General features: G+C 64.4%; 53 protein-coding genes, 1 tRNA gene and 1 pseudogene (1 of these 55 only partly in view). 29 read left to right on the plus strand and 26 right to left on the minus strand.

From position 1 onward, the window contains the following. On the plus strand, positions 1-294 hold a 294-nt coding region (locus WBH99_RS09480), incomplete at its 5' end, for an SPOR domain-containing protein (protein ID WP_424219837.1). Positions 295-316: 22 nt separating this feature from the next. On the opposite strand, the gene WBH99_RS09485 is transcribed toward WBH99_RS09480, so the two are convergent. Beyond that, positions 317-649: a hypothetical protein gene (locus tag WBH99_RS09485; protein WP_424219838.1), complete on the minus strand. Its 333-nt coding sequence runs from the start codon at positions 647-649 to the stop codon at positions 317-319. A gap of 42 nt (positions 650-691) precedes the next feature. Between WBH99_RS09485 and WBH99_RS09490 the strand changes: the two genes are divergently transcribed. Beyond that, a complete protein-coding gene (locus WBH99_RS09490) occupies positions 692-1,075 on the plus strand; it encodes a RidA family protein (protein ID WP_424219839.1) in 384 nt (127 codons plus the stop codon). Further along, positions 1,072-3,108 (plus strand): ATP-dependent DNA helicase RecG, encoded by a 2,037-nt coding sequence (gene recG / locus WBH99_RS09495; protein WP_424219840.1) that lies wholly within the window; start codon positions 1,072-1,074, stop codon positions 3,106-3,108. Before WBH99_RS09490 ends, recG begins: the two co-directional genes overlap by 4 nt. Before the next feature lie 68 nt (positions 3,109-3,176). Here the strand turns inward: recG and WBH99_RS09500 are convergent, their stop codons facing one another. Both WBH99_RS09500 and WBH99_RS09505 read right to left on the minus strand, forming a co-directional pair. Next, complete coding sequence (locus tag WBH99_RS09500) at positions 3,177-3,455, minus strand: type II toxin-antitoxin system HicA family toxin (RefSeq protein ID WP_424219841.1); 279 nt, start codon at positions 3,453-3,455, stop codon at positions 3,177-3,179. A gap of 126 nt (positions 3,456-3,581) precedes the next feature. After that, positions 3,582-4,196 (minus strand): trimeric intracellular cation channel family protein, encoded by a 615-nt coding sequence (locus tag WBH99_RS09505; RefSeq protein ID WP_424219932.1) that lies wholly within the window; start codon positions 4,194-4,196, stop codon positions 3,582-3,584. A 318-nt stretch (positions 4,197-4,514) separates the two neighbouring features. Between WBH99_RS09505 and aas the strand changes: the two genes are divergently transcribed. From aas to WBH99_RS09520, 3 genes are all read left to right on the plus strand, one after another. Continuing rightward, on the plus strand, positions 4,515-6,656 hold the full coding sequence (aas, locus tag WBH99_RS09510; protein WP_424219842.1) for a bifunctional acyl-ACP--phospholipid O-acyltransferase/long-chain-fatty-acid--ACP ligase: 2,142 nt from the start codon (positions 4,515-4,517) through the stop codon (positions 6,654-6,656). Positions 6,657-6,725: 69 nt separating this feature from the next. Further along, positions 6,726-8,069 carry an MFS transporter gene (locus WBH99_RS09515; RefSeq protein ID WP_424219843.1) on the plus strand — a complete coding sequence of 448 codons (1,344 nt, stop codon included), beginning with the start codon at positions 6,726-6,728 and terminating at the stop codon, positions 8,067-8,069. A gap of 153 nt (positions 8,070-8,222) precedes the next feature. Next, positions 8,223-9,830, plus strand: coding sequence for a methyl-accepting chemotaxis protein (locus WBH99_RS09520; RefSeq protein WP_424219844.1), 1,608 nt, complete (start codon positions 8,223-8,225; stop codon positions 9,828-9,830). A gap of 245 nt (positions 9,831-10,075) precedes the next feature. On the opposite strand, the pseudogene WBH99_RS09525 reads toward WBH99_RS09520, so the two are convergent. Beyond that, a pseudogene (locus tag WBH99_RS09525) lies at positions 10,076-10,540 on the minus strand (NYN domain-containing protein); the annotation flags it as partial. A 697-nt stretch (positions 10,541-11,237) separates the two neighbouring features. Here WBH99_RS09525 and ubiA point away from each other — a divergent pair. Both ubiA and ubiD read left to right on the plus strand, forming a co-directional pair. Then, positions 11,238-12,131: a 4-hydroxybenzoate octaprenyltransferase gene (ubiA, locus tag WBH99_RS09530; RefSeq protein WP_424219845.1), complete on the plus strand. Its 894-nt coding sequence runs from the start codon at positions 11,238-11,240 to the stop codon at positions 12,129-12,131. Positions 12,132-12,329: 198 nt separating this feature from the next. Next, on the plus strand, positions 12,330-13,811 hold the full coding sequence (gene ubiD, locus WBH99_RS09535) for a 4-hydroxy-3-polyprenylbenzoate decarboxylase (RefSeq protein ID WP_424219846.1): 1,482 nt from the start codon (positions 12,330-12,332) through the stop codon (positions 13,809-13,811). Here the strand turns inward: ubiD and WBH99_RS09540 are convergent, their stop codons facing one another. Further along, positions 13,812-14,066 (minus strand): hypothetical protein, encoded by a 255-nt coding sequence (locus WBH99_RS09540; RefSeq protein WP_424219847.1) that lies wholly within the window; start codon positions 14,064-14,066, stop codon positions 13,812-13,814. Between the two features lie 92 nt (positions 14,067-14,158). On the opposite strand from WBH99_RS09540, the gene WBH99_RS09545 reads away from it, so the two are divergent. Further along, complete coding sequence (locus WBH99_RS09545) at positions 14,159-14,569, plus strand: DUF4870 family protein (RefSeq protein WP_424219848.1); 411 nt, start codon at positions 14,159-14,161, stop codon at positions 14,567-14,569. A 33-nt stretch (positions 14,570-14,602) separates the two neighbouring features. On the opposite strand, the gene dacB is transcribed toward WBH99_RS09545, so the two are convergent. Continuing rightward, a complete protein-coding gene (gene dacB / locus WBH99_RS09550; protein ID WP_424219849.1) occupies positions 14,603-16,006 on the minus strand; it encodes a D-alanyl-D-alanine carboxypeptidase/D-alanyl-D-alanine endopeptidase in 1,404 nt (467 codons plus the stop codon). Then, positions 16,003-18,102 carry a methyl-accepting chemotaxis protein gene (locus WBH99_RS09555; protein ID WP_424219850.1) on the minus strand — a complete coding sequence of 700 codons (2,100 nt, stop codon included), beginning with the start codon at positions 18,100-18,102 and terminating at the stop codon, positions 16,003-16,005. The genes dacB and WBH99_RS09555 overlap by 4 nt, the downstream gene beginning before the upstream one ends. Positions 18,103-18,394: 292 nt before the next feature. Here WBH99_RS09555 and WBH99_RS09560 point away from each other — a divergent pair, with 292 nt between their 5' ends. The 6 genes from WBH99_RS09560 to WBH99_RS09585 all read left to right on the plus strand — a co-directional run bounded on the left by WBH99_RS09560 (position 18,395) and on the right by WBH99_RS09585 (position 25,349). Then, the gene (locus tag WBH99_RS09560; protein WP_424219851.1) at positions 18,395-18,685 is read left to right on the plus strand and encodes a co-chaperone GroES; all 291 of its coding nucleotides are present in this window, start codon (positions 18,395-18,397) and stop codon (positions 18,683-18,685) included. Between the two features lie 46 nt (positions 18,686-18,731). Further along, positions 18,732-20,381, plus strand: coding sequence for a chaperonin GroEL (gene groL / locus WBH99_RS09565; RefSeq protein ID WP_424219852.1), 1,650 nt, complete (start codon positions 18,732-18,734; stop codon positions 20,379-20,381). 233 nt (positions 20,382-20,614) lie between these two features. Further along, entirely contained in the window at positions 20,615-22,216 is a 1,602-nt protein-coding gene (locus WBH99_RS09570) for a peptide chain release factor 3 (protein ID WP_424219853.1), read from the plus strand. 341 nt (positions 22,217-22,557) lie between these two features. After that, positions 22,558-24,588, plus strand: coding sequence for a c-type cytochrome (locus WBH99_RS09575; protein WP_424219854.1), 2,031 nt, complete (start codon positions 22,558-22,560; stop codon positions 24,586-24,588). A gap of 225 nt (positions 24,589-24,813) precedes the next feature. Further along, positions 24,814-25,029 carry an antitoxin MazE family protein gene (locus WBH99_RS09580; protein WP_424219855.1) on the plus strand — a complete coding sequence of 72 codons (216 nt, stop codon included), beginning with the start codon at positions 24,814-24,816 and terminating at the stop codon, positions 25,027-25,029. Continuing rightward, positions 25,029-25,349, plus strand: a complete 321-nt coding sequence (locus tag WBH99_RS09585) for a type II toxin-antitoxin system PemK/MazF family toxin (protein ID WP_424219856.1) — start codon at positions 25,029-25,031, stop codon at positions 25,347-25,349. Before WBH99_RS09580 ends, WBH99_RS09585 begins: the two co-directional genes overlap by 1 nt. A gap of 201 nt (positions 25,350-25,550) precedes the next feature. Here the strand turns inward: WBH99_RS09585 and WBH99_RS09590 are convergent, their stop codons facing one another. Next, positions 25,551-26,567: a CDP-6-deoxy-delta-3,4-glucoseen reductase gene (locus WBH99_RS09590; protein WP_424219857.1), complete on the minus strand. Its 1,017-nt coding sequence runs from the start codon at positions 26,565-26,567 to the stop codon at positions 25,551-25,553. A 46-nt stretch (positions 26,568-26,613) separates the two neighbouring features. On the opposite strand from WBH99_RS09590, the gene WBH99_RS09595 reads away from it, so the two are divergent. Genes WBH99_RS09595 through WBH99_RS09605 form a run of 3 tightly spaced genes read left to right on the plus strand, consistent with a single transcriptional unit; the run spans position 26,614 to position 29,097 of the window. After that, the gene (locus WBH99_RS09595) at positions 26,614-27,501 is read left to right on the plus strand and encodes an SDR family oxidoreductase (protein ID WP_424219858.1); all 888 of its coding nucleotides are present in this window, start codon (positions 26,614-26,616) and stop codon (positions 27,499-27,501) included. An 11-nt stretch (positions 27,502-27,512) separates the two neighbouring features. Further along, the gene (locus WBH99_RS09600) at positions 27,513-27,929 is read left to right on the plus strand and encodes a CopD family protein (RefSeq protein ID WP_424219933.1); all 417 of its coding nucleotides are present in this window, start codon (positions 27,513-27,515) and stop codon (positions 27,927-27,929) included. 10 nt (positions 27,930-27,939) lie between these two features. After that, complete coding sequence (locus WBH99_RS09605) at positions 27,940-29,097, plus strand: THUMP domain-containing class I SAM-dependent RNA methyltransferase (RefSeq protein ID WP_424219859.1); 1,158 nt, start codon at positions 27,940-27,942, stop codon at positions 29,095-29,097. 63 nt (positions 29,098-29,160) lie between these two features. On the opposite strand, the gene WBH99_RS09610 is transcribed toward WBH99_RS09605, so the two are convergent. Next, entirely contained in the window at positions 29,161-30,327 is a 1,167-nt protein-coding gene (locus WBH99_RS09610; protein ID WP_424219860.1) for a PilT/PilU family type 4a pilus ATPase, read from the minus strand. Between the two features lie 33 nt (positions 30,328-30,360). Then, positions 30,361-31,407, minus strand: a complete 1,047-nt coding sequence (locus WBH99_RS09615; RefSeq protein ID WP_424219861.1) for a type IV pilus twitching motility protein PilT — start codon at positions 31,405-31,407, stop codon at positions 30,361-30,363. Between the two features lie 73 nt (positions 31,408-31,480). On the opposite strand from WBH99_RS09615, the gene WBH99_RS09620 reads away from it, so the two are divergent. Genes WBH99_RS09620 through WBH99_RS09635 form a run of 4 tightly spaced genes read left to right on the plus strand, consistent with a single transcriptional unit; the run spans position 31,481 to position 33,835 of the window. After that, complete coding sequence (locus WBH99_RS09620) at positions 31,481-32,185, plus strand: YggS family pyridoxal phosphate-dependent enzyme (RefSeq protein WP_424219862.1); 705 nt, start codon at positions 31,481-31,483, stop codon at positions 32,183-32,185. Then, positions 32,182-32,994, plus strand: coding sequence for a pyrroline-5-carboxylate reductase (gene proC / locus WBH99_RS09625; protein WP_424219863.1), 813 nt, complete (start codon positions 32,182-32,184; stop codon positions 32,992-32,994). The genes WBH99_RS09620 and proC overlap by 4 nt, the downstream gene beginning before the upstream one ends. 17 nt (positions 32,995-33,011) lie before the next feature. Continuing rightward, a complete protein-coding gene (locus WBH99_RS09630; RefSeq protein WP_424219864.1) occupies positions 33,012-33,539 on the plus strand; it encodes a YggT family protein in 528 nt (175 codons plus the stop codon). Continuing rightward, on the plus strand, positions 33,536-33,835 hold the full coding sequence (locus WBH99_RS09635; RefSeq protein ID WP_424219865.1) for a DUF167 domain-containing protein: 300 nt from the start codon (positions 33,536-33,538) through the stop codon (positions 33,833-33,835). The genes WBH99_RS09630 and WBH99_RS09635 overlap by 4 nt, the downstream gene beginning before the upstream one ends. Positions 33,836-33,877: 42 nt before the next feature. On the opposite strand, the gene WBH99_RS09640 is transcribed toward WBH99_RS09635, so the two are convergent. From WBH99_RS09640 to WBH99_RS09665, 6 genes are all read right to left on the minus strand, one after another. Further along, positions 33,878-35,131 carry a dihydroorotase gene (locus WBH99_RS09640; RefSeq protein WP_424219866.1) on the minus strand — a complete coding sequence of 418 codons (1,254 nt, stop codon included), beginning with the start codon at positions 35,129-35,131 and terminating at the stop codon, positions 33,878-33,880. A 1-nt stretch (position 35,132) separates the two neighbouring features. Next, on the minus strand, positions 35,133-36,092 hold the full coding sequence (locus tag WBH99_RS09645) for an aspartate carbamoyltransferase catalytic subunit (RefSeq protein WP_424219867.1): 960 nt from the start codon (positions 36,090-36,092) through the stop codon (positions 35,133-35,135). After that, positions 36,085-36,597 (minus strand): bifunctional pyr operon transcriptional regulator/uracil phosphoribosyltransferase PyrR, encoded by a 513-nt coding sequence (gene pyrR, locus WBH99_RS09650; protein ID WP_424219868.1) that lies wholly within the window; start codon positions 36,595-36,597, stop codon positions 36,085-36,087. Before pyrR ends, WBH99_RS09645 begins: the two co-directional genes overlap by 8 nt. Further along, positions 36,569-37,006: a Holliday junction resolvase RuvX gene (gene ruvX, locus WBH99_RS09655; protein WP_424219869.1), complete on the minus strand. Its 438-nt coding sequence runs from the start codon at positions 37,004-37,006 to the stop codon at positions 36,569-36,571. The genes pyrR and ruvX overlap by 29 nt, the downstream gene beginning before the upstream one ends. A gap of 5 nt (positions 37,007-37,011) precedes the next feature. Next, positions 37,012-37,572, minus strand: a complete 561-nt coding sequence (locus WBH99_RS09660; RefSeq protein ID WP_424219870.1) for a YqgE/AlgH family protein — start codon at positions 37,570-37,572, stop codon at positions 37,012-37,014. Positions 37,573-37,651: 79 nt separating this feature from the next. Beyond that, positions 37,652-37,728: transfer RNA gene (locus WBH99_RS09665), tRNA-Arg, on the minus strand. A gap of 113 nt (positions 37,729-37,841) precedes the next feature. Here WBH99_RS09665 and WBH99_RS09670 point away from each other — a divergent pair. From WBH99_RS09670 to WBH99_RS09685, 4 genes are all read left to right on the plus strand, one after another. Next, a complete protein-coding gene (locus tag WBH99_RS09670; RefSeq protein WP_424219871.1) occupies positions 37,842-38,294 on the plus strand; it encodes a c-type cytochrome in 453 nt (150 codons plus the stop codon). 234 nt (positions 38,295-38,528) lie between these two features. Next, positions 38,529-39,614, plus strand: coding sequence for a cytochrome-c peroxidase (locus tag WBH99_RS09675; RefSeq protein ID WP_424219872.1), 1,086 nt, complete (start codon positions 38,529-38,531; stop codon positions 39,612-39,614). Further along, a complete protein-coding gene (locus WBH99_RS09680) occupies positions 39,611-42,505 on the plus strand; it encodes an EAL domain-containing protein (RefSeq protein ID WP_424219873.1) in 2,895 nt (964 codons plus the stop codon). Before WBH99_RS09675 ends, WBH99_RS09680 begins: the two co-directional genes overlap by 4 nt. Next, the gene (locus tag WBH99_RS09685) at positions 42,505-43,506 is read left to right on the plus strand and encodes an AAA family ATPase (protein ID WP_424219874.1); all 1,002 of its coding nucleotides are present in this window, start codon (positions 42,505-42,507) and stop codon (positions 43,504-43,506) included. Before WBH99_RS09680 ends, WBH99_RS09685 begins: the two co-directional genes overlap by 1 nt. Positions 43,507-43,534: 28 nt before the next feature. On the opposite strand, the gene WBH99_RS09690 is transcribed toward WBH99_RS09685, so the two are convergent. Genes WBH99_RS09690 through gmk form a run of 5 tightly spaced genes read right to left on the minus strand, consistent with a single transcriptional unit; the run spans position 43,535 to position 48,637 of the window. Beyond that, positions 43,535-44,323, minus strand: coding sequence for a TatD family hydrolase (locus tag WBH99_RS09690; RefSeq protein WP_424219875.1), 789 nt, complete (start codon positions 44,321-44,323; stop codon positions 43,535-43,537). Positions 44,324-44,333: 10 nt separating this feature from the next. Continuing rightward, a complete protein-coding gene (locus tag WBH99_RS09695; protein WP_424219876.1) occupies positions 44,334-45,584 on the minus strand; it encodes a D-amino acid dehydrogenase in 1,251 nt (416 codons plus the stop codon). After that, entirely contained in the window at positions 45,581-47,782 is a 2,202-nt protein-coding gene (locus WBH99_RS09700) for a RelA/SpoT family protein (protein WP_424219877.1), read from the minus strand. Before WBH99_RS09700 ends, WBH99_RS09695 begins: the two co-directional genes overlap by 4 nt. Positions 47,783-47,803: 21 nt before the next feature. Then, complete coding sequence (rpoZ, locus tag WBH99_RS09705; RefSeq protein WP_424219878.1) at positions 47,804-48,010, minus strand: DNA-directed RNA polymerase subunit omega; 207 nt, start codon at positions 48,008-48,010, stop codon at positions 47,804-47,806. An 18-nt stretch (positions 48,011-48,028) separates the two neighbouring features. After that, positions 48,029-48,637, minus strand: coding sequence for a guanylate kinase (gene gmk / locus WBH99_RS09710; protein ID WP_424219879.1), 609 nt, complete (start codon positions 48,635-48,637; stop codon positions 48,029-48,031). Between the two features lie 193 nt (positions 48,638-48,830). Here gmk and WBH99_RS09715 point away from each other — a divergent pair, with 193 nt between their 5' ends. Continuing rightward, the gene (locus tag WBH99_RS09715; protein WP_424219880.1) at positions 48,831-50,987 is read left to right on the plus strand and encodes a putative bifunctional diguanylate cyclase/phosphodiesterase; all 2,157 of its coding nucleotides are present in this window, start codon (positions 48,831-48,833) and stop codon (positions 50,985-50,987) included. Between the two features lie 32 nt (positions 50,988-51,019). Here the strand turns inward: WBH99_RS09715 and WBH99_RS09720 are convergent, their stop codons facing one another. The 5 genes from WBH99_RS09720 to WBH99_RS09740 are packed head-to-tail and all read right to left on the minus strand — an operon-like array spanning position 51,020 to position 54,716. Next, positions 51,020-52,678 (minus strand): Na/Pi cotransporter family protein, encoded by a 1,659-nt coding sequence (locus tag WBH99_RS09720; protein WP_424219881.1) that lies wholly within the window; start codon positions 52,676-52,678, stop codon positions 51,020-51,022. A gap of 11 nt (positions 52,679-52,689) precedes the next feature. Then, positions 52,690-53,355, minus strand: a complete 666-nt coding sequence (locus tag WBH99_RS09725) for a BON domain-containing protein (RefSeq protein WP_424219882.1) — start codon at positions 53,353-53,355, stop codon at positions 52,690-52,692. Next, complete coding sequence (locus WBH99_RS09730; RefSeq protein WP_424219883.1) at positions 53,352-53,945, minus strand: phosphoheptose isomerase; 594 nt, start codon at positions 53,943-53,945, stop codon at positions 53,352-53,354. The genes WBH99_RS09725 and WBH99_RS09730 overlap by 4 nt, the downstream gene beginning before the upstream one ends. A gap of 47 nt (positions 53,946-53,992) precedes the next feature. Then, positions 53,993-54,373: an HIRAN domain-containing protein gene (locus tag WBH99_RS09735; protein ID WP_424219884.1), complete on the minus strand. Its 381-nt coding sequence runs from the start codon at positions 54,371-54,373 to the stop codon at positions 53,993-53,995. Next, positions 54,354-54,716 carry a YraN family protein gene (locus WBH99_RS09740; protein WP_424219885.1) on the minus strand — a complete coding sequence of 121 codons (363 nt, stop codon included), beginning with the start codon at positions 54,714-54,716 and terminating at the stop codon, positions 54,354-54,356. The genes WBH99_RS09735 and WBH99_RS09740 overlap by 20 nt, the downstream gene beginning before the upstream one ends. A gap of 11 nt (positions 54,717-54,727) precedes the next feature. On the opposite strand from WBH99_RS09740, the gene rsmI reads away from it, so the two are divergent. After that, entirely contained in the window at positions 54,728-55,567 is an 840-nt protein-coding gene (gene rsmI / locus WBH99_RS09745) for a 16S rRNA (cytidine(1402)-2'-O)-methyltransferase (protein ID WP_424219886.1), read from the plus strand. A gap of 31 nt (positions 55,568-55,598) precedes the next feature. Continuing rightward, positions 55,599-55,872, plus strand: partial view of a dihydroorotase gene (pyrC, locus tag WBH99_RS09750; protein ID WP_424219887.1) — the 5' end (the start) only. It continues 761 nt past the right edge of the window; 274 of the gene's 1,035 nt are visible here — the first part of the coding sequence; it begins with the start codon at positions 55,599-55,601; the stop codon falls past the right edge of the window.

Below are 55,872 nucleotides of genomic sequence, written 5' to 3' on the forward strand. Positions count from 1 at the left end.
GTGCCAGTCAAGCCGCCGGTCCCGATCCCCGCCCCTCCTCCTGCCCCCAGCCCCCGGCCTGCGCCGGTGGCGCCGCGGCTGTTCTCGGGTTTCGTGGTCCAGGCCGGGGTGTTCACCAGCACCCAGCGGGCTGAGGAACTGCATGCCAGACTCGCCTTGCACGGCATCCCTTCCACCATCGAAGCCCGGGTTCAGGTGGGGCCCTTCAAGAGCCAGGCCGAGGCCGACGCGGTCCGGGCCAAGATGAAGGCCGTCGGCATCGACGGGGTGGTGTTGCCGCTCGTCCAGCGCTGATCCGCCAGGCTTGCCGGTGGGCTCATGATCCGGCCAGCTGCTTTTCCAGCCGTTTTGCAAACACCGTCATTTCCTTGGCGGCCTGCACATCGCCCTTCTGCGTTGCCGTGGCGATGCCCTGGCGGTAGGCCTGCAGCGCCGCTTGCGGCTGCGCGTCGGCCGCCAGGGCCTTGCCCAGCAGCTTCCAGGCGGCGGAATAAGACGGGTCCCGGCGCACCGCCTCGCCCAGATGCAGCGCCGCTTTAGCCATGTCTCCCGCCTTTAGCCACTCATTACCCAGACCGTAACGCAGCAGGGCGCCATCCCGGGGGCCATCCAGCAGTTTTTCCAGGTTTTGGATTATGGGTGTGCTCATTTAACATGCCTCTTTTCTTTCACTCAGAACTGAGACCCCGCCATGCGCAAAACGATCATTTCCACGCCCAAGGCCCCGGCCGCCATCGGCACCTATTCCCAGGCCGTCAAGGTGGGCGACACCATCTACCTGTCCGGCCAGATCGGCCTGGACCCGGCGGCCATGACCCTGGCAGATGGCATCGACGCCCAGATCATCCAGGTTTTCGAGAACCTGAAAGCCGTGGCCGAAGCCGCCGGGGGGGCGCTGGCCGACGTGGTGAAGCTCAATGTCTTCCTCACCGACCTGGGTAATTTTGCCAAGGTCAATGAAGCCATGGCCCGCTATTTCAGCGCGCCCTTCCCGGCCCGGGCTGCCGTCGGCGTCAAGGAACTGCCCCGGGGCGCCCTGGTGGAAGCCGATGCGGTGATGTGTCTGGGCGCATGAAAAAAGGGGCGGCGGCTCCCGCCCCCAAAAGGGGCTCCGGCCTCGAACCGTTGCTCAAGCGGCTGGGGCTGCGGCGGCGGGAAGACCTGCTGCTGCACCTGCCGCTGCGCTACGAGGATGAAACCTGCATCACGCCGATTGCCCAGGCTCCCTGGGTGGGGGGAGTGCAGGTGGAAGGCGAGGTGTTGTCCTGCGAGGTGCAGCTGCGCCCCCGGCGGCAGCTGGTGGCGGTGCTGGACGATGGCAGCGGCCGCCTGATCCTGCGCTTCCTCAGCTTCTACGCCAGTCAGCAGCAGGCTCTCCTGCCTGGCCACCGGGTGCGTTGCCTGGGTGAGGTACGCAACGGCTTCTTCGGGGCCGAGATGGTGCACCCCCGCTTGCGCCAGGTGCGGGCAGACACGCCCCTGCCCGAGGCCCTGACCCCGGTGTATCCCACTACGGCGGGGCTGGCCCAGTCGGCCCTCTCCCGGATCATCGCTCGCGCCCTTTCCGGCCCGGCCCTGGAGGAAGTGCTGGCGCCGGAATGCCTTGCCCGGCACCGCCTGCCCACCCTGTGGCAGGCGATCCGGGCCCTGCACGGCCCCCGGCCCGGTGATTCCCTGGAAGCCCTTTTAACCCGCAATCACCCGGCCTGGCGGCGGGTGAAGCTGGACGAACTGCTGGCCCAGCAGCTTTCCCTGCGCCAGGCCTATCTGGCCCGGCGCGAAGTGGGGGCGCCACCCCTCACCGGTTCCGGCGAGTTGGCCAGGCAACTCAAGGCCCGGCTGCCCTTTGCCCTTACCAGCGCCCAGGAGCGGGTCGAGGCCGAGATCCTCGCCGACCTGGCCCAGCCCCATCCCATGCAGCGCCTGCTCCAGGGCGACGTGGGCAGCGGCAAGACCCTGGTGGCGGCCCTGGCGGCCTGCCAGGCCATTGCTTCAGGCTGGCAGGCCGCCTTCATGGCGCCGACGGAAATCCTGGCGGAACAGCATTATCTCAAGCTCAAGGATTGGCTCGAACCCCTGGGTGTGAGCGTGGCCTGGCTCACCGGCAGCCTCAAGGCCAGGGCCCGGCGTGAGCAGATCGAAGCAGCAAGGCAGGCCGGGCTGGTGGTGGGCACCCATGCCCTGATTCAAGAAGGGGTGGATTTCGGGCGCCTGGGCCTGGTCATCATCGACGAGCAGCACCGCTTTGGTGTCCAGCAACGCCTGGCCCTGCGCCAGAAGGGCGGCACGCCGCATCAGTTGATGATGTCGGCCACCCCGATTCCCCGCACCCTGGCCATGAGCCATTACGCCGATCTGGATGTGTCGGTGCTGGACGAACTGCCGCCGGGCCGCACCCCGATCCGCACCCGTCTGGCCCGGGACGACCGGCGCGATCAAGTGATGGATTATGTGCGCCGCAAGGTCGGGGAGGGCCGCCAGGTGTATTGGGTCTGCCCCCTGATCGAGGAATCCGAAGCCCTGCAGTTGCAGACCGCCCTGGAGACCCATGCCTGGCTGCAGCAGGAACTGGCCGGAATCTCCATCGGCCTGGTCCATGGCCGCCTCAAGGCCCCGGAAAAGCAGGCGGTGATGGCGGCCTTTGCTGCCGGCGAAGTGGATCTGCTGGTGGCGACCACGGTGATCGAGGTGGGGGTGGATGTGCCCAATGCCAGCCTGATGGTGATCGAACACGCGGAGCGCTTCGGCCTCTCCCAGTTGCATCAGCTGCGCGGCCGGGTGGGGCGCGGCCTCCACGAGAGCGTCTGCATCCTGCTCTATGCCGAACCCCTGTCCGACACCGCCAAATCCCGCCTGAAGATCATCTTCGAACACACGGACGGCTTCGAAATCGCCCGCCAGGACCTGCAGCTACGAGGGCCGGGCGAATTCGTCGGCAGCCGCCAGAGCGGGGTGCCCCTGCTGCGCTATGCCGATCTGGAAAGGGATGCGGACCTGGTGGAATTGGCCCGGGAACTGGCCGAGGATCTGCTTGCCCAGGCGCCGGCCAAAGCGGCCCTGCAACGGGAGCGCTGGCTGGGCGGGCGCGAGGAAATGCTCAAGGTCTGATGCGGCCCCGCTGAGGGGGAGCCATACCCGCAGCCGCGGGATTCCCGGTTTCGAAAACCCGGTCCGGCTCAAGTCTGCTGGGCCGCGTAGGCCGATACACTGACCCCCGCCGCGGCCAGGAATTCGCGCAGGCGCTTCACATCCGGGCGGGCAAACTCGTTGCTGTGGTGCGGGTGGTGCAAAATGAACTCATGACCGTTCAATAGCACCCTGAAGCGGGCGCCGTGGCTGGACTCGATCTGGGCGCCCAGATGGTTGAGCAAGGATTCCACCTCGTGCCACTGCAAATTGTTGGGCGAGGGGTCATGGAAAATGGCTTCCAGGGTATGCAGGTGTTTGTGGCTCATGGCGGGCTCCCTCGAAATGCGGGTACGGTATGTACAGTATGTTTCCGATAGTAGCCGATTTGCGGCGCACAGGGCCGCATGGGTCAGCCGCTTGGATCGTCCGCTTGGGTCATTCGCCTGGATCATTTAATCCCAGCGCTGCTGATAGGAGAAGGTCGGCAGTTTCCAGCCAAAGCGTAGCGCCAGCATGCGAAAGGCAAAGCCGGCGGCAAAGCAGATCACGGTCGTGAGATCGGCATCGACGCCCAGGTGGCGCAGGACGAGGAACAAGGCGCAGACCAAGAGGGAGACGCTGGCATACAACTCGCGGCAGAACACCACGGGCACCTGGTTGCACAGCACATCGCGCAGGATGCCACCGCAGATGCCCGTGATCATGCCGGCCATGATTACCACGACCACCGGGTAATCGAGCGGTAACGCCACGTTGCAGCCGATCAGGGAGAAGGCCACCAGGCCCAGGGCGTCGAGCATCAGGAAGATGCTTTTCATGTGGTGCATGAAGTGTGCGAGCAAGGTGGTGGCCAGACCGGCGGCAATCACCAGGTAAACATATTCCGGATGCTGGGTCCAGCCGATGGGATAGTGTCCCAGGACGACATCCCGGATGGTGCCGCCGCCCAGGGCGGTGACAAAGGCAATCACCGCCACCCCGAAGAAATCCATGTCGCGGCGACCGGCCGCCAGGGCGCCGGACATGGCTTCGGCGGTAATGGCAATCAGATAAATGAGCGGCAGCAGGTCGAATTGCTGGGTGGCAAGGGGTTGAAAAATCTGGGCGAGACCATCGCGCATGGAAGAGACTCCGTCAAAATGGGGAAGCCTCGCTGCGGATGCTGCCGTGACGTCGCTCCCCCTGTCTTTTTTACCTGCGCGATCATGGGAGCTGGCGCCTGCGGCAAAGCCTGTGCATCCGGCGCGCTCCTGCGGGGCCGGCGATTATCGGGATTCAGGGGAATGCGTGTCAAGCAAGTGAGTCCCTGGAATTTTTTTGCGCTAAGGTAGCGGAGTTTTCGATCATGATGCGTGTTGAATCCGGTCTGGGGCAAAAGGAAAATCATGAAAACCCTGTTTCGCTCCCTCCTCAGAGGCGTCATCCGGTTCTTGTTCCGGGTACAGGTGCGGGGGCAGCCGGAGGCACTCGAAGCCCGGCCTCTGCTGGTGATTGCCAACCACGTGTCGTTTCTGGATGGCCTGTTGCTGGGCCTGTTCCTGCCCATCGAGGACCCGGTGTTCGTGGTTCATACCGGAGTGGTGAACAATCCCATCTTCCGCCTGGTGCTGAAGCTCTCCGAGCATCTGACGGTGGACCCCGTCAGTCCCATGGCCATGAAGAAGGTGATCCGGTTGCTGGAGGCGGGGCGCCCCGTGGTGATTTTCCCCGAGGGGCGCATCACCCTGACCGGCAGCCTGATGAAGGTTTATGACGGCCCGGCCTTCGTGGCCGCCAGGACCGGGGCCACCCTGTTGCCGGTGTGTCTGGATGGCCCTTCGCGCAGCCATTTTTCCCGGCTTTCCGGCCGGCATCCCAAGCAATTTTTTCCCCGCATCACCTTGACCATCCTGCCCCCCCGGACCTTCCCCTGGCCGGATGCGCCGACGGCCAAACTGCGTCGGCACCGGGCCGGAGAGGCCATGCGCCGCCTGATGCAGGAGATGATCTTCGCCTCCCATTCCCCCCGGACCCTCTATGCCAGCTTCTGCGATGTGATGCAGATTCATGGCCGCCGCCGGATGCTGGAGGACATCAAGCAGGTGGAGTATTCCGCTCACGAGCTGCTCAAGATGACCCTGATGCTGAGCCGTCTGGTGGCGCGCCAGACCCGGCCGGGGGAGAGGGTGGGGTTGCTGCTGCCCAATCTGGCCCCCACCCTGGGTTTGATCCTGGGCTTGCCGGCCTTGCAACGGGTGCCGGCCATGCTCAATTACACGGCGGGGAGCGAGGCCATGCAGGCCGCCTGTACTGCCGCCGAGGTCAGGACCCTGGTGACTTCCCGGGCCTTTGTGGAACAGGCCGGACTGGCCGGCAAGCTGGATGCCTTGCAGGGTGTCGAGCGGCTGTATCTGGAAGACCTGCGTGCCAGCATCGGTCTGGGTGACAAGCTCTGGCTGATGGCCTGGGCCCTGTGGTTCCCGCGCCGAGTCGAATTGCCGGGTTCCCCCGAGGATGCGGCAGTGGTGTTGTTTACCTCGGGTTCCGAAGGCAAGCCCAAGGGCGTGGAGCTCTCGCACCGGGCGATCCTGGCCAACATCGCCCAGATCCGCGCCGTGGTGGATTTTTCCGTCGACGACAAGGTGCTCAATGCCTTGCCCATCTTCCATTCCTTCGGCCTTACCGCCGGCACCCTGTTGCCGGTGCTGTCGGGGGCCCGCCTGTTCCTGTACCCCTCACCCCTGCACTACCGGGTGATTCCCGAACTGGCCTATGACCGGGGCTGCACGGTGCTGTTTGGCACCAGCACCTTCCTGGGCCATTACGCCAGGTTCGCCCATCCCTACGACTTTTACCGCCTGCGCTATGTGATTGCCGGGGCGGAAAAGCTGTCGGATCCGGTGCGGGGCCTCTGGTTCGAGAAATTCGGCCTGCGCATTTTCGAAGGCTACGGCACCACCGAGACCGCACCGGTGCTGGCCGTGAATACCCCCATGGCCTACCGTACCGGCACGGTCGGCCAGTTGCTGCCGGGTGTGGAGCATCGCCTGGTGCCCGTGCCCGGGATGGCGGGCGGCGGCATCCTGCATGTGAAGGGACCCAACCTGATGAGCGGCTATTTGAAGGTGGAACAGCCGGGCGTCCTGCACTACCCCGGGTCCGGGCTGGGCGCGGGCTGGTACGAGACGGGCGATGTGGTGGAACTGGATGAAGACGGTTTCGTGAAGATCATCGGTCGGGTCAAACGCTTTGCCAAGGTGGGCGGGGAAATGGTGAGCCTGGAAGTGGTGGAAAAGCTGGCGCTTGCTGCGTCCCCGTCGGCTCTCCATGCGGCATCCAGCCAGCCCGATCCGGGCAAGGGTGAAGCCCTGGTATTGTTTACCACGGATCCGGACTTGAACCGGGAAATCCTGCAGCTCCGGGCCCGGGACCTGGGCGTGGCGGAGCTGGCGGTGCCGCGCAAGATCGTGCGCGTCGACGCCCTGCCCCTGCTGGGCACCGGCAAGATCGACTATGTGACCCTGAAATGCATGGCGGAGGCGGTCTGAGATGAATCACCCTCATCCTTTCCCCGCGTCTGTCTTTGCCCCCTACCGTTTCTTTGAGGCTGCCTGAACATGAATGAAGCCCGGCAAGACAAGCGCGAGCATTCCCAGTTCACCCTGCTCGCCGACCGCCGTTTCGGCCCGCTGTTCGCCACTCAGTTCCTTGGCGCCTTCAATGACAATCTGTTCAAGAATGCGCTGGTGGTGCTGCTTACCTTTCAGGCGGCTTCCTGGACCCGCCTCGATGCTTCGCTGCTGGCCAATCTGGCGGCGGGGCTGTTCATCCTGCCTTTTTTCCTGTTCTCGGCCACTGCCGGGCAACTGGCGGACAAGTTCGACAAGGCGCTGCTGGCCCGGCTCACCAAAATCCTGGAAGTCGCCATCATCCTGCTGGCCGGGGTGGGCTTTGCCCTGGAGAGCCTGGTGCTGCTGCTTGCGGCCTTGTTCCTGCTTGGCCTGCAATCCACCCTGTTCGGCCCGGTCAAGTACGCCATCTTGCCCCAGCACCTGCGCCCCGATGAACTGGTGGGCGGCAATGCCCTGGTGGAGGCCGGTACTTTCGTTGCCATCCTGCTTGGCACCCTCGGCGGCGGCCTGCTGGCCGGGCTGGAGGGGGGCACGGCCTGGATCACCGGGGTGAGCCTGCTGGTGGCATGGCTGGGTTACCTGGCCAGCCGGGGCATTCCCCATGCGCCGGCTCCGGAGCCGGCGCTGCGCATCAACCCCAATCCCTTGACGGAAACCTGGCGCTGCATCGGCTTTGCCCGGGCCGATCATTCCGTGTTCCTGTCGATCCTCGCCATCTCCTGGTTCTGGCTCTATGGTGCGCTGTTCCTGGCTCAGTTTCCTGCCTACACCAAGTCAGTGCTGGGGGGCGGCGAGGGCATGGTGACCCTGCTCCTGGCGGTGTTTTCCGTGGGGGTTGGCGGAGGCTCCCTGCTGTGCGAAAAGCTGTCGCGCCACAAGGTGGAGACTGCTCTGGTGCCCCTGGGGGCTCTGGGCATGACCCTGTCCGGACTGGATTTCGCCTGGGCCTCGATGGGCCGGGCCCCGGCCGGGGAGGTTCTACCTCTCGCGGTGCTGCTGGGCCAGGGCAGCACCTGGCGCCTGTTGCTCGACCTGCTGTTGCTGGGCGCCAGCGGCGGCCTCTACTGCGTGCCCCTGTATGCCCTGGTGCAGCAGCGCAGCCATCCCGGCCACCGGGCCCGGATCATTGCGGCCAACAATATTCTCAATGCCCTGTTCATGGTGGCTGGCGCTCTGGGGGCGGTGGCCCTGCTCGCGGGGGGCCTTGGCATTCCCGCCCTGTTCGCCCTGGCAGCCGGGGTCAATGGACTGATCGCCCTCTGCCTTTGCACGGTGGTGCCCGGCTTCATCCGCCGGGGACTGATCTGCCTGGGCCTGCGGCGGGAATAGTCGGGAATGGGCGGGAATGGGCGGGAATGGGTTTGTGACAAATCGGTTTCTGAAAATTCAGCATTCTGTTTATCATCCTTCCCGGAAGTGTTGTTTTGCTGATGTCTTTTGATCCAGTATGGAGCAGGCCCCGCCTGCCAGCGAGGAGTGACGATGAATCTGAAAACCCGCATCACGGCGGCGATGGTGCTGGTCTTTGCCCTGTTCCTGGTGGCGGCCGGGGTGGCCTTGTATGGTCTGCATCTCTCGAAAGCGACTTTCATCCGGCATCTGGAGGTGGACATGGCCCTGGAGCGGGCCATTGTCGGCATATATGCCCAGGGTTTGCAAAGCGGCCAGGCCCTGCGCAACGTGACTTTGGACCCGGCCAACAAGACCGGCCACGCCAATCTGGCCAAGGCGCTGGAAGAATTCGGCCAGTACGCCCAGGCCGCCCAGGCCCTGGTGCCGGCCGGCAGCCCCCTGGCCGGGGTGCTGGCCCAGGTCAATGGGCTGGCCCAGGCGCGCAGGCAACTGATCGAACAGGTGGTGGCCGTTGCCGTGAGCGGTGATCAGGCCGGCGCCATACAACTCATCAACAGCAAGGAAACCCCGCTGTGGCGGCAGATCCGCGCCCATCTGCTAGAGCAGATGAAAGTGATGAAGGAGGACATCGAGCGCAGCAAGCAGACCAGCATTGCCGCCATCGAGCGTTCCGAAATCCTGGTGGGGGTGCTGGTGCTGGCCAGTCTGGTGGTCGCCGTCGTCATGTTGACCCGGCTGCTATCGACCGTGGGGCAGCAGCTGGGGGCCGATCCTTCCGAAGTGAAACGGGTGGCGGAGCAGGTGGCGGCAGGCAATCTGACGGTTGCGATGGATCACCCCCGGGCCGGCAGCGTCATGGCGGCCATGGCCACCATGCAGGGGCAACTGGCCGGTTTGGTGGGGCAGATTCGCCAGAATGCGGATTCCCTGCTGGAGGCAGCCGATCTGCTCAACCGCAGTTCCAGTGCCGTGGCGGAGCGTTCCACGCATCAGAGTGAGGCGGTGGCGGCCGTGGCGGCGGCCATGGAAGAAATGACCGTGGGCATTACCCTGGTCCGCGACCACTCCGGGGAGGCCCGTGACTATGCCCAGAAATCCGGCGAACTGTCCCGCCAGGGTAACGAGGTGGTGGCCCAGGTGGTGCAGGGCATGGGCCGGGTGGCGGATTCCGTCACCGAATCGGCCCAGGTGATCTCCACCCTGGAGCGGGAGTCCGAGAAGATCGCCGCCATTGTCGGGGTGATCAAGGAAATTACCGACCAGACCAATCTGCTCGCCCTGAATGCGGCGATCGAGGCCGCCCGGGCCGGGGAGCAGGGCCGCGGCTTTGCCGTGGTGGCCGACGAGGTGAGGAAGCTGGCCGAGCGCACCGCCCAGTCCACGGTGGAAGTCGCGGCGACCGTGGATGTGGTCCGTAACGGCATCCAGCAGGGAGTGGAGCGCATGGAGGACGGCGTGCGCCTGGTGAGTTCCGAATCTGCCGAGGTGGCCCAGGCGGGCGAAACCATCTCCGCCCTGCATGGCTATGCGGAAAAGGTGTTGTCCTCCGTCAATGAAATCGGCGAGGCCCTCGGGGAGCAAAGTTCGGCCAGCACCGAAATCGCCCAGCGGGTGGAACTGATCGCCCAGATCAGCGAACAGAACGCGGCGGCCGTCCAGGAAAGCGCCGGGGCGGCCAGGCAGTTGCAGGACCTGGCCCGCAACCTGAGCGAGACGGTGAACCACTTTCGCATCTGAAGCGGCTTCCGGGCGGGGTCAGGCATGCCGACAGACCACGCTGCACTTGACGCCGATGCCTGCCGCCGTGGCCCCATGGCTACCCTTTTTGCGGTTTTCGTGCTGTTTCCGCTGGTCGGAGCCAGTCCATTCTTGGGGGCGATGTGGTCAAGGTATTTCGAGAACCAGTTGCCATCCAGAGCGTTGACTGAATCGGCCTCCATCTGGAGTGCTGGACTCACATTTTTCCCCGGATCGCCTGCTGCAAGGATGTGAACTCGGACGCCAAAGGATTGTGCGACATGAACCGCTATGCGGAGGTCTTCATCGCCTGTAACCAATACAGCGTCAGCGATGGCACCATTTCGAGCAAGGTCGATGAGATCGGTGACAATCAGGGAATCGACACCTTTTTGCTCGCCAGCACTATTTAGTGCGCCGAGACGTAGCTTGATGCCGGAAAGTACGGCTAAGCTGCTTTGCTCTAGAGACAGCCTCGGGCCTGGCATGGCATCGTACCAATAGGCACGCAACAACGAGGCACGCAACAACGAGGCACGCAACAACGGCAGATTGTCCGAGATGGCAGATGCTTCTGCGCACAAGGCAGAGAACAGTTGCTGCGGGGATTTGATGGAGACCTGCTTTCGTGGGACTGAACTACCAAATGCAGCTTGCGCCCCAGCAGCGAAAAAATAACCGGCATCAACAAAAATCGCATAGCGATCCATCGCTGATTCCTTTCGGAGTCAGAAAAGTAAAAGCCCCTTTCGGGGCTTTGTGTAGGCTGCCGCGCCAGATAACGTAGTGGTCACGACAGCAATGGAGTCTGTATATATCCAGTGTGGCGGAATTTCAATATCCGGTTTTAGGCATGCAATCCAGTGTGCCGGCCCGCTTGGCTGCGCGCTGAAATTCCTTCGTCATGGCGGTTTCGCGGGTATTGCGCAGGTATCGTGCAGGTATCGTGCAGGTATCGTGCAGGTATTGAAAACCCGCCCGGCAATGTGACGTGGAAGACCATCGAGGACGGCTTCATTCCTCATCCCCCTCCCGCCGCCGATCGCGGGCGTTGGAGATCGTCGACATGCGCACGGCGGCCACCGGGTTGCCGCGTGGCAAGGGGATGCCGAAATCTCGCGCTGCGGCCTTGTAGAGGCGATTCGGCACTGCCTGGTGATGCTGGACGGCTGGACGGCTGGACGGTCTGCGCTGCCAGTTTCTTGCTCAACTCGTCGCGCGGGGTGAAGGCGCCGGTGTCCATCTCCCGCTCCACCGGGCGCGTTCATTTTTCAGCGTCGCGACGAGTCTCGAGGGTCCTGGACTAGGGCGGGAATCCCGCGCTTCATTCTTCATGCCTGAGCTTGATACTGGTAAGCTCCCCGCATTCGAATGGTGCACACGATTTACCGCTCCTGTGACATGGCTGTGAAAAATTTAGCTCAAATCCGTGAAAAGCTCGATAACTACGAGCGTCTGATGCGGCTGGACAAGCCGATTGGCACCTTGTTGCTGCTCTGGCCCACCTTCTGGGCCTTGTGGCTTTCTTCCGGGGGGCGTCCGAGCTGGGTCTGGGTCTGGGTGTTTGCCCTGGGTACGGTGCTGATGCGCTCCGCTGGCTGCGTCATCAATGATTATGCCGACCGGGATTTCGACCCTCATGTGGCGCGCACCCGGGAGCGGCCGCTGGCGGCGCGCCGGGTCAGCCCCCGCGAGGCTCTGCTGCTGGCGGCAGGCCTCACCCTGGCGGCCCTGCTGCTGATCCTGCCCCTGGCCACGCCCTTGCTGCTGGGCCTGGCCGTGGTGGCCGCCTTCCTGGCGGGCTCTTATCCCTTCACCAAACGGTTTTTTGCCATTCCCCAGGCCTATCTGGGCATCGCTTTCGGCTTTGGCATCCCCATGGCCTATGCGGCGCAGCAGGGCGGCCTGCCCACCGAGGCCTGGCTGTTGCTGCTGGCCAACGTGTTCTGGGCGGTGGCCTACGACACCGAATACGCCATGGTGGATCGGCCTGATGACCTGAAGATCGGCATCAAGACCTCGGCCATCACCTTTGGCCGCTTCGACTTGCTGGCGGTGATGTTCTGCTACGCCGCCGCCTTCGGCCTGATCGCCTGGGTGGGGATGCAGGCGGGGCTGGGCTGGGCTTTTGTGGGGGGGCTGCTGGTGGCGGCTGCTCTGGCGGTTTATCACTACACCCTGATCCGGGAGCGCCAGGGTCCCGGGTGCTTCAAAGCCTTCCTGCATAACAACTGGGTCGGGGCGGCCATCTTTGCCGGCATCGTCCTGGATTATGGCCGACGGGGCATCCTGCCGTTCTGAGTTCCGGACCTGGAGCCAGGCCATGAAGTCTGGCCTCCCGCAGCCGCTGCAGGGCCAGGGCCGCATGCTGGAACAGCCCGTGCCTGAAACGGTGGCGCTGGCCGGCCCGCTCATTTTTTGCTCCGGGAATGTGGGCAGCCGTTGCAAATGTGGGCGGCTTGGGGCATCGTTCCTTGCTTCGGAACAACGGAAGTCTTCATGCACTACCGCGATCTGCGTGATTTCATCGCGCAACTGGAAACCCGGGGGGAGCTCAAGCGCATCGGCGTCGAAGTCAGCCCCCACCTGGAAATGACCGAGATTGCCGACCGGGTGCTGCGCGCCGGCGGCCCGGCCCTGCTCTTCGAGAAACCCAAGGGCCACAGCCTGCCGGTGCTCACCAACCTGTTCGGCACCCCCGAGCGGGTCGCGATGGGCATGGGCGCCGGCGGCGAACGGGGCGAGGACTGGAAAACCGCCCTGCGGGAAGTGGGACAGACCCTCGCCTATCTGAAAGAGCCGGATCCACCCCGGGGGCTGAGGGAAGCCTGGGACAAGCTGCCGCTCCTAAGACAGGTGCTCGCCATGGCGCCCAAACAGGTGTCTTCCGCCCCCTGCCAGGAAGTGGTGTGGGAGGGAGCGGCGGTGGATCTCACCCGTCTCCCCATCCAGCACTGCTGGCCCGGCGACGTGGCGCCGCTCATCACCTGGGGCCTCACCGTCACCCGGGGGCCCTTCAAGAAGCGCCAGAACCTCGGCATCTACCGCCAGCAGCGACTCGGGCCCAACAAGCTCATCATGCGCTGGCTGGCGCACCGGGGCGGCGCCCTGGATTACCGCGACCACTGCCAGGCGAACCCCGGCCAGCCCTTTCCGGTCGCGGTGGTGCTGGGCTGCGACCCGGCCACCCTGCTCGGGGCCGTGACCCCGGTGCCCGACAGCCTCTCCGAATACCAGTTTGCCGGCCTCTTGCGCGGCTCCCGCACCGAGCTCACCCGCTGCCTGGGCAACGAGCTTTCGGTGCCGGCCCGGGCCGAGATCGTCCTCGAAGGGGTGATCCATCCGGGCGAAACGGCGCTGGAGGGGCCCTATGGCGACCATACCGGCTATTACAACGAACAGGCGGAGTTCCCGGTCTTCACGGTAGAGCGCATGACCCTGCGCCGCGAGCCGATCTATCACTCCACCTACACTGGAAAACCCCCCGATGAGCCGGCCATGCTCGGCCTCGCCCTCAACGAGGTGTTCGTGCCGCTCTTGCAAAAGCAGTACCCGGAAATCGCCGACTTCTACCTGCCGCCCGAAGGCTGCTCCTACCGCATGGCCATCGTCAGCATCAAGAAGCAGTATCCGGGGCATGCCAAGCGGGTGATGTTCGGCATCTGGTCCTTTTTGCGCCAGTTCATGTACACCAAGTTCATCATCGTCACCGACGCTGACATCGACATCCGCGACTGGAAGGAAGTGATCTGGGCGCTCACCACCCGCATGGATGCGGGCCGGGACACCACCCTGGTGAGCAACACCCCGATCGACTATCTCGATTTCGCCTCCCCGGTGGCCGGCCTGGGCGCCAAGATGGGGCTCGATGCCACCCACAAGTGGCCGGGGGAAACCAGCCGCGAATGGGGCACGCCGATCGTCATGGAGGCGGCGGTGAAACAGCGGGTGGATGAACTCTGGGAGCGTCTGGGGCTCTGATCATTTCAGCTGGCTGGCATCGAGCAGGATCGCCTGATCGCCGATGAAATTGACTTCCACCTTGCTTTCACCCTGTTGCCAGTGGCAACTGCGGACAGCCAGGGTTTCATCGCATTTGTCGGGTTCGCCGATCAGGGCGCTGACTTCCTTGAGGCTCATGCCCAGCTTCAACTGGTCATAGTTGGCGAGAGTCAGTTTGCTGCAGGCGGCGAGTGTCATCAAAGCCAGCAGGGGCAGTAGCAGTCGTTTGCGCATGGGAGTGTTCCGGTCAAGAGGTCTTTTCAGCATACTGGAATTGCCGGCGCGGGACCTTTTTTTTCACGATTTTCTCTTTCTGGGAGTACAGAATGAACGAACCCGTTGTCCTTGCACCGGACCCTCTGGAAGGGGCCCGCAGCTGGGCTCACATCATGTACGGCCTGCATGCCTTTTCCGCCCTCAGCGGGGTGCTGACCTCGGCCACCATTGTCGGAGCCTTCCTGTTTGGCTGGCCTTCCATCATTGCGGTGATCCTCAACTACATCAAACGGGGCGACGTCGCCGGTACCTGGCTGGACAGCCATTACCGCTGGCAACTACGCACTTTCTGGTATGCCCTGCTCTGGTGTGGCGTGGCCGGGCTGCTGGCCATCACCATCATCGGCCTGCCGGCTGCCCTCCTGGTGCTGTTAGTGGCCGGGATCTGGGTTCTGTACCGGGTGATCCGTGGCTGGGTGGCCCTGGTGGACCGCAAGCCGATGCCGGTTCCTGCGCCTTGACCCGGCCTTGTTCCGGCGGCCGATCAGGAATTGCTAGCGGGCGGAAGGGCTCTGGCTGACCCAGAGCAACAGGGCGTCCAGCGCGGGCTGGCCCATGTCGGCCTGGGGGTGATTGATGATGAAGGTGACCGCATGACGGCGGCCCTGGGCGTCCAGCACATAGCCGGCCATTGCCTTGACTTTGTCAAGAGAGCCTGTCTTGATATGGGCCCGGCCGGTGGCGGCGCTATCCGTGAGGCGGCGCTTCATGGTGCCGTCCACGCCGGCCAGGGGCAGGGAGGCCATGAACTCCGGCATCACCGGGCTCTGCCAGGCCGCCAGCAGCAGACGGTTGAGATGGGCGGCGCTGATTTGCTCCACCCGGGAGAGTCCCGAGCCGTTTTCGAGCACCAGCTCCGGGAATTCCAGTCCTTTGGCGGCGAGCCAGCGGTTCAGGCGCTCCCGGGCCCGGGCCACGGTGGATGGCTGCCCCTCGCCGCTGCCCAGCGTAAGAAAGAGCTGGCGGGCCATGACGTTGTTGCTCCACTTGTTTATGTCCCGGACCACCTCGCTCAGGGGCGGGGATTCCTGACTGGCCAGCAGGCGTGCCTGGGGCGGCGTGCGGCCGCTGCGTACCCGGCCTTGAATGCTTCCCCCCAGTTCCTGCCACAGGGCACGGAACAGACCTTCCGCATGAGGCTCGGCGGCGAGGGGGGAGAGATACAGGCTGCGCTCACCGCAGCTCACCGGGTAGGGGCCGCTGATCTCCAGCCGCCCGGGGCTTTGGCGCATCTCCAGGCGGTCGCGCCAGCCGTCACAAGGACCCGTGGCCGGGGTCAGGCGGCCTTCCACTTGCAGGCCAGCGCTGGGGGTTTCGCTCCAGAACCGTACCTGCTCCCCTTCGGGCTTCAGGGTGAAGCGCAAGGCCCGGTAATCCAGCAGCAGGCCATCCGGCCCGACGTTGTAGGCGCGCAAGGGCTTATTGTCGAAGGCGGCCGGGTCGAAGGGGGGAAGCTCGAAAACGGAGCGGTCCAGGACCAGGTCCCCGTCGATATGGCGGATGCCACGCACCCGTAGCTGACGCAGCAGGGCCGTGAAATTTTCCAGGGTCAACTTGGGGTCGCCGCTGCCCTTCAGGTAGAGGTGGCCGCTCAGCCGGCCCTCGGCGTCGGGTTCGGCGGTTGCCCAGGCGCCGGTCTGCCAGGTGGCGGCGGGGCCGAGGATTTCCAGGGCCGCGTAGGTGGTCACGAGCTTCATCACCGAAGCTGGATTCATGGCCTTCTGGGCATTGTGGGCGAGCAGGGGGCGGGGCGCGTCCAGGGGCTGGACCACCACCGCCACGGCCGTGGTGGGAATGTGGGCGGCCGCCAGGGCCTGGGTGACGCTGGCCGGCAGGGCCTGGGCCAGCAGGGAACCGGCCCAGAGCAGCAGGGCGGCCCCGGTCAGGGATCGGATCATCGGTGTCGGTAGAGCTGGAACTGGGCGACTACGTCATCTAGCTGGTGGGCGGTCTGCAACAGCTCATCCGCCGCGATCTTGGCTTGCCGGGCGGAATCGGTGTTCTGCTCGATCAGGTCGGTGATGTGCTCCATATTGCTGGCGACTTCCTGGCTGGCGATGTTTTGCTGCTGGGCGGCCTCGGAAATCTGCTGGGCCATGCTGGAGACCTGCTGGCTGGAACCGGTGATGCCCTCCAGGCCGGAGAGGCTCTCATGCAGCATGCCGATTCCAGTGCCGACCTCCTGGGCCGCCTGCTCCATGCTGGCGACGGCAGTCTGGGCCACCGACTGGATTTCGCTGACCATGGTGGCAATGTCGGTGGTGGAGCTGGCGGTGCGCTCGGCCAGCTTCTTCACCTCGTCGGCCACCACGGCGAAGCCCCGGCCCTGTTCCCCGGCCCGGGCGGCCTCGATGGCAGCGTTGAGGGCGAGGAGGTTGGTCTGGCTGGCGATTTCCTGGATCACCCGGGTGATGTCGCCGATCTTCTGGATGGCGTGGGAGAGCTGGTTGATGATGTGGCTGGAAGCCTGGACCGATTCGACCACCTTGCCGGTGGCGGTCATGCTCTGGCCGATCTTGTCATTGCTTTTCAGTACCAGGTCCTGGGAATTGCGGGCGGCGCTGGCGGTTTCTCCCGCATTGCTGGCCACTTCGGCCACGGACTGGCTGAATTCCTCGGTGGCGGCGGCGACGCTCTGGACGGCGTCCTGCTGTTGCAGCGACTGTTCGGCGACCTGGCTCATGTGGCGTTCCAGCAGCTGGCTCTTGCTGTCAATGGCCCGGGAAGCCGTGCGGACTTCATCCAGCATGGCCTGCAGGTGTGCTTGCATGACCCCCAGGTTGCAGAGCAGGATGCCGGTTTCGTCGCGGCCCGAGACGTCGATATTTTCCGTCAGCTTGCCTTCGGCAATGCTTTCGAAGTGGCTCAGGGCCTTGCGGATGGGCGTGACGATGGCCTGGATCAGCAGGTGGCCACCGAGGACGGCGATCAGCAGGGCCGCCAGGGTGCCGCCGATCGCCAGTTGCAGCACCAGTTCATAGCGTTTTTCCGCCTGGGTGTGGCGCTGGGCGGCGGCCTGGGCCAGGCGGTCGATCAGGGCGTTGCCGTCTTGCTGCATCCGGGTGTAGAGCGGGTTGATGTTGAGCAGCAGGACTTCATTGGCCTTCAGGTAATCCCCTTGTTGCAGCAGCTCGCGGGCCGGGTTTATCCCCTCCCGGGAAAAACGCTGCCGCGCTTCCCCGAACTTGTCGAGCAAGGCTTTTTGCTCAGGACTCATGGGGAGGGCCTTGACCTCCTCCAGCAGGGAATTGATTTCCTGGCGGTTCTTCAGGGTGTTGTCGATGTGCAGGGCCAGGGGATGGTCATGGAGCCGGGCATTCGGGTTGCCGGGGTCATGCTGCAGGCCGAGCATGAGCTGGGAGCGGTTGTCGCTCAGCAAGAACATGATGCGGTTGATCTTGTTGGAAGGGGCGAGCTCGTTCTGGTAGAGGGACTGCAATTCCCGGTTGGCTACGGCAATGCCTTTGACTCCCATGATGCCGCCCAGGATCAGCATCAGCATCAGGCCGAGCAGCATGGTCCACAGGCGGGTCTTGAGGGTCAGCTTGCCGAACCAGCCGCCCCGGGCGGAACTGAACTTGGCCTTGCTTTGCCGCAACTGGGCATAAGTGGCCTCGGCGGTTTTCACCTGCTGGGCATTGGCGGGTGTGCGCACCGACATGTAGCCGGTGATCTGGCCGTTTTTCTTGACCGGCACCACGAAGGCCTCCACCCAGTAGTGGTCACCGTTCTTGCAGCGGTTCTTGACCAGTCCCCGCCAGGGCACGCCCGACTTGACCGTGTTCCACAGGTCTTCAAAGGCCTGGGCGGGCATGTCCGGGTGGCGCACGATGTTGTGGCTCTGGCCGATCAATTCGGCCCGGGAAAAACCACTGATCTGCTCAAAGGCGTCATTCGCATATGTGATGACGCCTTTGAGATCGGTTCGGGAAATCAGGTAAGCATCGGCAGGAAAAGCGACTTCACGTTGGGTGACCGGCTGATTGTTCTTCATTTTATGGGGCGGGCGTCTCTGGTTAAGAATATCGGCGGAAAGTCATATGGCGTCCAACTGAAAGAGAATGAAGATTAAGCCGTGATTCGTCAATAGGATCATGTGCTCATGACGGTGCCAGATCATCCGGCGCCGCCGGCAAAAAAATCTTCTGCAGCAGCTCTTGAAATGAGAGGAGGGCGACCCTATTATTAGCACTCGCCGGCGAAGAGTGCTAACGGCCTCCCGCCATCCGGGGTCTGCCCCGCCAATTTCCTGTTGTCACTGTTTTTTTGAAAGAGGAGTCTGCTCCATGAAAATCCGTCCTTTGCACGACCGTGTGATCATCAAGCGCGTTGAAGCCGAGCGCACCACTGCCTCTGGCATCGTCATCCCTGATTCCGCCGGCGAAAAGCCCGATCAAGGTGAAGTCCTGGCCGTGGGGCCCGGCAAGCGTGACGACAATGGCAAGTACCTTGCGGTTGATCTGAAGGTGGGCGACAAGGTGCTGTTCGGCAAGTACGCCGGTCAGACCGTCAAGGTCGACGGCCAGGAAGTCCTGGTCATGCGTGAAGAAGACGTCATGGGCGTGCTGGAAGCCTGAGCGCTTTTCCCTCGACCCATCCCATAGTTAGAAATAGGAGATTCAAATGGCTGCTAAAGAAGTCAAATTCGGCGATTCCGCCCGTTCCCGCATGGTTGAAGGCATCAATATCCTGGCCGATGCCGTCAAGGTAACCCTGGGCCCCAAGGGCCGTAACGTGGTGCTGGAGCGTTCCTTCGGCGCCCCCACCGTGACCAAGGACGGCGTTTCCGTCGCCAAGGAAATCGAACTGAAGGACAAGTTCGCCAACATGGGCGCCCAGATGGTCAAGGAAGTTGCTTCCAAGACCTCCGACATCGCCGGTGACGGCACCACCACTGCCACCGTGCTGGCCCAGGCCATCGTCCGCGAAGGCATGAAGTATGTGGCCGCCGGCATGAACCCGATGGATCTGAAGCGCGGCATCGACAAGGCCGTCGCCGCCACCATCGAAGAACTGAAGAAGATTTCCAAGCCCTGCACCACCAACAAGGAAATCGCCCAGGTCGGTTCGATCTCCGCCAACTCTGATTCTTCCATCGGCGACATCATCGCCCAGGCCATGGAAAAGGTCGGCAAGGAAGGCGTCATCACCGTTGAAGACGGCAAGTCCCTGGACAACGAACTGGACGTGGTGGAAGGCATGCAGTTCGACCGCGGCTACCTGTCTCCCTACTTCATCAACAACGGCGACCGTCAGCAGGCCCTGCTGGAAAACCCCTTCGTGCTGCTGTTCGACAAGAAGATCTCCAGCATCCGTGACCTGCTGCCCGTGCTGGAACAGGTTGCCAAGGCCTCCCGCCCGCTGCTCATCATCGCAGAAGACGTAGAAGGCGAAGCCCTGGCTACCCTGGTGGTGAACAACATTCGCGGCATCCTGAAGACCGTGGCCGTCAAGGCTCCCGGCTTCGGTGACCGGCGCAAGGCCATGCTCGAAGACATCGCCATCCTGACCGGCGGCACCGTGATCTCCGAAGAGACCGGTCTGACCCTGGAAAAGGCTACCCTGAAGGATCTGGGCCAGGCCAAGCGCATCGAAGTGGCCAAGGAAAACACCACCATCATCGACGGCGCCGGCGATGCTGCTGCCATCGAAGCTCGTGTCAAGCAGATCCGTGTCCAGATCGAAGAAGCCACCAGCGACTACGACCGCGAAAAGCTGCAGGAACGTGTCGCCAAGCTGGCCGGCGGTGTGGCCGTGATCAAGGTGGGCGCTGCCACCGAAGTCGAAATGAAGGAAAAGAAGGCCCGCGTCGAGGACGCCCTGCATGCCACCCGCGCTGCCGTTGAAGAAGGCATCGTTCCCGGCGGCGGCGTGGCCCTGCTGCGTGCCCGTGCCAACATCTCCGGCCTCAAGGGCGACAACCATGACCAGGACTGCGGGATCAAGATCGTGCTGCGTGCCCTGGAACAGCCCCTGCGTGAAATCGTGGCCAATTCCGGTGACGAGCCTTCCGTGGTGGTGAACGAAGTGGTCAAGAATGCCGGCAATTACGGCTTCAACGCTGCCAACGGCATCTACGGTGACATGGTGGAAATGGGCGTGCTGGACCCCACCAAGGTGACCCGTTCCGCCCTGCAGAACGCTGCCTCCGTGGCCGGTCTGATGCTGACCACCGACTGCATGGTGGCCGAGCTGGTCGAAGACAAGCCGGCCGGCGGCATGCCCGACATGGGCGGCATGGGAGGTATGGGCGGCATGGGCATGGGAATGTAATCCCGGCTCCTGGCCGTTCCAAAAGGGGCCTGTGCCGACCTTGCCGGTCGGTGCGGCACCCCGGCCCCGACAATGCCCGTCATCCGCAAGATGACGGGCATTGTCATGTGGGGAGCCGGTTGGCGCTTGCCCCGCAGCGCGTATTGGGCTTGCCCGGGGACGTCCGGCTCCGTATCATTCCGCGTTTTGTTGCAACGCATCAGGCACTTGGCCTGCTGCTCTCAGGAGCTTTCGTGTCCCCCATTGCCCAGGAAGTGGCCCGCCGCCGCACCTTCGCCATCATCTCCCACCCGGACGCGGGTAAAACCACGCTGACCGAAAAGCTGCTCTTGTTTGCCGGCGCGATCCAGATCGCCGGCAGCGTCAAGGCCCGAAAGGCGAGCCGCCACGCCACCTCGGATTGGATGGAAATCGAAAAGCAGCGCGGCATTTCCGTGGCCTCCTCGGTGATGCAGATGGAGTACCGGGACTGCGTCATCAATCTGCTCGACACGCCGGGCCACCAGGATTTTTCCGAAGACACCTACCGGGTGCTCACCGCCGTGGACGCGGCCCTGATGGTGATCGACGCCGCCAACGGGGTGGAAGCCCAGACCTTGCGCCTGATCGAAGTCTGCCGGGCGCGCAACACCCCCATCCTCACCTTCATCAACAAGCTCGACCGGGAAGTGCGCGAGCCCCTCGACCTGCTCGACGAAATCGAGGCCACCCTGGGCATGCCCTGCGCGCCCCTGGCCTGGCCCATCGGCCAGGGCAAGCGCTTTCACGGCATCTACAACCTGCGCAATGACTCCATGCGGGTGTTTCGTCCGGGTGAGGAGCGCCGCTCCGACGAGGACGAAATACTCGACGGCGCCGACCAGGCGGCCCTGGCCGGGCGCTTTGGCGCCGAGTACGCCCGCGCCAGCCAGGAAATGGAACTGGTGCGGGAGGCCATGCCCGCCTTCGACCGGGAGGCATTCCTCGCCGGCCGCCAGACCCCGGTGTTCTTCGGTTCCGCCATCAACAACTTCGGCGTCCAGGAAGTGCTGGACGCCCTGGTGGACCTCGCCCCGGCCCCCGGCCCCCGCCAGGCGCTCAGTCGCACCGTCAAGCCCGAGGAGGAAAAATTCTCCGGTGTGGTTTTCAAGATCCAGGCCAACATGGACCCGGCGCACCGCGACCGGATCGCCTTCGTGCGGGTCTGCTCCGGCAAGTTCGAACCCGGCATGCGCCTCAAGGTGCGCCGCACCAACAAGGAAATGCGCCCCACCAATGTCGTCACCTTCCTCTCGCAGCGCCGCGACCGGGTGGATGAGGCCTTTGCCGGCGACGTGATCGGCATCACCACCCACGGCGGCCTGCAACTGGGGGACACCCTCTCCGAGGGCGAACTGCTGCAATACACGGGCCTGCCTTTCTTTGCGCCGGAATTGTTCCGCACCGTGGAACTGGCCGATCCCATGAAGAGCAAGCAGCTCAACAAGGGCCTGCAGGAACTGGGGGAAGAAGGCGCGATCCAGGTCTTCAAGCCGATGATGGGCAGCCTGATGCTCTTGGGGGCGATCGGCCCGCTGCAGTTTGAAGTGGTGGCGCACCGGTTGAAGACCGAATACGGGGTGGAGGTGCGCCTCGGTACCGCCAACTACGCCGGCGCCCGCTGGGTCAGCTGCCCGGACCCGGCGGAACTGAACCGCTTCGTGCATGCCAATGGCGCCAAGATGTTCCTCGACGCCGCCCAAGCCCCGACCTACCTGATGACCTCCCGCTTCGACCTGGACCTGACCCGGGAGCGCTTCCCCAGGATCGAATTCCACCTGATGCGCGAACATGCGGGGCTGATGTTGCAAGGCTGAGGGCTGCCCGGGTTTCGGCCGGATCAAAATGAGGGGGAGGTTCCAGGCTTGCTCTGGACGGTTGACGAGGGCGGATGGATTCTGCCCTCCGGATTACCGGATCGGGTCGAGCTCGGTATCATGGCCATCCGGTTGAGTCGCAGCCTCAGCCCCCGAGCAGCCGGCAATACCGGGAAAACGTAACTGGGGCGGGCAGAATCCTTCATGAGTGGTATCGTTCGAGCTTCGTGCGCAGCGTTATCGGCGTAAATCAGATTTCAGCCATGAGTTAAACGGGATCCAGCCCGGATTCTTGAAAAATCCGGGCTGGATCTGGCAGGCTAGTCCAAAGGGAGCGCAACATGAAGAATGGTGTCTTTCGCAGCATCCTTATTTCGCTGGCCCTCATCGCCAGCGGCTCGGCCCTGGCGGCGGCCGACCCCGCCCTGGTGGAGCGGGGCCGCTACCTCGCCCAACTCGGCGATTGTGTCGCCTGCCATACGGCTGAAAACGGGCCGCCCATGGCCGGCGGCCGGGCCCTGGAGACGCCTTTTGGCAAGCTCTATTCCACCAACATCACGCCGGACAAGGAAACCGGCATCGGCAACTACAGCTTCGCCCAGTTCGAGCGGGCCATGCGCCAGGGGGTGGCCGCCGACGGCCACAATCTCTACCCGGCCATGCCCTATCCCTCCTACGCCAAGATGATCCGGGAGGACATGCAGGCCCTCTATGCCTACCTGATGGAAGGGCTAAAGCCGGTCCGGATGCAGAACAAGCCCGACGAAATGAGCTGGCCCTTCAACATGCGCTGGGGGCTGGCGATCTGGAACTGGCTGTTCCTGGACGACACCCCTTTCCAGCCGGACTCCAGCAAGGACGAAACCTGGAACCGGGGCGCCTACCTGGTCCAGGGCCTGGGCCACTGCGGCGCCTGCCACACGCCCAGGGGCCTCTTCTTCCAGGAAAAGGCCATGAGCGAGGCGGGCAGCAAAGGCAAATACTTCCTGGCCGGTGAAACCGTGGAAAACTGGCGCGCCCTCAGCCTGCGCAACCTGTGGACGGTGGAGGATACGGCCCTGTTCCTGAAGACCGGGCAGAACCGGTTTGCGGCCGCCTCGGGCAACATGACCGAGGTGATCCTGCACAGCACCCAGTACTTCAAGGATGAAGATCTGCGGGCGGTGGCCACCTATCTGAAATCCCTGCCCCCCGGGCCCGATGACAAAGCGATGCCGGCCAAAGCGCCGCAGCCGGTAGCGCAGGCCCGGCTACCCGAGCCGCTCTTCAGCAGCCGTGGCGGCCTCGGCTACCTCCAGTTCTGCGGCGACTGCCACCGTGCGGACGGCAGCGGCGTGGGCCGGATATTCCCGCCCCTGGCAGGCAACCCCACCGTGCTCTCCCGGGATCCCTCGACCCTGGCGCACATCATCCTGACCGGAGGCGGGACGGCGGCGACGGCCACGCATCCCAAGGTCTTCGTGATGCCCGCCTTTGCCCGCCTGGGGGATCAGGAGCTGGCGGAAATCCTGAGCTTCGTCCGGGCCAGCTGGGGCGAGGGGGCCGCCGGGGTGGATGCAGCCACGGTGGCCCGGATGCGTGCCGCCCTCGACCCGAAGACTACCGACTCGAGCCAATTCGAGACCCCCCGCCTGGCTGACATGCTCAAGGAAGCCAATGCCGCGCAACTGGTGCGGGGCATGCGCCTCAACCTGGAAACGCGGGATCTGCTGCCCGGGCACGTCGGCAACCAGCTCAACTGCACCAGCTGCCACCTCAATGCCGGGACGGTGGCCGATGGTTCGCCCTATGTCGGGGTCTCTGCCTTCTTCCCCAGCTACGGGGCCCGGGCGGGCAAGGTGATCACCCTGGAAGACCGGATCAACGGCTGCTTTCGCCGCTCCATGAACGGCAAGCCCCTGCCCAAGGATTCCCCGGACATGAAGGCGATGGTGGCCTACTTCGACTGGATGAAGCGGGAGACCAAGCCCGAGGACAAGGTGGCCGGGCGCGGCATCGGCAAGATCGACCGCTCCATCAAGCCGGACCCGGAAAACGGCAAGCGCATCTATGCCAAACAATGCGCGCTCTGCCACGGGGAGAACGGTGAAGGCCTGCGTAATGCCGCCGGGAAGATGGTCTATCCGCCGCTCTGGGGCGAGGAATCCTTCAATATCGGCGCCGGCATGGCTCGCACCTACACCGCCGCCGCCTTCGTGAAGCGCAACATGCCCATCGGTTTTCACGACAAGTTTCCCCTCGGCCAGGGCGGCCTCTCCGACCAGGAAGCGGTGGACGTAGCCGAATACTTCAGCCACCAGCCCCGTCCGGACTTCCCCGACAAGGTCAAGGACTGGCCCAAGGACCCCAAGCCTGCCGACGCCCGCTACTGATGTCATTTTCAGAAGACGACTGCACCGGTTCACGGGGCTGGCCGCCCGGTGTGCAGCCGACTTCTGAACGGGCCGTGTCAGCTGAGACCCATGCACGGACGCGCCGCGAATGGCAGGAATTGCCCGGAACTCCCCTGCCCGATGCTGCGGCACGGCGCAGCTCGCATCATGCATGGTTGCAAGCCAGGTATCATGTAACGGCGCATGCAACCAATGGAGAGCGCCATGGCATCCAGCCACGAATCAAAGGTAGCCCGCCACCGCGAGCGGAGGCGCGCGGCGGGGCTGCGGCCTGTGCAGTTTTGGGTGCCGGACACTCGTTCGCCTGAATTCGCGGCGCAGGTGCGCAAGCAATGCCAGAGCCTGAAGAATGATCCGACCGAAGCTGAAGTTTTGCGCTTCACCGAAGAGGCAGCAGCGCACGTTGAGGGTTGGGAGTGATGCAGCGAGGCGACCTCGTGACGGTTTCATTGCGGGGTGACTACGGCAAACCACGGCCCGCACTGATCATTCAATCCGACCTCCTGACCGATCTGGAAAGCGTTGTGCTGTGCCCGGTGACAAGCGACCTGTGCAATGCCGCGTTTCGCGTCACCGTGGAACCGAATCCAGCCAACGGGCTGGACGCACTATCGCAAGTGAAGGTGGACAAGCTCACGACGCGACCGCGTGCCAGAATCAGCGAACCGTTTGGCCGCCTCGACGATGCGCGAATGAGAGCAATAGATAGGGCGCTCTTGCTGGTCACTGGCGTCATTTGACCGGTGCCGTGCCGGAATTGCCGCGCCGGAATTTCCAGCGGTTCCGGCTCAGGTGGTTCGCTCAAGTGGATTCGCGGTCCCATTGCCGCCTTGTCGGCAATCCTATATGGGCACCAGTCGGCAAACGGTGATGCCTACCCGTGCAGCCGACTCCTGAAATTCGGTGCAGCCGCCTTCTGAAAATGACGGCCGGGCCTGCGATTACATCCCCGGGGCCGAGAAGGTGAAGGCGTCCGAATAGAACTCCTCTTCGGGCAGGGCGCACTGGGCGAGGAAATCCTTGCGGGCGGCGTCGATCATGACCGGGGCGCCGCAGGCATAGACTTGATGGCCGGCGAGGCTGGGGTAGTCCTCCATCACCGCCCGGTGCACGAAGCCCGTGCGGCCGCTCCAGCCGGGCTCGGGTTCGGAGAGGACGGGGGTGTAGCGGATGTGCGGGTACTTGCCGGCCCAGTCTTCAGGCAGGGTGGGCATGTACAGGTCGGCCTGGGTGCGGCCGCCCCAGTAGAGGTGCAGGGGCCGGCGGCTGTCCTGGGCGAGGGCGTGTCCGATGATGGATTTGATCGGGGCGAAGCCGGTGCCGGAGGCGAGCAGGATCGCGGGCTTGGTGCTTTCTTCGCGCAGGAAGAAGCCGCCGTGAGGACCTTCGAAGCGCAGGATGTCCTTCACTTTCAGGGTGCCAAACACCTGCTCGGTGAACAGGCCGCCGGGGACGAGGCGGATGTGCAGTTCCAGCGTACCTTCCTGTTCCGGGGCGTTGGCCAGGGAGTAGCTGCGGCGCTTGCCATCCTTGAGCAGGAAGTCGATGTACTGGCCGGCATGGAAGACGAATTTTTCGCTGGCGGGCAGGCGCAGATGCATTGCAATGACATCGGGCGCCAGCTTCTCCAGCTTTTCGATCCGGCCGGGCAGGGTCTTGACCGGGATCGCGCCTGCTTTGACCACCTGCCGGTTTTCCAGGGTCAGGTCGCTGGTGGCCTTGCTGGTGCAAAGCAGCACTTGTCCGGCTTCAATCTCTTCTGCGCTCAGGGCGTGGGCCTGGTAACGGCCCAGGTCCACCGTGCCTGCCTTGAGCGTACCCTTGCAGGCGCCGCAGGCGCCGTCCTTGCAGCCATAAGGCATGATCAGGCCCTGGCGCAGGGCAGCTTCGAGCAAGGTTTCGTCGGCTTCACTGGTGAAGGTGGCGCCGCTGGGCTGGATGGTAATCTGATAGCTCATCTTCTCTTATCCCTTGGTCCTGGCATGGATCGGCTAAAATGCCGCCGTGCAAAGACTGTTAATCGTTGGCAGCGGGGATGTGGCCCGCCGTGCCGCTGCCTGGCTTACTGGACATTTCCGGGTACTGGCGCTGCTGCGTCATCCCGGACAGGTCGCCGCCTGGCGGCAACTGGGTGTCAGACCGGTGCTGGGGGACCTGGATCGGGCTGAAAGTCTGGAACGTCTGGCTGGCCTGGCGGACCTGGTGCTGCATCTGGCACCGCCGCCGCGGGAGGGGAGTCGGGATACCCGGACCCGCCACCTGCTGGCGGCCTTGAGCCGGGGCCGAAGTTTACCACGGCGCCTGGTGTACATCAGTACCACAGGGGTTTATGGGGATTGCGGCGGTGCCCGCATCGACGAGACCCGGCCCCGGCGTCCCGCCTCGGCCCGGGCCCGGCGCCGGGTGGATGCGGAGGAGGTATTGCGGCGCTGGGGCGCCCTGAACCGGGTGCCGGTGCTGATCCTGCGCGCTCCGGGCATCTACGGGGACGGGCGTCTGCCCCTGGAACGCCTCCAGGCCGGGATGCCGGTACTGGCACCGGAGGCGGATGTGTTCACCAACCACATCCATGCGGACGACCTGGCCCGGGCCTGCTGCCTGGCCCTGTTTCGCGGCGGGGCCGGACGCAGCTTCAATGTGGTCGATGACAGCGAGCTGAAGATGGGCGATTACTTCGACCAGGTGGCCGATGCCGCCGGCCTGCCGCGCCCGCCCCGGCTGGAGCGGGGGGAACTGGCCGGGCAGCTGTCGCCCCTGCAATGCTCGTTCATGGCCGAATCCCGGCGCATTGCCAACTGGCGCATGCGGCGGGAGTTGCGCCTCGATCTGTCGTTCCCGACGGTGGCCCTGGGATTGGCCGCCGCCTTTCATCCAGCAAGGAAACACTCATGATGCCCACCCTGATGCTCACCCTCAAGGCCCTGCACATTTCTTTTGTGGTCGCCTGGTTCGCCGGGCTGTTCTATTTGCCGCGCATTTTCGTCAATCTGGCGATGGTGCCAGAAGGCAGCAAGGCCGAAGAAGCGCGCTTGCTGCTCATGGCTCACAAGCTGTACCGCTTCATGACCCCGCTGGGCATTCTGGCGGTGCTGCTCGGCCTGGGGCTGTGGTTTGGCTTTGAATACACCGGGGGCTGGCTGCATGCCAAGACCTTGCTGGTCGTCTTCCTGATTGCCTACCATCTTTATTGCGGCCGCTTGCTGCGCAAGTTCCAGGCTCAGCAAAACGCCCGCGACCATGTCTGGTTCCGCTTCTTCAACGAGGTGCCGGTGCTGGTGTTGTTCGCCGTGGTATTCCTGGCCGTCCTGAAACCTTTTTGAGTCTGCCTTCATGGAAAAATTTTTTGCCACCTGCCCCCGGGGCCTGGAAGCTCTGCTGGTGGATGAACTCCAGGCGGCCGGCGCCCAGGAAACCCGGGTCATGCCGGGCGGTGTCCTGTTCAAGGGCGATTGGGCCTGCTGTTACCAGGCCAATCTGGAATCCCGGATCGCCACCCGCATCCTCTGGTATCTGGCCAGGGCGCCCTACACTAGCGAGAACGATGTCTACCGCCTGGCCGCCAAGCTGGCCTGGGAACGGCACTTTGAGGTGTTCCGCACCTTCCGGGTGCAGACTACGGCGATCCGCTGTCCCTTGAAGAGCCTCGATTTCGTCACCCTGCGGGTCAAGGATGCCATCTGCGACCGCTTTCGCGACCATTGCGGTGAACGCCCCAATATCGACACCCGGGAGCCGGATGTGCGGGTCCAGGTCTTCCTCACCGAGCAAGATTGCACCTTGTACCTGGATACTTCCGGCGCGCCTTTGTGGCAGCGCGGCCTGCGCCATGCCAACGTGGAGGCGCCACTGAAGGAAAACCTGGCCGCCGGCATCCTCAAACTGAGCGGCTGGCAGCCGGGCACGCCCCTGCTCGATCCCATGTGTGGCAGCGGCACCTTCGTGCTCGAAGCCGCCTGCATGGCCCTGGATCGGGCCCCGGGTCTGGAGCGGGTGCGCTTTGGTTTTGAAACCTTGAAGCATTACCAGCGCGAGCTCTGGCTGGGCATTCGCAACGCTGCCCTGGCCCGGGCTCAGGAGGGCGGTTTCCGGCAGATTTACGCCAGCGATCGCGATGATCGGGCGGTACGGGCCACCAAGCGCAATCTGCAACAGGCAGGGCTGGGCGATGTGGTGCAGGTGGAGCAGGCGGATTTCGTCGAGCGCCAGGCTCCGGCACCCGCCGGCATCCTGGTGGCGAACCCGCCCTATGGCGAGCGCATCGGCGAGTTGGATGAGCTGGCCGAACTGTATCCCCGCATCGGCAGCACCTTGAAGCAGCACTTTGCCGGCTGGACGGCCTGCTTCTTCACGGCCGATACCCGTTTTCCCAAGCTGCTGCGCCTCAAGCCAAGCCGCAAGACGCCCCTGTTCAACGGCGCCCTGGAATGCCGGCTGTATGAAATCCAGATGGTGGCGGGCAGCAACCGCAAGATCAGGGCCGAGGCCTGAGCCGCCGGCGGCAGGCATGAGAAAGGCCGCGGGCATCCCTCGCTCTGCTTGGGTGCGCCGGTTTCAGAACAGGCCGTCTTGTGCCTTGGGGTCCTCGGTCAGGGCCAGGTGGCCGATGCCGGCGGTCAGGTCCCGGTCGGCCGAGGCCTTGCTGTGCAGCTTGATCTGCAGGCGCAGGTCGTTGAGGGAGTCGGCATTCCGGAGGGCGTCTTCATAGCTGATGCGGCCGTGCTCGTAGAGGTCGAACAGGGCCTGGTCGAAGGTCTGCATGCCCAGTTCGCGGGATTTCTTCATGATTTCCTTGATCTCTTGCACCTCGCCCTTGAAGATCAGGTCGGAGATCAACGGGGAGTTGAGCATGATCTCGATGGCGGCAACGCGGCCCTTGCCATCTTTCATGGGAATCAGGCGCTGGGAGACCAGCGCGCGCAGGTTCAAGGAGAGGTCCATCAGCAACTGGTGGCGGCGTTCTTCCGGGAAGAAGTTGATGATCCGGTCGATCGCCTGGTTGGTGCTGTTGGCGTGCAAAGTGGCCAGGCAGAGGTGGCCCGTCTCGGCAAAGGCCACGGCGTAGTCCATGGTTTCCCGGTCGCGGATTTCTCCCATCAGGATCACGTCCGGGGCCTGGCGCAGGGTGTTCTTCAGGGCCGGGCCCCAGTCTTCCGTATCCACCCCCACTTCCCGCTGGGTGACGATGCAGTTCTTGTGTTCGTGCACATACTCGATGGGGTCTTCGATGGTGATGATGTGGCCGTAGCTGTTTTCGTTGCGGTAATCCACCACGGCGGCGAGGGAGGTGGTCTTGCCGGTGCCGGTGCCCCCCACGAAAATCACCAGGCCCCGCTTGGTCATGGCGATGTCTTTCAATACCGGCGGCAGACCGAGCTCATCGAGATTCGGGATGGTCATGTTGATGGTGCGGCAGATCACCCCCACCCGGCTTTGCTGGATGAAGGCATTGACCCGGAAGCGGCCGATGCCCGTGGGGGAGATGGCAAAGTTGCATTCCTTGGTGGCTTCGAACTCGGCGGCCTGCCGGTCGTTCATGATGGCCCGGGCCAGTTCCGCCGTGTGCTGGGAGGTGAGGGTCTGGTTCGAGACCGGGGTGATCTTGCCGTCGATCTTGATGGCAGGGGGAAAACCGGCGGTGATGAACAGGTCCGAGCCTTTTTTGGTGGACATCAGCCGCAGGAGGTCGTGCATGAATTTGAGAGCCTGATCGCGTTCCATGATGGGAATCCGGATAGATGGTGAGGCCGGGGTTCAGCCGGCGGGGAAGGCGTCCTTGTTGGCGGCCTTGCTGCGGGCTTCGGCGGCGGATACCACGTTGCGGCGCACCATGTCGAGCAGGTTCTGGTCCAGGGTCTGCATGCCCAGGGACTGGCCGGTCTGGATGGCCGAGTACATCTGGGCCACCTTGGCTTCCCGGATCAGGTTGCGGATGGCGGGGGTGCCGATCATGATTTCGTGGGCCGCCACCCGGCCCTGGCCGTCCTTGGTCTTGAGCAGGGTTTGCGAAATGACCGCCTTCAGGGATTCGGAGAGCATGGAGCGGATCATTTCCTTTTCCGCCGCGGGGAACACGTCGATGACCCGGTCTATGGTCTTGGCGGCAGAGGAGGTGTGCAGGGTGCCAAACACCAGGTGACCCGTTTCCGCCGCCGTCATGGCCAGGCGGATGGTTTCCAGGTCGCGCATTTCGCCCACCAGGATCACGTCCGGGTCTTCCCGCAGGGCGGAACGCAGGGCGTTGCTGAAGGACAGGGTGTGAGGCCCCACTTCCCGCTGGTTGATCAGGCACTTCTTGGGCTCATGGACGAATTCGATGGGGTCTTCCACGGTCAGGATGTGGCCGAAGTCATTTTCGTTGATGTGGTTCACCATGGCCGCCAGGGTGGTGGACTTGCCCGATCCGGTGGGGCCGGTGACCAGGACGATGCCGCGCGGGTATTCGGCGATTTCCTTGAAGATCCTGGGGGCGTCCAGGTCTTCCAGGCTCAGCACCTTGGAGGGAATGGTCCGGAACACGGCCCCGGCGCCCCGGTTCTGCACGAAGGCATTGACCCGGAAACGGGCCAGGTTGGGGATCTCGAAGGAAAAGTCGCATTCCAGGGTTTCTTCGTAAATCTTGCGCTGCCCGTCGTTCATGATGTCATACACCATGGAATGCACGTCCTTGTGCTCCATGGGGGGCAGGTTGATCTTGCGCACATCCCCATGGACGCGAATCATGGGCGGCAGGCCGGCGGAGAGGTGCAGGTCGGAGGCCTTGTTCTTGACGCTGAAGGCCAGCAGTTCGGTGATGTCCATGGATGCGTCCCGGGTTCGTACTGAGGAGAAATGGGCGGTATACTGGAAAAACCCGCGTTGATTCCAGACGATTATGAGCGCAATCCCCGCCAAGCTGCAAGCCGTACGCCTCGCCATGAAAGCGGCGGCGAGCCGTGCCGGGCGTGATCCGGACAGTGTGCAGCTGCTGGCGGTGAGCAAGACCAAGCCGGCGGCCGATGTGCTCGAAGCGGCCCTGGCCGGGCAGCGGGATTTTGGCGAAAACTATGTGCAGGAAGGCGTCGACAAGATCGCTGCCCTGGGCCCGCTGCTGCCTCCGGGCTGCTCCTTGGTGTGGCACTTCATCGGCCCGCTGCAGAGCAACAAGACCCGGCCGGTGGCGGAGCATTTCGACTGGGTCCATTCCATCGACCGTCTGAAGGTGGCCCAGCGCCTCTCCGGGCAGCGTCCGGCCCATCTGGCGCCCCTGCAGGTCTGCGTCCAGGTCAATGTTTCCGGCGAAGCCAGCAAGAGCGGTTGCGCCCCGGCAGAGGTGGCCGATCTGTGCCGGGCGGTGGCGGCCTTGCCCCGGCTGCGTCTGCGGGGTCTGATGACCATTCCGGCCCCGGTCGATGATTTCGAATCCCAGCGCCGGCCCTTGCGCCAGTTGCGCTTGCTGCAAGCCGACCTGGTCGCCCAGGGGCTGGCGCTGGATACCCTTTCCATGGGCATGTCCCACGACCTGGAGGCCGCCATTTTCGAAGGCAGCACCCTGGTGCGGGTGGGCACGGCCATTTTCGGAGCGAGAAACACGATATGAAGATGACTTTCCTTGGGGGCGGCAATATGGCGACCGCCCTGGTGGCCGGACTGCTGAAGCAGGGCTTTGCGGCGGCGGACATCCAGGTGGTGGAACGGCTGGCCGAACAACGGCAGAAGCTGGTGGATAGCTACGGAATCGTCTGCCTGCCCGAGGTGGATGCCCGGGTCCTGGAGGGAGACGTGATCGTGCTGGCGGTGAAACCCCAGCAGATGCAGGTGGCGGTGCAACCCCTGGCGGGCCATCTGCAGCACCAGCTCGTGGTCAGCATCGCCGCTGGCCTGACCCTGGAAACCCTGTCCCGCTGGCTGGGAGGCTACCGCCGCATCGTCCGCGCCATGCCCAATACTCCGGCCATGATCGGCGCCGGCATGAGTGGCCTCTGCGCCCTGCCCGAGGTGGCCCTGAACGAACGCCTGGCCGCCGAGCGCATTCTCCAGACTGCCGGCACCACCTTGTGGGTGGAAGAGGAGTCCAGGATGGACGCGGTGACGGCCATTTCCGGCAGCGGACCGGCCTATCTGTTTTTGTTCATCGAAGCCCTGCAGAAGGCCGCGACGGAACTCGGATTCAGCCCGGATGAGGCCCGTCATCTGGCGGTGGCAACCACCCTGGGGGCGGCGCAACAGGCGGCCGCTTCGGAGGAGCCCGCCAGTGTCCTGCGTCAGCGGGTTACCTCCAGGGGCGGCACCACCGAGGCCGCCCTGAACGTGATGCAGGCCCAGGGCGTGGTCCAGGGCATCATCGCCGGGGTCAAGGCCGCCGAGGCGCGGGGCCGGGAACTGGCCCGGCAACTGGGGGCGGGATGATGGGCGGCGCTCCGTCAATGGCCCTGCAATTCCTCCTGGAGGCCGTGGTCGGGTTCTTTTCCGTGCTGTTCCTGCTACGGTTTTTCATGCAGGCCGGACGGGTTTCCTTCGCCAATCAACTGGGGGGCTTCGTGATGCAGCTCACCGATTGGGCGGTGAAGCCCCTGCGCCGGATGATTCCCGGTGTCGGCGGCTATGACTGGTCCAGCCTGGTCGTCGCTTATCTGCTGCAGCTACTGCTGCTGGTCTTGCTGGTGGGCATGGCCGGAGGACTGGCTGCCATGCCGCCGGGGGTGTGGTTGTTCCTGTTGGGCAAGGCGCTGCTGGAGCTGGTGCGGCAGGTGGTGTATCTATTCACGTTTGCCCTGATCATTGCCGCCGTGCTCTCCTGGGTGAATCCCTATTCGCCGTTGGCCGGGCCTGTCAACCAGCTGACCCGGCCGATCCTGGCACCGATCCAGCGCATCCTGCCGCCCATTTCCGGCATCGATCTCGCGCCGCTGCTGGCAATCGTGTTGCTGCAAGTGGTGTTGAAGTTCCTGTGAGTCACTGGTATCGCCAGGACAGGGACGGGGCGTTCTGCCTGTCCCTCCACATCCAGCCCGGCGCCAGGAAGAGCGGGGTGGCGGGCCTGCACGGCGATGCCTTGAAGATTCGCCTCCATGCGCCGCCGGTGGACGGCAAGGCCAATGCGGCCCTGCTGGCCTATGTGGCGGAACTGCTGGACCTGCCCAAGGCTGCCGTGAGCCTGAAGAGCGGCCAGACCTCCCGGCAGAAAGTGGTACGGGTCGAAGGGGTCGATGAAACGAGGCTGGCTTCCCTGCCTGCCGCATCGGAGTGAAGCACGGTCCTGCCTCAGCGCGCCTGCCTCAACGCACCTGCCTCAACGCGCGTCGAACACCCGTCGGCCACCCACCAGGGTGATCTTCGTCCTGCCGGCCAGTTCGCAGCCCAGGAAGGGAGTGTTCTTGCCGTCGCTCTTCAGGCTGGCGGCCGTGACCTGCCAGGCTTCCTCCGGGGCGAACAGGCAGACATCGGCCTGGGCGCCGGGGGCCAGGTGGCCCAGGTCGTCCCGGCCCAGGATGGCGGCCGGGCCGCTGGTGATCGGAGCCAGGGCGGCGGCCAGGGACAGCTTGCCGCCCTGGGCCCACTTCAGCGTCAGGGGGAGCAGCAGTTCCAGGCCCGTGGCGCCGGGCTTGGCCTCGGCGAAGGGCACCAGCTTGTCATCCTGATCCAGGGGGGTGTGGTCGGAACAGAGGACGGCGGTGCCGGCGGCGACTCCGGCGCAGAGGCCGTCCCGGTCCCGCTGGCTGCGCAGGGGCGGGTCGAAGCGGGCCTGGGTGTCGAAGAAGCCGATGTCGTATTCGCACAGGTGCAGGTGATGGATGCCCACGTCGCAGGTGACGGCCACCCCTTCGGCCCGGGCCTTGGCGACCATGGCGATGCCGGCGGCGGATGAGAGGCGGCGCAGGTGCAGGCGTACCCCGGTGTCGGCGGCCAGGGTCAGGCAGGTGGCGATGGCGATGGTCTCGGCGCTGACGGGAATGCCGGTGAGCCCGAGGCGGGAGGCCACCTCGCCGTCATGGGCGAAGCCATCCCGGGACAGGTAGTAGTCCTGGGGCTGCAGCCAGATGGCAAAACCGAAGGTGGCGGCGTATTCGAAGGCGCGCAGCAGGGCCTGGGTGTCGAGGATCGGCCGTTTGCCTTGGGAAAAGGCGATGCAGCCGGCTTGCCTGAGTGTCGCCATTTCCGCCAGCTTTTCTCCTTCCAGCTGCTGGGTCAGGGCGCCCAGAGGCAGCACCCGGGCCAGGCCCAGGTCGGCGGCCTGGCGTACCAGACGCTCGGCCAGTTCCGGCTCATCGAGGGGCGGGTCCATGTCCGGCGGGCTGACCAGGGTGGTGACCCCGCCCGCCACGGCGGCCTCGAGTTCGGTTTCGAGTCGGCCCAGGCGGGCGGAAAGGTCGATCAGGCCGGGGCAGACGACGAGCCCGCTGGCGTCGATCTCCTGCTCCGCCCTGAAGCCCGCCGGGGCCTGCCCCACGCCCGCCACCCGGCCCCCGGCCAGGAACAGGTCCCGCCCTGCGTCGATATTGTGTTTCGGGTCGATCAGGCGACCGTTCTTGATGGCGATTTTCATCTCAGTTTCCTGCCAGGATGCTCATCACCGCCATGCGCACGGCGATACCGAAAGTCACTTGGTCGAGGATCACGGCCTGCTTGCCGTCGGCCACGCCGGAGTCGATCTCCACCCCCCGGTTCATCGGGCCCGGATGCATCACGATGGCGTCGGGCCTGGCCAGGGCCAGCTTTTCCGGGGTGAGGCCGTAGTGCTTGAAGTATTCGCCGGCGGAGGGCAGCAGGGCGCCATTCATGCGCTCGTTCTGGAGGCGCAGCATGATCACCACATCGCAGCCCTTCAAGCCTTCTTGCATGTCGTGAAAGACGCGCACTCCCAGGCGGGCCAGATCCGTGGGCAGCAGGGTCCGGGGGCCGATGGCGCGCACCTCCGGCACCCCCAGTGTGGTCAGGGCGTGAATGTCGGAACGGGCGACGCGGGAATGGAGGATGTCGCCGACGATGGCCACGGTCAGGTGCTCGAAGTTCTGTTTGTAGTGGCGGATGGTGTACATGTCCAGCAGCCCCTGGGTAGGGTGGGCATGGCGCCCGTCCCCGGCATTGACCACATGGATGTTCTTGTGGCGGACCCGTTTCAGGTGTTCGGCGATCAGGTAAGGGGCGCCGCTGGCGGCGTGGCGTACCACGAACATGTTCGCATGCATGGCGCAGAGGTTGTCGATGGTATCGAGCAGGGTCTCGCCCTTGGCCGTCGAGGAGCGGGTGATGTCCAGATTGATGACGTCCGCCGAGAGACGCTTGGCGGCAATCTCGAAGGTGGTGCGGGTGCGGGTGGAGTTCTCGAAGAACAGGTTGAAGACGCTCTTGCCGCGCAAGAGCGGCACCTTCTTCACCTCACGGTCGGCGATTCCCATGAAGGAGGCGGCCGTGTCCAGGATATGGCTGAGGATGTGCCTGGGCAGACCCTCGATGGAGAGCAGGTGAGTCAATTCACCGTTCTCGTTCAGTTGCGGATTACGCATGGTCTTCAACGCTCCAGGAGAGCCGGCCGGCATCGTCCCGCTTCAGGGTCAGGCAGGTCTGGCGCGGCAGTTCCAGGTGCCAGACGCAGTAGGTGGGCGCCATGGGCAGTTCCCGCCCGCCCCGGTCGGCCAGCACCGCCAGTTCCACCGCGGCCGGGCGGCCATAGTCGAACAATTCATTGAGGGCGGCGCGGGTGGTACGGCCGGTGTACAGCACGTCATCGACCAGGATCAGCTTGCGGCCTTCCACCTCGAAGGGAATGTGGGTGGGGCGCACCTGGGGATGCAGGCCCTTTTCGGCGAAATCGTCGCGGTAGAAGGAGATGTCGATCAGGCCGGCTTCTTCCGGCAAGGGCAAGAGTTGCGTGAGCCGCTCGGCAATCCAGGCGCCGCCGCTGTAGATGCCCACCAGGGCGGTGTCGGGGGTGAGGTGCGGGCGGATTTGCTCGGCGAGGGCCCGGCATTGGGCCTCGGCATCAGGCAGATGGAGTGGGGATGTGCTCATGGGGGTAGTCAAACCAGGTTTGCAGAATCAATTGGGCCGCCACGGCATCGACCAGGGGCTTCATGGTTTTGGCGTTGCGGCCGGTTTCGCGCAGGCGGGTTTCTGCATCCCGGGAGGTCAGGCGTTCGTCGGCCTCGCTGACCGGGAGGCCAAAGCGCGTCTGCAGCAGCAGGGCGAATTCGTGCACCCGGGCCGTCATTGCATGGGGGGTGCCGTCGGCGTGAGTGGGGCGGCCGATGACCAGGCATTCCGGCTGCCATTCCTCGACCAGCCGGGCGATGGCGGCCAGGCGCTCCCCATCGCTGCTGGCTTGCAGGACTTCCAGGGGATGGGCGTGGCCCAGGGCGGTTTCACCCACGGCCACGCCGGTACGCTTTTCTCCGAAATCGAAGGCGAGGATGGTGCCCATCCTTGTCAGGCGTGCCCGGCCGTGTCGGCCAGTTGGGAAAAACTGATCCCCAGTTTCTGCATGGTGGCCACCAGCCGCTCTTCCGGCGGCAGGGCAAAGAGGATGGCGGCATCGGCCGGCACCGTCAGCCAGGCGTTCTGGGCCAGTTCCGCCTCCAGTTGCCCGGCACCCCAGCCGGCATAGCCCAGGGTGACCAGGATGTCGCCAGGCTCGCCCCGTTCGCCGATGGCGGTGAGGATGTCCTTGGAACTGGTGAGGGCGATTTCGTCCGTTACCTGCAGGCTGGATTGCCACTCGCCGCGGGGACGATGCAGCACGAAGCCCCGGTCGGTTTGCACCGGCCCGCCGAAATAGACGGGCAGGTCCGCCATCTGGCTGGCCTGCAAGGGCAGGTCCACCTTCTCGAACAGCCCGGCGAGGGTCAGGTCGAGGGGCCGGTTGACGATGATCCCCAGAGCGCCCTGTTCGTTATGTTCGCAAACATAGACCAGGGATTTCGCAAAATAGGGGTCCGCCATGGCTGGCATGGCGATGAGGAACTGGTGGGTGAGTTTGACGCTTTCCATGAGGCAGGATTTTAGCCGTGCTTCAAGGTTGGGGGGGAAAGAAAATGGGCACCGGTCCAGTGCCCATTTTCAAGGTTCATGGCGCGCCCGAGACGATTCGAACGTCCGACCCCTGCCTTCGGAGGGCAGTACTCTATCCAGCTGAGCTACGGGCGCATGAAGAGGCAGGATCATACCGGGTTTGCCGGGAGGTGTCCATAATGTCGTCCCGCGCCCTGGGTTGCGGGCTATAATTGCGCGTTATCTTTTTTCGTTTTGAGGAAGTCAGCATGGCCGACCAGAAACATTCGTCCAAGTCCATCATGTACATGACAATCGCGGTTGCCGTCTTGCTCACGGTGGTCATCGTCCCCTTCACCATCAAAGGCAATACGCCTTCCACGGCGGGAAGTGCCGAAGATGCCGAAGTCCGCATCCAGCCCGTTGCCAGATTCGAACTGAAGGTCGCCGGCCCTGCCGATGCGGCAGCAAGCGCCCAGCCCAAGGATGGTCCTGCCGTCTATGCCTCCGTTTGCAGCGCGTGCCATGCTACCGGGGCGGCGGGTGCTCCCGTGAAGGGTGACAAGGCGGCCTGGGCCCCCCGGATCGCTACCGGTAGCGATGCCCTCTATCGATCCGCCCTCGGCGGCAAGAATGCCATGCCTCCCAAGGGCGGCGCAGCGAATCTGTCGGATGACGAGATCAAGGCTGCCGTTGATTATCTGGTGAGCCAGGCCAGGTAATTTCAGGGGCTCCCGCTGGGGGGCGCAGCGCACCCAAGCCAACCGCCCGTTGTGGACCCCATGCGGACCCCATGCCGGGGGTGGCAGGGGGCGCGGCTTGTAAGGGCGGCCCGCATGCCGGGGGCGGGTGATGGTGAGTGATGGCGGGTGGCGCGCGGCGCAATTGTTTGCCGGCTGTGGCGCATCGGTCTATTACAATGAGATGAATTTTTTTCGGAGCGCTTCGACGCAGTCATGCCTGCTGCAACCCCGGATCCTTTCCTTTCTCCTGCGGCACTGAAGAAGCGGCTGGGGGCGGGGCTTGTGTTGTTGGCGATCCTGTTGCTGGCGATCTTGTTGCTGGCGATCCTGCTGGTCGTTCGATTTTCATCTTCCCTGCCTGTTTCCCAGGAGGCTGCGCCCGCGTCCCGTACCCTGCTCCAGGCCCGGGCTCAAAGGGTCCGGTTTGATGAGCCGCTGCTGCCGATTCAGTTCGCCAGTGATCTCGATCCGGCCAAGGTGGCCCTGGGCCGCGCCTTGTTTCATGATCCGCGCTTGTCGCGGGATAACCGCATCAGTTGTGCCTCCTGCCATGATCTTTCCCAGGGCGGCGTGGATCATCGGGTCCATTCCCTGGGCGTGGGGCAGAAGGAAGGGCCGATCAATGCGCCGACGGTGCTCAATGCGGCGCTGAATTTCCGGCAATTCTGGGATGGCCGCTCACCGAGCCTGGAGGATCAGGTGGCGGGTCCCATCCACAATCCTCTGGAAATGGATTCCCGCTGGGCGGATGTCCTGCTCAAGCTAGGAAAGGATGCCCAACTGGAGGCCCGCTTCGTTGCGCTCTACAAATCGTCACCGTCTGCGGCCGCCATCCAGGATGCCATTGCCGAATTCGAGCGTTCCCTGATGACGCCCTCGCGCATGGATCGCTGGCTGCTGGGCGATGACGAGGCGCTCTCGAGCGAGGAGCTGGAGGGTTACGGCCTGTTCAAGCGGCACGGCTGCCCTGCCTGTCATCAGGGCGCCAATGTGGGGGGCAACATGTTCCAGCGCTTCGGAGTGATGCAGGACTATTTTGCCGGGAAGCAGCCGCTGACCCAGGCCGATCTGGGGCGCTTCAATGTCACCGGTCGGGAAGAGGACCGGCATGTCTTCAAGGTGCCGGGTTTGAGGAATGTGGCCCTGACCGGGCCCTATTTCCATGATGGTTCCGCTGCCACGCTGGAAGAGGCGGTGGCCCAGATGGGGCGTTTCCAGTTGGGGATTGAATTGCCGCAACAGGATGTGAAGCTGATGGTCCTGTTTCTCAACGCCTTGAACGGGGAGGTGCGGGAGTGAAGGTCCGTGTTGCCTTGCGCCCATTTCTGCCCTGGATGCTACTGGCTTTTCTGGCCATGGTGCTGATCACGCTGTATTTCCTGAGTGCCCGGGTCGGCAGCGGCAACCGGGTCCAGGTCGAATTGCAGGTGCGCCAGGCCCTGGGGCTCGATACCCGGGTGAATCTGGAGGTGTTGCGCTTGCGCCATCGCCAGCTGCTCGACTATGACAGCCTGGCCATATCCGGGGCCCAGGCCGAGGAGTTGTTGCAAGCGCTGCAGACCGATTTCGAGCGGATCGGCCTGCCTGGGGCGCTGCAGGCGGCCCGGGAAAGCTGGCGCCTGAAACAGCGGGAGATGGAGGATTTCAAACGGCAGAACGCGGTGCTGAACAATTCCCTGCAACACTTCGTCAATCTCGCCACGCAGTTGCATTCCGGCTGGGACGCTTCTTGGCGTGCCCCGGCTTCCCTCCTGAATTCGGTTACCCGGGATGTGCTCATTTTTGTCAATGCGCAGCAGACCGAGGATGTTTCCCGCATTGTTGCCGGCCTCGACCGCCTCGAGGCCGGAAGTCGGCGCTGGCCGGAGCCTGCCGCTACCCGGGCGCGGCTGCTTGCGGCGCATGGCAAATTGATCGTGAATGACCATTTGCCGCTGCAGCGCCTGATGTACGACCTTTCCCGCAGCCGCTTCCCCGAGGATATGGAGCGGGCTTATGGTGAATATGCGCGGGCCTTTGCCCGAGCGGAGATTCAGGCCGAACATTACCGGCGGCTGATGGCCATCTTTGCCTTGTTCATGATTGCGGTGGTTGCCCTGATCATGCTGCGCTTGCGGCATACGGCCCAGGAACTGGCCAGGAGTCACAGCTTGCTGAATAACGTGGCGGATCATCTGGGCGAGGGTATTCTCAGTTTTGATGCCCGGGGCCGACTCAATTTCTTGAATCGACGTGCTGAGGTGCTGCTGGGCCGTAGCGAAAGCGAGCTGTTGGGCCAGTCGGTGGATTGCATTTTGCCCCAGGATGAGGCGCAGGATTCTTCGTTCCGGGCGGCCCTGGCGGCGGGGCGTTCCTTTGAGGGCGAGGAGTGTGTGCAGCGTCCGGATGGCAAGCAACTGCCCGTGGCTTTTCTCGGGGGCCCCATGGCGAGGCGGGATGGGAGTGACGGGCCCCCGGGCTATGTGACCTCCTTTCGCGACATCAGCGCCCAGCGCATGGCCGCGGCCCGGCTGCAATTGGCGGCGCGGGTATTCGACAATCTCTCCGAAGCCATGACCATCACCGGGCCGGATGGGCGGATCCAGTCGGTCAATCCGGCTTTCACCCGCATCACCGGCTTTACCGAGGCCGATGCCGTGGGCCATACGCCGGGGTTCCTGCTGGGTTCCGGCATCCACGACAAGAGTTTTTATCAGGAGATGTGGAAGAGCCTGAATGAAGCGGGTAAATGGCAGGGCGAGATCATCAATCGGCGCAAGAGCGGCGAAACCTACCCCGAGTGGCTTTCCATCACGGCCGTGCGGGATGAGGCGGGGGCGATCGTGCAATACCTTGCCCTGTTCTCGGATATTTCCGAGCGCAAGCAGGCGGAAGCTTACATCCACCACCTGGCCTATCATGATCCGCTGACCGGCTTGGCCAACCGGCTGCTGTTCAACGATCGGCTCGATAATGCCATGCACCAGGCGCACCGCAGCCGACGCCCCCTGGCGATCATGCTCTTTGACCTGGACCGGTTCAAATCCATCAACGACTCGCTGGGGCATGGGGCGGGGGACATCCTGCTGAAATCCGTGAGCCAGCGCCTGACCCGCCTGCTGCGCGAAGGAGATACCCTGGGGCGGCTGGGCGGCGACGAATTTGCCCTGCTGCTGCCCGAAATTTCGTCTCACGCGGATGCGGCCTCGCTGGCCAGCCGCATGCTGGCCGAATTCGAGACCCCCTTCGATCTGGATGGGCGGGAGGTGTTCGTCACCACCAGCATTGGCATTGCCGTCTATCCCTCCGATGGGGAAAATCCCCAGACCCTGCTCAAACATGCGGACGTGGCGCTCTACAACGCCAAGGATGCCGGCCGTTCCATCTTTCGCTTCTTCCTTGAAAGCGATAGCGAGAACTCTCTCGATCGCCTGGAGCTGGAAACCGATCTGCGCCATGCCGTGGCCCGGGACGAACTCTGCCTCTACTACCAGCCGCAGGTGGATGCCCGTACCGGCTTGATCCTGGGGGTGGAAGCCCTGGTGCGCTGGCAGCACCCGCGCCGTGGCCTGCTGATGCCGGATCGCTTCATCCCTCTGGCAGAAGCCACGGGCTATATCGATGTGCTCGGGCGTTGGTGCATGGAAACGGCTTGCCGCCAACTGGTGGAGTGGCAGAACCAGGGCTTGCCCATTGAACGCGTGGCGGTCAATGTGTCGGCCCGGCAACTGCGTAATCCGGACTTCTCCGGGATGGTGGCCGGCATCCTGCGGGAAACTGGCATCCCCCCTCGCGGCCTGGAAATCGAATTGACCGAATCTTCCCTGGCGGATGATCCCGGGCGCACTTTCCAGCTGTTTTCCCGGTTGCGCCAGTGGGGCATCCGCATTGCCATCGACGACTTTGGCACCGGCTATTCTTCCCTTTCTTACCTTTCCCGCTTCCCGGTGGATGTGGTCAAGATCGACCAGAGCTTTGTCCAGGGCCTGGGCCAGGAGCCCGAAGCCCGCTCGGTGGTGCAGGCGATCATCCTGCTGGCTCATGCCCTGTCCATGGAAACCGTGGCCGAAGGGGTGGAAACCGAGGCGCAGCGTAAGCGCCTGGTGGAGATGGGTTGCGATCAGTTGCAAGGTTACCTCTACTCCCGCCCCTGCCCTCCCTGGCAACTCCTCGAACTCCCCTGTGTGGTGGATGACGGAGATGCGGTGTGATGGCGATTCAGACGGCAAGACCCAGCGCGATCGTCGCCTACCTCGACCAGTATGTGATCGGCCAGGAGGAGGCGAAGCGGGTGCTGGCGGTGGCGGTCTATCTCCATTACCGCAAGCTCGCCCTGGCCCGGGGCGGGGCTGCGTCGATGGACAAGAGCAATGTGCTCATCATCGGCCCCTCGGGCTGCGGCAAGACCCTGCTCTGCGAAACCCTGGCGCGGCTGCTCCAGGTGCCCTTCGTCACCGCGGATGCCACTTCCCTCGCCCAGACCCGGTTCGTGGGAGAGGAGATCGAGGCGATCATGGAACGGCTGGTGGAAAAGGCGGGAGGACAGACGGACCTGGCCGGCCAGGGCATCGTCTTCATCGACGAGGTCGACAAGCTCAAGGCCAGCAGCGACGGCCAGCCCCGCCTGGTGTCCGGGGAAAGCGTCCAGCATGCCCTCCTGAAGATCATGGAAGGGGCGCCGGTGCGGCTCGAGGACGGGCGGGTGGTGGATACCTCGGGCATCCTCTTTCTCTGCGGTGGCGCCTTCGTGGGCCTCGAGCAGATCATGGCCCGCACCCACAGCTTCGGCTATATCGGCACGGCCCAGGGGGAGGATGCCAGCCTCCTCGATCGCATCAACAGCCGGGTGAAACCCACCGACCTGTTCGAGTTCGGCCTGATTCCCGAATTCACCGGGCGCCTGCCGGTGCTGGCGAGGCTGCGCGAACTCTCGAAGGAGATGCTGGTGCGCATCATGGTCGAGCCGCGCCAGGCCCTGTACCGGCAGTTCCGGGAAATCCTGGCCCAGGAAGGGGTCGAGCTGAAGATAGCGCCCGCCGTGTTCCAGCAGATCGCCGACATCGCCTACGAATACAAGACCGGGGCGCGCAGCCTGCGCGGCATCTTCGAGGAAGTGCTCAATCCGGTGCTGTTTGCCGTGCCGGACCGGCCCGAGGTGCGCCAGGTAGTGATCCGCTCCCTCTTTGAGCCGCCCGAGTTTCGCGCGGCTTAGGCTTCTCTTTTGTTCGCTTGTTCGCTGTTCACGCTTTGGGCCCCTTTAACACCGCCGCAAGGCCCGGCAGGGCGGTAAGGGTGTTCTGCCACAACTGCGCCGCCAGTTCCGCTTCCGGCATTTGCCGCAGCTCCGCCAGGACCCGGCCGATGCGCGGCAGTTCGGCCGGGCTGTTGCGGCCCCGGGCGAGCCAGCTCGGGGGAATGTCCGGGGCGTCGGTCTCCAGCACCAGGGCCTCCCGCGGCAAGTCGACCGCGAGGCGGCGGATGCGGGTGCTGCCGGGGTAGGTGAGGGTGCCGCCAAAGCCCAGCTTGAACCCCAGCTTGATGAATTCCTCCGCCTGCTGGCGGCTGCCGTTGAAGGCGTGGGCGATGCCGCCCGGCACCCGGATGCGGCGCAGTTGCTTGAGCACCTGATCCACCGCCTGGCGCATGTGCAGCACCACGGGGAGCTCGAATTCCCGGGCCAGGCGCAACTGGGCGACCAGGAAGTGTTCCTGCCGGTCGAACGCCACGTTGGTCACATGGCCGTCCAGGCCGATTTCCCCGATGGCCGCCGGGCGCTGCTGCTCCAGGCGGCGGGCCAGCCCTGCCAGATCGGCTTCCCCCGCGGCCATGACGAACAGCGGGTGAATGCCATAGGCCGGGGCGCAGCCCGGGTAGCGTTGGCAGCAGGCATCTACCGCCGCACAGTTGGCAAGGCTGATGGCCGGAATCAGGGCACCCACCACGCCGAGGTCCCGGGCGGACTGCCAGACCCGATCACGATCCGGCTCGAATTCGGGGGCGTCCAGGTGGCAGTGGCTGTCGATCCACACAGCGGGGGATTCAGGCGAACGGGAATTCAGGCTCCGGCCGGCGGCCCAGGATCAGGTCCGTCAGCGCGGCGGCGGAACCGCAGGCCATGGTCCAGCCCAGGGTGCCATGCCCGGTATTGAGCCAGAGATTTTGCAGGGGGGAGCGGCCGACCAGGGGCACGTTGGAGGGCGTGGCCGGGCGCAGGCCGCACCAGAAGACGGGCTCCCCCTGGGGCTGGAGTTGGGGAAACAGGACTTGTGCCCGGCGCAAGAGGGCCTTGCAGCGCACCGGGTTCAGGTCCAGATTGAAACCATTGAATTCGGCGGTTCCGGCGATGCGCAGGCGTTGGCCGAAGCGGGAAAAAACGATCTTGTGACCGTCATCGGTGAGGCTGACACTGGGGGCGATGCTGTCGGGTCCGAGGTTGAGGGTGGCCGAATAGCCCTTGGCCGGGTAGATGGGCAGGCGCACCCCATGGGGCCGGAGGAAGGGAGCGGAGTAGCTGCCCAGCGCCAGTACCACGGCCTCTGCCGGGAGCGCTTCGCCGGATTGCAGGAGTACCCCGAGCACCTTGCCTTGTTCCACGATCAGATCGGCAATCGGGCTGGAGTAACGGAACTCGGCTCCTGCTCTGGCGGCCCGGGTGGCCAGGGCCTGGGTGAAGCGGTGGGCGTCGCCGGATTCGTCCGATGCCGTGTAATCCCCGCCCACCAGCAAGGGGCGGGCGGCGGCCAGACTCGGTTCGATGGCGAGGCATTCTTCCACCCCGATGGGTTTGCGGTCCAGCCCGAACTCCTGCATCAGCCGGGCCGCCTCGACCGCCCGGGCAAACTCGCGGCGGTCCGTATGAATGTGCAGGATGCCTTTTTCCAGGCAGTCATAGCTCGCGCCGAATTCCGGGCCCAGTTCCTGGCGCAGGGCCTGTAGCCGGGCGCGGCTGTAGAGGGCCAGCTTGACGATGGCGCGGATGTTGTCCCGGGTGTGGCCGGGCAGGCAGTGGCGCAGGAAGGAGAGGCCCCAGAGGAAGAGTTCCGGGTCGAAACGGGGGCGGAACAGCAAGGGGGCGTCTTCTTTGCCCAGCCACTGGAGAGCCTGGGGAATGGCGTGGGGATTGGCCCAGGGTTCGGCGTGGGAGACGGAAATCTGGCCGCCATTGGCGAAACTGGTTTCCATGCCGGCGGCTGCCTGGCGGTCCAGCACGGTGACTTCGCAGCCGGCCTGCCTCAGGTACCAGGCACTGGCGGTGCCGACGACTCCAGCCCCCAGCACCAGCACTCTCATGATTCGGACTCCAGGCGCAGGCGGTTGATGCGGATCACCTGGGAGATCTGGCGCAGGTTACGCATCACCTGAGCCAGATGGGTCCGGCCACCGACCTGGATGATGAAGTGCAGCAGGGTGAACAGCTTTTCCGGGTCTCCTTCCATGGCGACGTTCTCGATATTGGAGCCGGAATCGGAAATGGCCGAAGCCACCTGGGCCAGCACGCCCCGGGAATTCTTTACCTCCACGTCGAGGCGCACTTCGAACAAGGTGCCGGGCGAGGACTCCCACTCCACGTCGATCCACTTCTGTGGTTCGTGAGAGCGGGATTTGCGGATCACCGGACAGTCGTGGGTGTGGACCACCAGGCCCTGGCCCTTCTTGATGGAGCCGATGATCGGGTCGCCGGGGATGGGCTGGCAGCATTTGGCAAGCTGGATGGCCATGCCTTCGGTGCCCCGGATGGTGAGGCTGCCCGGCGTGGTGCAGATGGGAATGGCATCCTCGGCCAGCAGCCGGCGGGCGGCCACGGCGGCGAGGCGCTTGCCCAGGCCGATGTCGGTGAAGACTTCCTTGATCGAGCGGTTGCCGGATGCCTTGACCAGCCGCTCCCAGGCGGCGGCAGGAATTTCCGGGGCCGGCACCCCGAGGCTGTGCAGTTCCTGGACCAGCAGGCGCTCACCCAGGGCGGCGGATTCCTCGTTTTGCACGGTGCGCAGGAAATGGCGGATTTTGCTCCGGGCCCGGCCGGTCTTGACATAGCTGAGCCAGGCCGGGTTGGGGTTGGCGTGGGCGGCGGTGACGATCTCCACCACATCGCCGTTCTTCAGCTCGGTGCGCAGAGGGGCCAGTTCATGGTTGATGCGGGCGGCGATGCAGCAGTTGCCGACATCGGTGTGAATGGCATAGGCCATGTCCACCGGCGTGGCGCCCTGGGGCAGGGCGAGAATCTTGCCCTTGGGCGTGAAAACATAGACCTCGTCCGGGAACAGGTCGATCTTGACGTTCTCGAAGAATTCGGAGGAATCGCCACTTTGCATTTCCAGCAGGGACTGGAGCCATTTGTGGGTGCGGATCTGCAGGTCGGCGCCGCTGTGTTCGGCATCCTTGTAGAGCCAGTGGGAGGCCACGCCTTCCTGGGCCACATGGTCCATTTCCTCGGTGCGGATCTGGACTTCCACCGGCGTGCCATAGGGGCCGATCAGGGTGGTGTGCAGGGACTGGTAGCCATTTGCCTTGGGGATGGCGATATAGTCCTTGAACTTGCCCGGCACTGGCTTGTAGAGGGCATGCAGGGCGCCCAGCGCCAGGTAGCAGGTGGGAATGTCGTGCACCACGACGCGAAAACCGTAGATGTCGAGGATCTGGGAAAAAGAGAGGCGCTTTTCTTCCATCTTGGTGTAGATGGAGTAGAGGCTCTTTTCCCGGCCGAAAACCTGGGCCTGGATGCCCACTTCTTCGATCTTGGCGCGGATGTTGTCGGTGATGCGGGTCAGCAATTCCTTGCGGTGGCCCCGGGCCGCCAGCATGGCTTTGCCCAGCACATGGGCGCGCACGGGGTGGATCAGGCGGAAGGAAGTATCCTGCAGTTCCCGGAACATCTTGTTGAGCCCGAGCCGGTTGGCAATGGGCGCATAGATTTCCAGGGTTTCCCGGGCAATGCGGCGGCGCTTGTCGGGGCGCACGGCGGACATGGTCTGCAGATTGTGATGCCGGTCGGCCAGCTTGATCAGCACCACGCGCAGGTCGCGGGCCATGGCCAGGAGCATCTTGCGGAAGTTTTCCGCCTGGGCCTCCTGGTGCGAGGCAAACTCGATCTTGTCCAGTTTGGACAGGCCGTCGACCAGGTCTGCCACCCCGGCGCCGAAATGTTCCTTCAGTTCGGCCTTGGTGACCCCGGTGTCTTCCAGCACGTCGTGGAGCAAGGCGGCGCAGATGGCGTCCGCGTCCATGCGCCATTCCACCACGGCGCCAGCGACCGAAAGGGGGTGGGTGATGTAGGCCTCGCCGGAAAGGCGGGTCTGATGTTCGTGGGCTTTGTCCGAGAAGCGTACCGCCGCCTTGACGCGGGCGACTTCTTCAGGGCTCAGGTAATCCAGACTGTCGATGAAGACCAGGTAGGCCGGGTCATCGGGAGAAAGGGCGTAGAAACCACCTTCCGCCTCTGGTGAGGCAGGGGGAACAAGAGGCGAGACCGGGACGCTGGGGTTGGCCATGAGTCACGTTCGCCCCTGGCTTCAGGCCTGACCGCGGTTGAGAATTTCCTTGCCCACCTTGGACATGGCGATTTCACGCAAGGCCATCACCGTGGGTTTGTCCTTCTCGTCTTCCACCAGGGGGGTGGAGCCGGAGGCCAGCTGGCGGGCGCGATGGGCGGCCGCCAGGGTCATTTCGAAACGGTTGGGGATTTGCTTCAGGCAGTCTTCAACGGTAATACGGGCCATGGTGTTGTCTCGATGGGATCAGGTGAGTCGGGCAAACAGGGCGGGATGACGCAGGCGCTGGGTTTCCAGCCGCAGCCGGGAGGCCCGCACGATGGAAACGAAGTCCGTCAGTGCTGTCTGCAGATCATCGTTAATAATAACATAGCCGAATTCCCCCACATGGCTCATCTCTTCCCGGGCGGCGGCGAGGCGTCGGGCGATCACTTCCGGGCTGTCCGTACCCCGGCCCTGGAGGCGCTGGGTCAGCACCTCCAGCGAGGGCGGCAGGATGAAGATGCCGATGGCGTCGGGGAACAGGCGGCGCACCTGCTGCGCACCCTGCCAGTCGATTTCCAGCAGCACATCCCGGCCCGCAGCGCGCTCGGTTTCGATCCAGCGTTTTGACGTGCCATAGTAATGGTCATGCACTTTCGCCCATTCGAGAAAGTCGTCGGCCTCGATCATGGCGCGGAAGTGGGCGACGTCAGTAAAGTGATATTCCCGTCCGTTTTCCTCCCCGGGGCGGGGCGCCCGGGTGGTGTAGGAAATGGACAGGGCAAGCCCGATCCCGGTCGCCAGCAGTTGACGCACCAGAGTGGTTTTGCCGGCCCCCGATGGGGCGGCGACGATGAACAGTAAACCGGACATGACAGCCCTTCACTTGCGGGAAACCGATATTCTCACCTATAGACAGTAAAATCCGGCAATCGTTCTGGTGCTGGGTTTGACGAGGAGAGTCATTTTGACGAGGAGTTTCATTTTGAGGGCGGCAAGTGGATGGCGGCTGAGCCTGGGGGACCTGGGGCTGGCCTTTGCCTGTTGGGGGGTGACGGCGTGAGGGGTGACGGCACTGAATCCATCCGGTCGCGCAGCCCATGCCCTGCAGGCCGGGAGCCGCCCCTTGCTGACGGCGCTGGCGGAGTGCGAAGCACGGCAGCGCGCCCTCTTTTCCAACGCCACGGTGGGCATTGCCCTGGCGGATGTTCAGGGGCGCTTGCTGGAAGTCAATGAGGCTTATGCCCGGATGCTGGGCTACACCGCGCAGGAACTGCAGGGCATGAGCATCGCCGAGCTGACCCATCCAGAAGACGAGCCCCTCGAAACCGATTACCTGGCGGCCATCGCCCGGGGGGAGCGCGACAGTTACCAGATCGAAAAACGCTACCTCCACCGCAGTGGCCGGGAGGTCTGGGGCGAGCTGGCCGTTAGCGGTCAGCGCGATGAGCGGGGGCGGCTCGTGCAGCTGATTGGCGTGGTCACCGACATCACGGGGCGCAAACAGGAACAGGCGCACCTGCGGCTGATGGGCGAGGTATTCCGCCAGGTGGGCGAGGCGATCCTGGTGAGTGATCAGGATAATCGTATCGTCATGGTGAATCAGGCCTTCACGGCCCTGACCGGTTACCGCCCCGAAGAGGTGATGGGCCGGAATCCCAGCCTGCTTTCTGCTGGGCAGACCCCGCGGGAGGTGTATCAGAAGATGTGGGCCGCGCTCCGGGAGCGCGGCCACTGGCAGGGCGAGATCTGGGACCGGCGCAAGGATGGCGCGGTGTATCCCAAGCTGCTTTCCATCGCCCTGCTCAAGGATGACCGGGGGCGGCTGACGCATCATATTGCCTGTTTTACCGATATTACCGAGCACAAGGAGGCCGAAAACCGCATCCGCTACCTGGCTTTGCACGACACCCTGACCGGCCTGCCCAACCGTCTTTGCCTGCAGGAACGCCTGGGCCAGGCCCTGCTGGCCGCCCATCGGCGCCAGGAGATGCTCGGCGTGATCCTGATTGATCTGGATCGTTTCAAACTGATCAATGACAGCCTTGGGCACCATGTCGGGGATGCCCTGCTGGTGCAGACGGGGGCGCGTCTGCAGGCCGCGGTGCGCAATGATGACGTGGTCGCCCGCCTGGGCGGCGATGAGTTCGTGGTGGTGGTGACGGGGGCGGCGACGATGGAGGTGGTGCTGAGTGTTGCCGGCAAGCTCCTGGAAACCCTGCGCCAGCCTTATCAAATCGAGGGCCAGGTGCTGCACGCCACGCCCAGCATGGGCATCAGTTTCTACCCTGAAGATGGCAAGGATGCCGATACCCTGATGCGCAATGCCGATGCGGCGATGTATCACGCCAAGTCACAAGGGCGCAACGGCCTGCAGCGCTTTGATCCAGCCTTGAATGCAGCGGCGACCGAGCGCTTCATCCTGGAGAGCAATCTGCCCCGGGCCCTGGCCCAGGGCGAGTTCGTGCTGCATTACCAAGCGCAGATCGACGGGCAAAGCGGTTGCCTGATGGGCGTCGAGGCCCTGGTGCGCTGGCTGGACCCGGAGCGCGGCCTGGTGCCGCCCGACCGTTTCATCCCCGTCGCGGAGGAAACCGGGTTGATCGTGCCGCTGGGAGCCTGGGTGCTGGAAGAAGCCTGCCGCCAACGTCAGGCCTGGCATCGTCAGGGGCTGCCCGCCTTCCGGGTGGCGGTGAATCTTTCCGTCCTGCAATTGCGGCAGGCGGATTTTCCCGGGCAGGTGGCGCGTCTCCTGGAACGACATGGCCTCACCGCGGCCGACCTGGAGCTCGAAATCACCGAGAGCGCCGCCATGGGCAACCCCCTGGAAACCATCGAGATGCTCAATAAAATCAAGGCGATGGGAATTTCCATGGCGATCGATGACTTCGGCACCGGCTATTCTTCCCTGGCCTATCTGAAACTGCTGCCGATCGACTCCCTGAAGCTCGACCGCTCCTTCGTGAAGGATATCGAAACCAGCCAGGATGATGCCGTGATCTGCTCCGCCACCATCGCCCTGGCCCATGCCCTGGGGCTGTCCGTGGTGGCCGAGGGCGTGGAGACTGCGGCCCAGGAGCATTATCTGCTGCGCCAGGGCTGCGACTACCTTCAGGGTTATCTGTTCAGCAAGCCCCTGACCGCGACTGAACTGGAGCGCTTGCTCGGCTCGCTGGATGCCCGGCTCTGTCTGCGTTCGGCAGCAGATCGCCGCCAGCACTGAACCGCTGCCTGCCGTCTTTCTGGCGGGCCGGTTCAGTTGTCGGGGGTTGCCAGCCCGTCTTCCGGGAGGGGCAGGTGGTCGGGAATTTCCAGGGAGAGCAGGTGGCGCTGGGCCTTGACCAGTTGCTCGGCGGCGCGGCGGTAGTGGCTGCCCTGCTGCAGCCAGTTTTCCATGGCGCGAATATCCAGTTGTCCGGCAGCCCCGGCCACCAGCAGGGCTTCCTTGAGGGTGGCATAACGCGCTTCCGTCGCCTCCAGCGCCATTTCCATGCCGGTGCGGCTAAAGTCGTCCCGGTTCCCGTCGCAGGCCAGGCAGAGCGCTTGCAAGGCTTCCTGAAAGTGCTGGGCTTCAGCCGCACAGCCGCCTTCTGCGGCCAGGGCCGCGCCATGCTGGGCCAGGTCGCAGGCGGTCTGCTGGTAGCGCAGCACACGCAGACTCCGGGCCAGGGCTTCGACCAGGGTGGCGGGCAAGGTGGCGGCACTGATGTGGTGAATATAGTCGGTGACAGCCCTGGACAGCGTGTTGAGGGTATCCCGCTGGCGGGCAATCAGGGCCGTGTCGGGATGCGGCAGGGCGGCCTGATGCAGACAGGCGGCCGCGAGGCTCTGGGTATGCGCCAGTTCGAGACGCAGGGCGCGCAGGGCCAGATCGGGAACGCTGAGAATGTTGCGGTCCAGATAGCGGGGTTTGGAGGCTTCTTCGTGATGGCTGCGAAAGCGCTGGGCCAGGGCGCGGGTCAGCCAGGGGTCCAGCGGCACCATCAGGGCCACCCCGAGCAGATTGAAGGTGGAGTGAAAGGCCGCCACCATCACGGCAGGCGTGAACGGCTGCGCGGTAAAAGTCTGGATCTCACTGAGAAAGGTGATCAGCAGCGGGAGCAGGATGAGCGCCACGAGGCCGGTGACGATATTGAATATCATGTGGGCAGCGGCGACGCGCCGGGCATTGGCCGTGGCGCTCAGGGCAGCAAGAATGGCGGTGGAGGTGGTGCCGATATTGGTGCCGATCACCATCGCGCAAGCGGCTTCGATGCTCATCAGGCCGCCCTGTGCGGCAGTGATGATGAGGGCGATGACTGCCCCCGAGGTCTGCATCAAGACGGTGATCAGGGTGCCAATGCCGACCAGGATCAGGTAGCCCGAAATACCGGGGCGGACGAAACTTTCGAGCGCGGCCTGTTCGCCCAGACCGGAAAAAGCATCCTTGAGCACATCGATGCCCAGAAAGAGGATGCCGAAACCTGCCAGGGCCTGCCCCAGGGCCCGACTGCGTATGCCGCGGGCCACCAGCATCAGGATGGTGCCCATGCCGATGAAGGGCAAGGCCAGGGCGTCGATCTTGAAGTTGAACCCCAGCGCCGCCACCAGCCAGGCATTCATGGTGGAGCCGAGGTTGGAGCCGTAAATCACCCAGAGCGAATTGCGCAGGGTCAACAGCCCCGAATTGACGAAGCCGATGGTGGCGATGGTGACCGCAGTGGAGGACTGCACCAGGGAGGTGATGAGAAAGCCGGTGCACAAGCCCCGCAGGCGGCTTGAGGTCCAATCCTCCAGCAGGTCTTCCAGGGCGCGGCCGGCGGCGAGTTTGAGGCCTTCCGTGAGCAGGTGCATGCCCAGCAGAAAGAGTCCCACACCACCGAGCAAGCCACCGGGCAAGCCTTCGGGCAGGGCGGCGAGGGGATCGGCCGCCATGGAGGACGCGCTCAGCGCTGGCTGGAGGTGGCCGTGGAAGAGGCGGAGTTGGCGAGGCTGGCGTCGATGCGCCGGGCTTCCTCATCGCTGATGATCTGCATCACATTGATGACCTTTTGTACCCCTTCGGTATTGCGGGCCACCTGGATGGCGGCCTTGGCTTCCCGGTCCGTGACGATGCCGAGCAAGAACACATTGCCGGCTTCGGTGACCACCTTCACGTGATTGGCCGCGAACTGGTTGGCGTCGATGAAGCGGGCCTTGACCTTGGAGGTGATGTAGGCATCATTGCTGCGGGCACCGAGGCTGCTGTTGCCGGCTACCACCAGTTCGTTCCAGACCCCCTGCACATTTTCGATGCGGCTCACTTCTTCGGCCACCTTCGCCTTGGTGGCTTCGTCGGGCACCTCGCCGGTGATCAGCACGCGGCGGTTGTAGCTCGTGAAATTGATGTGGGCGCGGTCCTGGATTTCCTTGCTGAGCCGGCTGCTGGCCTTGAGTTCAATGGATTCATCGTCGGTCTGGACGCCGAGCGAGCGGCGGTCGGAGGCGGCCAGGGCGCCTGCGGTGGCGCCGGCCACGGCCACGCCGAAACAGCCTTGCAGGGCGGGCAGGGCGAGGCTCAGGCTCATGAGTCCGAGCAGGGACCGGCGGCTGGGGTGGTGCTTGGGCTTCATTCCTCTACTCCCATCAACAGGCTGTCGATGCCGTCGCATAAACAGTGAATCATCAAGAGATGCACTTCCTGGATGCGCGCCGTGCGGGGCACGGGGACGCACAGGTGGATGTCCTCCTCCTGCAGCAGGTGGCCGATTTCGCCGCCGTCCCGGCCGGTGAAGGCAATCACCTTCATGTCCTGCTCATGGGCGGCGCGGATGGCTTCCACCACATTGCCGGAATTGCCCGAGGTGGAGATGGCCAGCAGCACATCCCCGGGACGGCCCAGGGCCCGCACCTGGCGGGAAAAGATGTGTCTGAAACTGTAGTCGTTGCCGACGGCAGTGAGGATGGAAGAATCTGTGGTCAGGGCGATGGCGGCCAGTTCCTGGCGCTCCACCTCGAAGCGGCCCACCAGCTCGGCTGCGAAATGCTGGGCATCGGCAGCAGAGCCGCCGTTGCCGCAGGCGAGGATCTTGCCGTCGTTGAGCAGGGAATGGGTCATGGTCTCGATGGCGGCGGCCAGGGGCGCGGCCAGTAATTCCACGGTTTCCTGCTGGGTGCGGGCGCTGTCTTCGAAATGCTGGCTGACGCGGGCGATCAAATCCATTGTGTTCTCTGGGGCTTGGTGGTCATTTGTGGTGGGGAATTCTAGCATCAGAGTTCCATCAGGATTTCGAACTCCAGGCGTTTCCAGGGGTTGGGGTCTGCCTTCAGCCTGGAAATGCGGGCCTCGAGGACCTCGCCGCGATCCAGTGCCTCGGCGACGGCCCGGTTTTCCTTGCGCGGTACGTAACCCAGCTTGTGCCCTTGCCATTCCACCCGGATGGCGAGGGGGTCATGGGGATTGTCCCGCTCCCGCACCAGGTCCAGGCGGTCGCCGACCTGGAGTTGGGGACGCAGGGTCGTCAGGGCGTGGAACTGGCTGCCTGCCAGGGGGGAGGATTGCACCAGGATGCGGATGCGTTCCTGAGCCTGGAGCAGGCCGATCCCGCTGACCAGCAGCAGGAGCCCCAGCTCAATCCGCCGTGAAGGCATCTTTGAGCCATTCGATCGCATGGGTTTCGACCCGGTCCAGGAGTATGCAGTCGAAGCGGCAGGGGCCCTCCCCGTGCCGGGACAGCCAGTGCCGGGCCGCCAGGATGAGGCGTTGCAGCTTGGCCGCGGTGATGCTGGCCGCGGCACCACCGAAGCGGGGATTGCGGCGCAAGCGCACTTCCACGAAGACGGTGGTGTCCCCCTCCTGACAGACCAGGTCGATCTCGCCGCCCTTGACCCGGAAATTGCGCGCCAGCAGCCGCAGCCCCCGGGCTTCGAGGTAGGCTGCCGCCAGCGCCTCGGCCCGGGCTCCGTCCGTGGTATCTTTGTCCGCACCTGCCATAGCGAGCTTTCATGACAAAACAATTGTCGCCATTGTATGTGGTGCCGACTCCCCTGGGGAATCTCAAGGACATCAGCGAGCGGGCCCGGGAGGTCCTGTGCAGCGTCGCCTGGGTGGCCGCCGAAGACACCCGTCACACGGCCCCCCTGCTGCAACACCTGGGGTCTCCGGCCCGGCTGCTGGCCGCCCATGAACACAACGAAGCCGGCGCTGCCGGGTCGATCCTCGCCAAGCTGGCGGCGGGGGAGGCGGTGGCCCTGGTTTCCGATGCCGGCACGCCCGCCATTTCCGATCCCGGCGCCCGCATCGTTGCCCGGGTCCGGGAGGCGGGGGGCAGGGTGATTCCCTTGCCCGGCCCCTGCGCCGCCACCACCGCCCTCTCGGCGGCAGGGCTGGAAGACGACCACTGGCTGTTCTATGGCTTCCTGCCCTCCAAGTCCGGCCAACGCCGCAAGGTGCTGGAAAGCCTGCTGGAACTGCCCTACACCCTGGTGTTCTACGAAGCGCCGCACCGGGTGCTGGAAACCGTTGCCGACCTGGCGGCGGTACTGGGCGCGGAGCGCACCCTGGTCATGGCCCGGGAGCTGACCAAGCTGTTCGAGACCATCCAGCGCCTGCCGCTGGGGGAGGCGCTGGCCTGGATGGAGGCCGATCCCAATCAGCAAAAAGGCGAATTCGTGCTGCTGGTGTCCGGTTGCCCCCAGGGCCGGGATGACGGGGAGGCCGAACGGGTGCTGAAACTGCTGCTGGCCGAAAACCTGCCCGTGAAACAGGCCGCCAAGCTTGCCGCGGCCATCAGCGGCGGCAGCAAGAACGCGCTCTATGAGCGGGCCCTGGCCCTGAAGGGCTAGAATCAGCAAACCGCTCCACCGGGAGATTCTCATGCAGATCACGATTACCCGCCCCGACGACTGGCACCTGCACCTGCGCGACGGCGCCGCCCTGTCCGCCGTTCTGCCCCATACCGCACGCCAGTTTGCCCGGGCCATCGTCATGCCCAATCTGAAGCCGCCGGTGACCACGGTGGAGCGGGCGGATGCCTACCGTCAGCGCATCCTGGCCGCCCTGCCTGCCGGCCTGAGCTTCGAGCCCCTGATGACCCTGTATCTGACCGACGACACGCCGCCGGCCGAAATTGCCCGGGCCGTGGCCTGTG

It is taken from the genome of Azovibrio sp., assembly GCF_049658005.1.
Lineage (GTDB): Bacteria > Pseudomonadota > Gammaproteobacteria > Burkholderiales > Rhodocyclaceae > Azovibrio.

Coding starts and splice junctions, on each gene's coding strand:
- WBH99_RS09485 (WP_424219838.1), bottom strand. CDS start 649: ATGAGCACACCCATAATCCAAAACCTGGAAAAACTGCTGGATGGCCCC.
- WBH99_RS09490 (WP_424219839.1), top strand. CDS start 692: ATGCGCAAAACGATCATTTCCACGCCCAAGGCCCCGGCCGCCATCGGC.
- recG (WP_424219840.1), top strand. CDS start 1,072: ATGAAAAAAGGGGCGGCGGCTCCCGCCCCCAAAAGGGGCTCCGGCCTC.
- WBH99_RS09500 (WP_424219841.1), bottom strand. CDS start 3,455: ATGAGCCACAAACACCTGCATACCCTGGAAGCCATTTTCCATGACCCC.
- aas (WP_424219842.1), top strand. CDS start 4,515: ATGAAAACCCTGTTTCGCTCCCTCCTCAGAGGCGTCATCCGGTTCTTG.
- WBH99_RS09515 (WP_424219843.1), top strand. CDS start 6,726: ATGAATGAAGCCCGGCAAGACAAGCGCGAGCATTCCCAGTTCACCCTG.
- WBH99_RS09520 (WP_424219844.1), top strand. CDS start 8,223: ATGAATCTGAAAACCCGCATCACGGCGGCGATGGTGCTGGTCTTTGCC.
- ubiD (WP_424219846.1), top strand. CDS start 12,330: ATGCACTACCGCGATCTGCGTGATTTCATCGCGCAACTGGAAACCCGG.
- WBH99_RS09540 (WP_424219847.1), bottom strand. CDS start 14,066: ATGCGCAAACGACTGCTACTGCCCCTGCTGGCTTTGATGACACTCGCC.
- WBH99_RS09545 (WP_424219848.1), top strand. CDS start 14,159: ATGAACGAACCCGTTGTCCTTGCACCGGACCCTCTGGAAGGGGCCCGC.
- dacB (WP_424219849.1), bottom strand. CDS start 16,006: ATGATCCGATCCCTGACCGGGGCCGCCCTGCTGCTCTGGGCCGGTTCC.
- WBH99_RS09555 (WP_424219850.1), bottom strand. CDS start 18,102: ATGAAGAACAATCAGCCGGTCACCCAACGTGAAGTCGCTTTTCCTGCC.
- WBH99_RS09560 (WP_424219851.1), top strand. CDS start 18,395: ATGAAAATCCGTCCTTTGCACGACCGTGTGATCATCAAGCGCGTTGAA.
- groL (WP_424219852.1), top strand. CDS start 18,732: ATGGCTGCTAAAGAAGTCAAATTCGGCGATTCCGCCCGTTCCCGCATG.
- WBH99_RS09575 (WP_424219854.1), top strand. CDS start 22,558: ATGAAGAATGGTGTCTTTCGCAGCATCCTTATTTCGCTGGCCCTCATC.
- WBH99_RS09580 (WP_424219855.1), top strand. CDS start 24,814: ATGGCATCCAGCCACGAATCAAAGGTAGCCCGCCACCGCGAGCGGAGG.
- WBH99_RS09585 (WP_424219856.1), top strand. CDS start 25,029: ATGCAGCGAGGCGACCTCGTGACGGTTTCATTGCGGGGTGACTACGGC.
- WBH99_RS09590 (WP_424219857.1), bottom strand. CDS start 26,567: ATGAGCTATCAGATTACCATCCAGCCCAGCGGCGCCACCTTCACCAGT.
- WBH99_RS09600 (WP_424219933.1), top strand. CDS start 27,513: ATGCTCACCCTCAAGGCCCTGCACATTTCTTTTGTGGTCGCCTGGTTC.
- WBH99_RS09605 (WP_424219859.1), top strand. CDS start 27,940: ATGGAAAAATTTTTTGCCACCTGCCCCCGGGGCCTGGAAGCTCTGCTG.
- WBH99_RS09610 (WP_424219860.1), bottom strand. CDS start 30,327: ATGGAACGCGATCAGGCTCTCAAATTCATGCACGACCTCCTGCGGCTG.
- WBH99_RS09615 (WP_424219861.1), bottom strand. CDS start 31,407: ATGGACATCACCGAACTGCTGGCCTTCAGCGTCAAGAACAAGGCCTCC.
- WBH99_RS09620 (WP_424219862.1), top strand. CDS start 31,481: ATGAGCGCAATCCCCGCCAAGCTGCAAGCCGTACGCCTCGCCATGAAA.
- proC (WP_424219863.1), top strand. CDS start 32,182: ATGAAGATGACTTTCCTTGGGGGCGGCAATATGGCGACCGCCCTGGTG.
- WBH99_RS09630 (WP_424219864.1), top strand. CDS start 33,012: ATGGCCCTGCAATTCCTCCTGGAGGCCGTGGTCGGGTTCTTTTCCGTG.
- WBH99_RS09640 (WP_424219866.1), bottom strand. CDS start 35,131: ATGAAAATCGCCATCAAGAACGGTCGCCTGATCGACCCGAAACACAAT.
- WBH99_RS09645 (WP_424219867.1), bottom strand. CDS start 36,092: ATGCGTAATCCGCAACTGAACGAGAACGGTGAATTGACTCACCTGCTC.
- pyrR (WP_424219868.1), bottom strand. CDS start 36,597: ATGAGCACATCCCCACTCCATCTGCCTGATGCCGAGGCCCAATGCCGG.
- ruvX (WP_424219869.1), bottom strand. CDS start 37,006: ATGGGCACCATCCTCGCCTTCGATTTCGGAGAAAAGCGTACCGGCGTG.
- WBH99_RS09660 (WP_424219870.1), bottom strand. CDS start 37,572: ATGGAAAGCGTCAAACTCACCCACCAGTTCCTCATCGCCATGCCAGCC.
- WBH99_RS09670 (WP_424219871.1), top strand. CDS start 37,842: ATGGCCGACCAGAAACATTCGTCCAAGTCCATCATGTACATGACAATC.
- WBH99_RS09675 (WP_424219872.1), top strand. CDS start 38,529: ATGCCTGCTGCAACCCCGGATCCTTTCCTTTCTCCTGCGGCACTGAAG.
- WBH99_RS09685 (WP_424219874.1), top strand. CDS start 42,505: ATGGCGATTCAGACGGCAAGACCCAGCGCGATCGTCGCCTACCTCGAC.
- WBH99_RS09695 (WP_424219876.1), bottom strand. CDS start 45,584: ATGAGAGTGCTGGTGCTGGGGGCTGGAGTCGTCGGCACCGCCAGTGCC.
- WBH99_RS09700 (WP_424219877.1), bottom strand. CDS start 47,782: ATGGCCAACCCCAGCGTCCCGGTCTCGCCTCTTGTTCCCCCTGCCTCA.
- rpoZ (WP_424219878.1), bottom strand. CDS start 48,010: ATGGCCCGTATTACCGTTGAAGACTGCCTGAAGCAAATCCCCAACCGT.
- gmk (WP_424219879.1), bottom strand. CDS start 48,637: ATGTCCGGTTTACTGTTCATCGTCGCCGCCCCATCGGGGGCCGGCAAA.
- WBH99_RS09720 (WP_424219881.1), bottom strand. CDS start 52,678: ATGGCGGCCGATCCCCTCGCCGCCCTGCCCGAAGGCTTGCCCGGTGGC.
- WBH99_RS09725 (WP_424219882.1), bottom strand. CDS start 53,355: ATGAAGCCCAAGCACCACCCCAGCCGCCGGTCCCTGCTCGGACTCATG.
- WBH99_RS09730 (WP_424219883.1), bottom strand. CDS start 53,945: ATGGATTTGATCGCCCGCGTCAGCCAGCATTTCGAAGACAGCGCCCGC.
- WBH99_RS09735 (WP_424219884.1), bottom strand. CDS start 54,373: ATGCCTTCACGGCGGATTGAGCTGGGGCTCCTGCTGCTGGTCAGCGGG.
- WBH99_RS09740 (WP_424219885.1), bottom strand. CDS start 54,716: ATGGCAGGTGCGGACAAAGATACCACGGACGGAGCCCGGGCCGAGGCG.
- rsmI (WP_424219886.1), top strand. CDS start 54,728: ATGACAAAACAATTGTCGCCATTGTATGTGGTGCCGACTCCCCTGGGG.